The 48,799-nt window shown below is 46.2% G+C and carries 42 protein-coding genes and 1 pseudogene; 10 read left to right on the top strand and 33 right to left on the bottom strand.

The annotated features are described in order from the left end of the window. The coding region (locus Q0174_RS06365; RefSeq protein ID WP_298042523.1) for a hypothetical protein at positions 1 to 3,544 on the top strand (3,544 nt) is incomplete at its 5' end. A 735-nt stretch (positions 3,545 to 4,279) separates the two neighbouring features. Here the strand turns inward: Q0174_RS06365 and Q0174_RS06360 are convergent. The 12 genes from Q0174_RS06360 to mqnE all read right to left on the bottom strand — a co-directional run bounded on the left by Q0174_RS06360 (position 4,280) and on the right by mqnE (position 16,371). Continuing rightward, positions 4,280 to 4,954, bottom strand: a complete 675-nt coding sequence (locus Q0174_RS06360) for a methionine ABC transporter permease (RefSeq protein ID WP_298027245.1) — start codon at positions 4,952 to 4,954, stop codon at positions 4,280 to 4,282. Between the two features lie 258 nt (positions 4,955 to 5,212). Next, entirely contained in the window at positions 5,213 to 7,018 is a 1,806-nt protein-coding gene (locus tag Q0174_RS06355) for a menaquinone biosynthesis decarboxylase (RefSeq protein WP_298042520.1), read from the bottom strand. Between the two features lie 44 nt (positions 7,019 to 7,062). Continuing rightward, on the bottom strand, positions 7,063 to 7,281 hold the full coding sequence (locus tag Q0174_RS06350; RefSeq protein ID WP_298042517.1) for an ester cyclase: 219 nt from the start codon (positions 7,279 to 7,281) through the stop codon (positions 7,063 to 7,065). A gap of 3 nt (positions 7,282 to 7,284) precedes the next feature. After that, positions 7,285 to 7,563 carry a hypothetical protein gene (locus Q0174_RS06345; RefSeq protein WP_298042514.1) on the bottom strand — a complete coding sequence of 93 codons (279 nt, stop codon included), beginning with the start codon at positions 7,561 to 7,563 and terminating at the stop codon, positions 7,285 to 7,287. 16 nt (positions 7,564 to 7,579) lie between these two features. Next, a complete protein-coding gene (locus Q0174_RS06340; RefSeq protein WP_298042511.1) occupies positions 7,580 to 8,566 on the bottom strand; it encodes a hypothetical protein in 987 nt (328 codons plus the stop codon). Continuing rightward, entirely contained in the window at positions 8,566 to 9,396 is an 831-nt protein-coding gene (locus Q0174_RS06335; protein ID WP_298042509.1) for a hypothetical protein, read from the bottom strand. The genes Q0174_RS06340 and Q0174_RS06335 overlap by 1 nt, the downstream gene beginning before the upstream one ends. Positions 9,397 to 9,398: 2 nt before the next feature. Next, a complete protein-coding gene (gene metG / locus Q0174_RS06330) occupies positions 9,399 to 11,396 on the bottom strand; it encodes a methionine--tRNA ligase (RefSeq protein WP_298042506.1) in 1,998 nt (665 codons plus the stop codon). A 45-nt stretch (positions 11,397 to 11,441) separates the two neighbouring features. Further along, positions 11,442 to 12,143, bottom strand: a complete 702-nt coding sequence (locus tag Q0174_RS06325; RefSeq protein ID WP_298042504.1) for a type II secretion system protein — start codon at positions 12,141 to 12,143, stop codon at positions 11,442 to 11,444. Between the two features lie 27 nt (positions 12,144 to 12,170). Beyond that, entirely contained in the window at positions 12,171 to 13,391 is a 1,221-nt protein-coding gene (locus Q0174_RS06320; RefSeq protein ID WP_298042501.1) for a hypothetical protein, read from the bottom strand. 118 nt (positions 13,392 to 13,509) lie between these two features. Beyond that, positions 13,510 to 13,959: a phosphoribosyltransferase family protein gene (locus Q0174_RS06315; protein ID WP_005871628.1), complete on the bottom strand. Its 450-nt coding sequence runs from the start codon at positions 13,957 to 13,959 to the stop codon at positions 13,510 to 13,512. 15 nt (positions 13,960 to 13,974) lie between these two features. Further along, complete coding sequence (locus tag Q0174_RS06310) at positions 13,975 to 15,270, bottom strand: NCS2 family permease (protein WP_298042498.1); 1,296 nt, start codon at positions 15,268 to 15,270, stop codon at positions 13,975 to 13,977. A gap of 18 nt (positions 15,271 to 15,288) precedes the next feature. Next, a complete protein-coding gene (gene mqnE / locus Q0174_RS06305; RefSeq protein WP_298042495.1) occupies positions 15,289 to 16,371 on the bottom strand; it encodes an aminofutalosine synthase MqnE in 1,083 nt (360 codons plus the stop codon). A gap of 141 nt (positions 16,372 to 16,512) precedes the next feature. Between mqnE and glmS the strand changes: the two genes are divergently transcribed. Next, on the top strand, positions 16,513 to 18,330 hold the full coding sequence (glmS, locus tag Q0174_RS06300) for a glutamine--fructose-6-phosphate transaminase (isomerizing) (RefSeq protein WP_298042492.1): 1,818 nt from the start codon (positions 16,513 to 16,515) through the stop codon (positions 18,328 to 18,330). A gap of 60 nt (positions 18,331 to 18,390) precedes the next feature. Next, a complete protein-coding gene (locus tag Q0174_RS06295; protein WP_298042488.1) occupies positions 18,391 to 19,524 on the top strand; it encodes a hypothetical protein in 1,134 nt (377 codons plus the stop codon). A 680-nt stretch (positions 19,525 to 20,204) separates the two neighbouring features. Here Q0174_RS06295 and tgt read toward each other — a convergent pair. The 15 genes and pseudogenes from tgt to Q0174_RS06220 form a co-directional block, all read right to left on the bottom strand. After that, positions 20,205 to 21,371 carry a tRNA guanosine(34) transglycosylase Tgt gene (gene tgt / locus Q0174_RS06290; protein WP_298042486.1) on the bottom strand — a complete coding sequence of 389 codons (1,167 nt, stop codon included), beginning with the start codon at positions 21,369 to 21,371 and terminating at the stop codon, positions 20,205 to 20,207. A gap of 397 nt (positions 21,372 to 21,768) precedes the next feature. Continuing rightward, complete coding sequence (locus Q0174_RS06285; protein WP_298042483.1) at positions 21,769 to 22,113, bottom strand: hypothetical protein; 345 nt, start codon at positions 22,111 to 22,113, stop codon at positions 21,769 to 21,771. After that, positions 22,103 to 24,184, bottom strand: a pseudogene (locus tag Q0174_RS06280) (heavy metal translocating P-type ATPase). The gene Q0174_RS06285 and the pseudogene Q0174_RS06280 overlap by 11 nt, the downstream one beginning before the upstream one ends. 3 nt (positions 24,185 to 24,187) lie before the next feature. Continuing rightward, entirely contained in the window at positions 24,188 to 24,673 is a 486-nt protein-coding gene (locus tag Q0174_RS06275; RefSeq protein WP_298042482.1) for a hypothetical protein, read from the bottom strand. Further along, positions 24,666 to 24,968: a Cys/Met metabolism pyridoxal-phosphate-dependent enzyme gene (locus tag Q0174_RS06270; RefSeq protein WP_177386687.1), complete on the bottom strand. Its 303-nt coding sequence runs from the start codon at positions 24,966 to 24,968 to the stop codon at positions 24,666 to 24,668. The genes Q0174_RS06275 and Q0174_RS06270 overlap by 8 nt, the downstream gene beginning before the upstream one ends. Before the next feature lie 8 nt (positions 24,969 to 24,976). After that, complete coding sequence (locus Q0174_RS06265; RefSeq protein WP_298042479.1) at positions 24,977 to 25,468, bottom strand: hypothetical protein; 492 nt, start codon at positions 25,466 to 25,468, stop codon at positions 24,977 to 24,979. 95 nt (positions 25,469 to 25,563) lie between these two features. After that, complete coding sequence (locus tag Q0174_RS06260) at positions 25,564 to 26,175, bottom strand: hypothetical protein (protein WP_298042475.1); 612 nt, start codon at positions 26,173 to 26,175, stop codon at positions 25,564 to 25,566. Next, the gene (locus Q0174_RS06255; protein ID WP_291936786.1) at positions 26,172 to 26,489 is read right to left on the bottom strand and encodes an HMA2 domain-containing protein; all 318 of its coding nucleotides are present in this window, start codon (positions 26,487 to 26,489) and stop codon (positions 26,172 to 26,174) included. The genes Q0174_RS06260 and Q0174_RS06255 overlap by 4 nt, the downstream gene beginning before the upstream one ends. A 65-nt stretch (positions 26,490 to 26,554) precedes the next feature. Then, positions 26,555 to 27,082: a molybdopterin adenylyltransferase gene (mog, locus tag Q0174_RS06250; protein ID WP_297949299.1), complete on the bottom strand. Its 528-nt coding sequence runs from the start codon at positions 27,080 to 27,082 to the stop codon at positions 26,555 to 26,557. A 29-nt stretch (positions 27,083 to 27,111) separates the two neighbouring features. Further along, positions 27,112 to 28,896: an AAA family ATPase gene (locus Q0174_RS06245; RefSeq protein ID WP_298042471.1), complete on the bottom strand. Its 1,785-nt coding sequence runs from the start codon at positions 28,894 to 28,896 to the stop codon at positions 27,112 to 27,114. After that, entirely contained in the window at positions 28,865 to 30,097 is a 1,233-nt protein-coding gene (mtaB, locus tag Q0174_RS06240; protein WP_298042468.1) for a tRNA (N(6)-L-threonylcarbamoyladenosine(37)-C(2))-methylthiotransferase MtaB, read from the bottom strand. Before mtaB ends, Q0174_RS06245 begins: the two co-directional genes overlap by 32 nt. Continuing rightward, entirely contained in the window at positions 30,094 to 31,800 is a 1,707-nt protein-coding gene (locus tag Q0174_RS06235) for a mechanosensitive ion channel domain-containing protein (RefSeq protein ID WP_298042465.1), read from the bottom strand. Before Q0174_RS06235 ends, mtaB begins: the two co-directional genes overlap by 4 nt. After that, positions 31,797 to 32,828, bottom strand: a complete 1,032-nt coding sequence (gene aroB / locus Q0174_RS06230; protein ID WP_298042462.1) for a 3-dehydroquinate synthase — start codon at positions 32,826 to 32,828, stop codon at positions 31,797 to 31,799. The genes Q0174_RS06235 and aroB overlap by 4 nt, the downstream gene beginning before the upstream one ends. A 43-nt stretch (positions 32,829 to 32,871) precedes the next feature. After that, a complete protein-coding gene (locus tag Q0174_RS06225) occupies positions 32,872 to 34,290 on the bottom strand; it encodes a TrkA C-terminal domain-containing protein (RefSeq protein ID WP_298042459.1) in 1,419 nt (472 codons plus the stop codon). A 291-nt stretch (positions 34,291 to 34,581) separates the two neighbouring features. Beyond that, positions 34,582 to 36,831 (bottom strand): TonB-dependent receptor, encoded by a 2,250-nt coding sequence (locus Q0174_RS06220; protein WP_298042527.1) that lies wholly within the window; start codon positions 36,829 to 36,831, stop codon positions 34,582 to 34,584. Between the two features lie 227 nt (positions 36,832 to 37,058). Between Q0174_RS06220 and Q0174_RS06215 the strand changes: the two genes are divergently transcribed. From Q0174_RS06215 to Q0174_RS06205, 3 genes are all read left to right on the top strand, one after another. After that, complete coding sequence (locus tag Q0174_RS06215; RefSeq protein ID WP_298042457.1) at positions 37,059 to 37,892, top strand: YihY family inner membrane protein; 834 nt, start codon at positions 37,059 to 37,061, stop codon at positions 37,890 to 37,892. A gap of 249 nt (positions 37,893 to 38,141) precedes the next feature. Continuing rightward, positions 38,142 to 38,774, top strand: a complete 633-nt coding sequence (locus Q0174_RS06210) for a hypothetical protein (RefSeq protein ID WP_298042454.1) — start codon at positions 38,142 to 38,144, stop codon at positions 38,772 to 38,774. Positions 38,775 to 38,801: 27 nt separating this feature from the next. Beyond that, positions 38,802 to 39,284, top strand: coding sequence for a hypothetical protein (locus tag Q0174_RS06205; protein WP_298042449.1), 483 nt, complete (start codon positions 38,802 to 38,804; stop codon positions 39,282 to 39,284). A 72-nt stretch (positions 39,285 to 39,356) separates the two neighbouring features. Here the strand turns inward: Q0174_RS06205 and Q0174_RS06200 are convergent, their stop codons facing one another. From Q0174_RS06200 to Q0174_RS06175, 6 genes are all read right to left on the bottom strand, one after another. Continuing rightward, positions 39,357 to 39,593 (bottom strand): hypothetical protein, encoded by a 237-nt coding sequence (locus Q0174_RS06200; RefSeq protein WP_005871672.1) that lies wholly within the window; start codon positions 39,591 to 39,593, stop codon positions 39,357 to 39,359. 235 nt (positions 39,594 to 39,828) lie between these two features. Then, positions 39,829 to 40,584 (bottom strand): septal ring lytic transglycosylase RlpA family protein, encoded by a 756-nt coding sequence (locus Q0174_RS06195; protein WP_298042446.1) that lies wholly within the window; start codon positions 40,582 to 40,584, stop codon positions 39,829 to 39,831. Positions 40,585 to 40,597: 13 nt separating this feature from the next. Further along, positions 40,598 to 41,596 carry a lytic transglycosylase domain-containing protein gene (locus Q0174_RS06190; protein WP_297882548.1) on the bottom strand — a complete coding sequence of 333 codons (999 nt, stop codon included), beginning with the start codon at positions 41,594 to 41,596 and terminating at the stop codon, positions 40,598 to 40,600. Then, positions 41,593 to 42,390, bottom strand: a complete 798-nt coding sequence (locus Q0174_RS06185) for a TatD family hydrolase (protein WP_297882739.1) — start codon at positions 42,388 to 42,390, stop codon at positions 41,593 to 41,595. Before Q0174_RS06185 ends, Q0174_RS06190 begins: the two co-directional genes overlap by 4 nt. Before the next feature lie 125 nt (positions 42,391 to 42,515). Continuing rightward, positions 42,516 to 44,039: an AAA family ATPase gene (locus tag Q0174_RS06180; protein WP_298042444.1), complete on the bottom strand. Its 1,524-nt coding sequence runs from the start codon at positions 44,037 to 44,039 to the stop codon at positions 42,516 to 42,518. Beyond that, positions 44,033 to 44,908, bottom strand: coding sequence for an NAD(+) kinase (locus Q0174_RS06175; protein WP_298042441.1), 876 nt, complete (start codon positions 44,906 to 44,908; stop codon positions 44,033 to 44,035). The genes Q0174_RS06180 and Q0174_RS06175 overlap by 7 nt, the downstream gene beginning before the upstream one ends. A gap of 83 nt (positions 44,909 to 44,991) precedes the next feature. Here Q0174_RS06175 and aspS point away from each other — a divergent pair, with 83 nt between their 5' ends. The 4 genes from aspS (at position 44,992) to ppa (ending at position 48,482) form a co-directional block, all read left to right on the top strand. Continuing rightward, positions 44,992 to 46,746, top strand: coding sequence for an aspartate--tRNA ligase (aspS, locus tag Q0174_RS06170; RefSeq protein ID WP_298042438.1), 1,755 nt, complete (start codon positions 44,992 to 44,994; stop codon positions 46,744 to 46,746). Continuing rightward, positions 46,743 to 47,324 carry an adenylate kinase gene (locus Q0174_RS06165; RefSeq protein WP_298042435.1) on the top strand — a complete coding sequence of 194 codons (582 nt, stop codon included), beginning with the start codon at positions 46,743 to 46,745 and terminating at the stop codon, positions 47,322 to 47,324. Before aspS ends, Q0174_RS06165 begins: the two co-directional genes overlap by 4 nt. Before the next feature lie 273 nt (positions 47,325 to 47,597). Next, positions 47,598 to 47,954 (top strand): NirD/YgiW/YdeI family stress tolerance protein, encoded by a 357-nt coding sequence (locus tag Q0174_RS06160; protein WP_298042432.1) that lies wholly within the window; start codon positions 47,598 to 47,600, stop codon positions 47,952 to 47,954. Positions 47,955 to 47,963: 9 nt separating this feature from the next. Beyond that, entirely contained in the window at positions 47,964 to 48,482 is a 519-nt protein-coding gene (ppa, locus tag Q0174_RS06155) for an inorganic diphosphatase (RefSeq protein WP_298042430.1), read from the top strand. Positions 48,483 to 48,799 lie beyond the last annotated feature (317 nt).

The raw sequence follows: 48,799 nt of genomic DNA, 5'->3' as shown, positions 1-48,799 counted from the left end.
AGTAGGCGGTCAAGCAAATAGTGCTAGCGCAATGAGCGCAAATCGCGTAGAAATCAATAACGACGATGCGATCGTAGGCAGCGTCACGGGCTCTTTGGGCGGCGCCTCAAGCTCGCGAAGCGTAGTTGATCTTATAAAAGGTACAGTAAAAGGCGATGTCGCGGCAGCAAACGGCATTGCAGGCGAATCGGACGGCGATAGAGTTACTCTAGGAGCGTCAGACTCCAACAAAGGCGTGCACGTAGGCGGCAATGTCTATGGCGCACGCGCAGGAAGCGTCAAAAATGCGGTCGTTTATATCAATAAAGAAAGAACGACGATAGCAGGAGACGTCTATGCAGGCTACGCTACAAGCGGTAGCGTCGAGAATAGCAATGTAAATTTTAGAGGCGGCACGATAAGCGGTACAATCTACGGCAGTAATAAGCCTACGGATAAAACTAATACCTTACATATAGAAAATTGGGTCGGCGGTGGCATTAAAAAAGCTAAAGACATTAAAAATTTCGGCTCTATAAATTTCAATGATTTATACTCCACGATCGAAGCGGATGCGCCGCTTACTCTAACCACTAATGGCAATACGAATTTAAACGGTACAAAGATAGAGGGTATAAAATCAGATTTAGACGAAGGAAAGTACTATCTAATCCATAATTCAGGCGGCGGCACGATCACCAGAGCCGCACAAACCGTGCAAGATAATCAAATTTATACGATTACCGACAAAGATCACTATCAAATCACCGGCACTACGATCGAGGTCGAAAACAGCAAGAATTTAATCATGCAAAAGGGCACACTAACTCGTTCTTGGATAGACCCCAACTTCGATCAAAGCGAGCTAATGCAAAATCAAAATTCTAACAAGGTCGCAGGCGCCACTGATCTATTCGGCAATAAAGGAAACACCGTAATAGTAAAGGAGGGCGCAGGCAATCTAGGCGGCAAAAACATAAGCTCGGGCAGAGACGATGCTACCGACGGAAGCAACAGCATCCACGATAACCACACTAAGATTAGAGGCGGAAGCAGCATAGGCGAGATCGACGGCGGATATTCAAATTCCACTACCTCGCAAGAAATTTATAATAACCACGTAACTTTCGAAGCAAGCGGAATAGACGTGGGGTACGTAAATGCGGGCATCACTCATAGCAGTAGCGGCGGCGGAAACATCCACGACAATAGCGTAACTACGAATGCTACGATAATCCGCAATAGCATTTACGGCGGCAATACTAGCAACGGAGAAGCCAAATCCAATATCGTAACTATAAACAACGGCAGCGTAGGAGCAATGGCGGTAGGCGGCAAGGGAAACAGCACGATTTCCAACACCATAACTCTTAACTCGGTAAACGTAGGCGGAAGCGTATACGGTGGAAAGGCTAGCGGCACCGCCTCCTCCAACACTGTAAATTTAAACGGCAACACGCAAGTTGCTGGCAACGTCTACGCAGCGGAAGCTGCTAGCGGCAACGACAACGTAGTAAATTTCAGAAGCGGCAGCGTAGCGGGCACGTTATACGGAGTATCTAGCGCAAACGCTAGCAATTCGGGCAATAGCCTAAATATCCTATCTTCAAACTCCGGCAATGGCCTAAATGCAGGGAATTTTGCAAATTTCAATAAATTGGAATTCAATTTAGCTTCTCTTAGCGAGATTGAAAACGACGCTTCGTCTAGTACCAAAAGAGCTTTAAGCTTAACCGGCTCCGGCAATACCGATCTAAGCGGTACCGATATATTCGTAAACTCCTCAAGCGAATTTAACGCTTTAAATAATGCAAGCTATCCAGATGGCGACAATAAGAAATATACCCTTGCCTATAAAAGCGGAAGCGGTAAATTTACCGGATATGATCCGCGCTTTAAAGACAAGGGCTACGTAACTCAGCTAAATAAAAACTATGTCATAAAGGATGCTAATACCTTTAGCAGAAACATAGGCGGTATGCATATAAGCGAGGATGAGAAGGAACTTTATATCCAAAAGCTTATTAAGACTAACGAGAGCATAAATGGGGATTTCGATGCGGATGAGCTACAAAAGTATCTAGGTGCCGGCGGTCTTAACGGAAACAACATAGACATAGGCAAAGCGGGGGAGGATAAGAATTTTAACGCTAGAAATATCCATGCAGCAGGCGCAAACAATACGTTAAATTTCATCAGCGGTCATAACGTAGGCACAATAAGCGCAACAGGCGGCGGTAATACCCTAAACATAGGAGCAAGCAATAGCTCTCCTGCAGCAGTAAATTCCTTAAGCGCTAAAAATATTAGCGGTTTTGACAGGCTAAATTTTTTCCTTCCTAGCTCCATTAGAGCAGGCGATAGCGTACTTACCCTAAGCGATCCTACCGCTAACACAGATCTAAGCAACGTAAGCAATATTACGGCTTATATCAGCGGAGTAAGCGGCCCGTTAAGTCCAAGCAGCGAGATTCATCTGATAAACAAGCAAGGAAGCGGTAGCCTTATAGCTCCTAACGCAGCCAATATGCATGCAACGCTAAATGTAGGGGTAAGTCTAAGCTATAACCCTAAAATTTATCAAAGCGGCAATTATCTAAATTTAGGATTCGATGCTTCCTCGGCTCCTAGCGCGCGCGTAAGCTCTAATACCAAATCCTTCGCAGAAACCAGAGCTGCAAGCTTAGCTAGCTTAAAGAGCGGAAGCGAGTTAATCACTAACTACCTAGATAAGCTAATACCGGATGGGCATTTAGAGCTATTTCCTTTTGCTATAAGCGAAGCTTATGATCTAAGGTATGAGACGGGCTCGCACGTAAATTCCAAAGGCTATGGAGTAGCAGCAGGCCTTGCCAGCTTAACTCCTAATTTCGCAGGAGATATCTTAAGCGGAGTATTCGTAGAATATGGAAGAGCAAACTATGATAGCTATTTAGATAGCGGTCTGCATGCAGACGGAGATAGCGAGTATATAGGCGGAGGCTTGATGCTAAAGCAAAACTTTACTAGTGGTACCTACCTGGATGCAAGCTTTCACGTAGGTAAGATAAGCAGCGACTACAATAGTAACGACTGGACCTATGCCATAGCTCCTGGAGTATTAGCTCATAATGAGAAGTTTGATATCAGCTCAACCTATATGGCTACTCATATAGGAATAGGTCAGATCTTTGATCTAAGCCAAAGTAACAAGCTAGACGTTTATACTAAATGGCTATATGCTTACACGGATGATGCCGATGCTACTATAAGCTCGGGCGAGAGATATCACTTTGATAGCGTTACCTCTAATAGGCTAAGAGCGGGTCTAAGAGATACTATAAATCTAAAAGATGAGCATAACCTATACTTTGGCGGAGCATACGAGTATGAGTTTAGCGGGGATGCTAAAGCATCTACTATGGGACTTGACGCTCCTAAGCCTAGCCTAAAGGGTTCAACCGGAGTATTTGAAGCAGGCTATAAGTATGAGAGCAAAAACCTTATCCTTAGCCTAGGAGGCAAGGGCTATATAGGCAAAACAAGAGGTGGTGCTATCAATGCAGGGTTTGAGATTATGTTTTAAATAAAAGATGCGTAAGCCCTAGCTTGCACATCTACAAAATCAAATCCTATACTTAAAATTTCAGGGGCGGGAGATTTCTCGCCCCTTTTTAAATTTAGACGCTATGCACTAGATAAATTTCATAGCTTCGCTATTATGCGATAATGATCTTATTAAACTTGCTGTATCCGCCCGCATAAAATTTTACCGCAAGCGCCGCAAGATAATTTATTGAATTCTACAAATTTAAAAATTCCTCAATACTAAAGAATTTAGGCTCAATTCGCAGAGGAATTTCATATTTTGCCTTATTTTTAAAGAACTGGCGTAATCTTAGGTTCTTTTACCAAAGCCAAAAAAGCTTGTCAAAGCGGCAATACCATCATTATTGGCTTTTATTGCTAAGGCCGGTGCCTTTTATTTATATTCTGCGCTTTATATTTTAAAAGTAAGCTACGAAATTTCGAAGTAAAAGTGAAATTATATAAGAAAGATCTTGCAAAACTTAAAATTATAAAATTTTAAAACTGCTTGTCTTAGAATTTATAAGCAAAACTTCACGGCAAGAGTGCAATCAAATGAATTAAAGCAGGGCCTTGCGAGTGAATGCCGAATCTCGCTAGCAAGTGTAGAATCTTATAAGCAAACGCAGAGTCTCAAGCAAAGACAAAATTCCAAAGCAAGAGCAGAATTTCACGACAAAAAGCAAAGCAGATAAAATTTCGTCAAAAAATTCCGCCGCAACCGCCAGCGCTCTTACTTTTTCGTAATTTTATAGAGTAAATTTCCGATGCTTTGTATGATCTGTACGAGTACGATCAGTATCACGACGGTGTATGCCATTATATCGGGGCGGAAGCGCTGAAAGCCGTAGCGGATCGCCACGTCGCCGAGCCCGCCGCCGCCGACCGTGCCCGCCATCGCCGTAAATCCGATGATGACGATGAGCGTGAGCGTAATCGCGCCGATGATGCTAGGCAGCGCCTCGACGAACATCACGCGAAAGATAATCTGCGTCTTGCTCGCGCCGAAACTCTTCGCCGCCTCGATCACGCCGCTATCTACCTCCAGCAGCGCGCTTTCGATGAGCCGCGCGATAAAGGGCGCCGAGCCGATAGTAAGCGGCACGATCGCCGCGGTGGTGCCGATGCTCGCGCCAACAAGAAGCTTCGTAAGCGGAAAGAGCACGATCAGCAAAATTATAAACGGGAAGCTTCGCAGCGTATTTATCGCGACGTCCAGCACGGCGTAGACGATGCGATTTTCGCACAGCCCGCCGCGACGCGTAAGGATAAGCACGATCGCAAGCACGAGCCCCAAAATAAACGCCAAAGCCGTGCTTACGAAGGTCATATACAGCGTCTCCAGCGTCGCGTTTAGCAGCAGCTTCGGTATCGCTCCGCTAAAAAAATTTTGTATCCACTCTATCATTTATGTCCTTTCATTTTGTGCCTGCTTGCGCTATATCGAGCTTTTACGCCGTTTTAAAATTTTTGAAATTTTAAAATTTCGCTGCAGCAAATTTTACTCCTTAAAATTTTAACCCTCGCATGGCGGTAAATTTTATGAAATTTTACCGCTTAGGGCCCGTAAATTTAGATAAAATTCTATCTAAATTTAACGCGCAGTCCTTAAAACCAAAGTTAAAATTTTAAATTTCAAATCGGCACGAAATTCCGCCCCGCGCCCTCAAAAAATTTCAAATTTCTTAAATAGCTCGGGTTCGTCCTGCACGATGCCGCGCTCTATGAGGCTTGCTACTACTTCGCGGCTGCAGAGCGTCTCCTGCGGCCACCGGCGCGTATAGCCCTCCCACTCGTGCTTGCTCGTAGCGTCGATGCAGATGCGATCGTCCTGCGCCACAAACACGTCGCGCAGCGCATCGATGCTATTTACGACGCGCCAAACGCTCATGTAGAGGTTGCTCGCGTCGTTCCCCGCATCGGTAAAAATCAGAATTTTAAAATGCTCGCTAAATTTCAAAATTCGCCGCCAGCTCCGCTCCACGAGCTCTTTTTTGTCTATGTTTATCAGCACGAGCGGGTTTTTCGTATCGCAAAAGTGCTGCTTAAGCGCCAAAATGGCTGGCTCGCTGCTTTGAAATTTAGCTAGCAGCTCCTCGTCGCTTAAAATTTGCGGCGCCTGCGAGCTTAGATCAGTCGTCGCATCGATGCCGAGCTTGCCGCCGAAGCAGGAGTTCGGGCTTGCGTGATCAGGCTGATCGCACACACCCTCGCTAAAAACAAGGCTGCGCGTGCCTATGCGGTTTAGGACGTACTTCGTAAGCGCCTCGTACTCATCTAAGCTCGGCGCGTCCTGCGGTACGAAAACGGCGTGTTTTACGAAGCTCATCTGCCCCACGCCCCAAAACGCGTGCATGATCTGCTTAGCCGCAGCGGGGTAGCGCACGGCGATCTTAGCCAAAATCAGATTGTGAAATACGCCGTTCTCGGGCATTTTATAATCAATCAGATCGGGCGCGCTCGTGCGAAACAGCGGCAAGAAGATCCGCTCGGTCGCGTACCCCATAAATTTATCCTCAAGCGGCGGCTTGCCGACGACGGTGGCGTGAAATACGGGCGCGCGCTTGTGCGTGATCGCGCTAACCTCCATTACAGGGAAGGGCTCTACCGGCGTATAATATCCCGTGTGATCGCCAAAAGGCCCCTCTGGCTCGCTTACGGCGGGATCGACAAAGCCCTCGATCACATAGTCTGCGTCGGCGGGAACGTAAATTTCATTCGTAAGCGATTTTACGAGGCGAGCGGGGCTGCGGCGGATGAAGCCGTAAAGCAGCAGTTCAAAAATCCCCTTCGGCAGCGGCGCCTGACCGCACCAGATATAGAGCGGATCGCCGCCGATCGCCACGGATACGGGCATCTTACGCCCTGCTTTGCGGTATTCGTCGAAAAAGCCCGCGCCGTCTTTGTGTATCTGCCAGTGCATTCCCAAGCGGTCGCGCCCGTAAATTTGCAGGCGATACATGCCGAGATTTTGCGTTTGCGAGTTTAGATCCTTCGTGTAGACCTGCCCCATCGTGATAAACGCGCCGCCATCATTCTCCCAGGTCTTAAGTACAGGAAGCTCGCCCAAATCGACATCGGCGCCCAGATGCGCGACCTGCTGACACTCGCCGCGACCGCTAAGGCGCTTTACAAAAATTTTACGCAGCGAGATTAAGTGCGCCAAGAAATCAAGCTTTTCGCTGAAGTTTTGCGGACGCTTCGGCTTTAGCAGGCTCTGTATCTCGGCGGCGATCTCGTCAGGTTCGCGACCGAGGATTAAATTTAACGCCTCGAAGGAGCCGAAAATATTGGTTAGCACCGGCGGCATCCGTTTGCCCTGCGCGTTTCGCACGTTCGTAAAAAGCAGCGCCTGCGAGCACCCCCTTTTAACCTCGATATAGCTTGCGTGCGCGATCTCAAGCTCAGTGCCGATCTGCTCCTTCACCTCGCGCAAAAGCCCGTTTTCGCGCAGAATTTTAATGTAGTCCATCGCCCTCTTTCAATTCAATAATCCCATAATGAGCTCTTGCCATATTATTTATCGCATGCACCGATGGCGCGCAGTATGGCGATCATCCCCTCGGCTGCGACATCGTTTACGATCTTGCCGCGCTCGTTAAAGTAATAAAAATTCATCACCCGCGCGCTAAATTTTCGCCCCGTAGGCGCGATGCCCATAAAATCATGCTTGTGAGTGCCGCTGCAAAGCCAATACACCGCCGCGCATCTCTCGTCCGCGACCATGTCCTGCATCGCCTACTGCACATCGGGGAAGCTTGCACGCATCATTTTTACGATCGCATTGTAGCCGCTGCCGCCGTAAAGCGGATCTTTCGACGCTGGCGTGACAAACGGCGCTTCGGGATCCACAAGCTCGTTTAAAAGCGCTTCGTCCGCGGTATTTATCGCCGTCTCAAAGCGCTTCATAGCGGCTTTATTCCGCTCTATTTTATCCTCGTGCGTATTTTTAGCGCTTGATGCTATCGGCGCGATAACCGCTACTGCGCCAAATTTAATAAAATTTCGTCTTTTCATACCGATCTCCTTGAGGCTAAAATAGATTTTTTTCTTGCGGTTTTTGATTTAGAAGCTGCAGGATCGCGCTCTTTTCTGCAAAAACCAGCGCGTAATGAAACTCTGGCAGGCTCTTTAGCGCGCTTAGCTTATTGAAGCGAAAGTCGATCTTAACGCCGTCTAAGCGATCCTCCCAGCTAGCGCAGACGATAATTTTTTCGCGGAATTTTGCCCGCAAAAACTCCGCCTCGCGCGCAAAAAGCTCAGGATCGCTCTCGGCGATAAAGGCGCGATAGCTGCCGCCAAGCGAGCTTACGTTAAAAAATCTATCCACAAAAATCGGCTCGAAATGACCGAATGCGCTTAAGCTTTGAAATTTAAAGGGTATGTTTTTGCGCGAGAGATACTCGATCACGCCGCATAGCTCGGGCAAAAACAGCTGCGGAAAGATTAAGTTTGAATAATAAAGCCCGCCGAAAACGAAGCTGCTGTAAAATATCGAGCCGCCGTAAAGCAGCCTAAAATCATCACTCGCAGGAACCCGGACGGGCGAGATGCCAAGGCTTTGCAAAAGATCGCCGTCGGTAGTGAAGTAGGTATTTTTCTCTTTGGCGTTCAGCAAGCTGATGAAAAGCTCGCCCTTGCTGCGCGGCGCAAACATCAAATTTTTCGGCACGCTCGTATAGCGCAGGATCTCGCTTTGCACCTCGTTTATCAGCACGAAGCCGTGCCGCCACGTCTCGCCCAAAAATTTTATCAGTCGCACTAGCGCCGAGCATAAATTTTCGACCTTTATAAAGGCGATCTCGTCGTTAAGCGGCTTGAAGTTGTTATCGAAAATGATCGCGTACGCGCCGTTATCAATCGCAGTGTGCACGTCGCGCTCGTTTGCGCCGAGTGCAATGAAAGCGCCTTTTTTCGCGACTTTTGCGGGCTCGATCGCAAAGCTCTCGACAGCGGAGATCGCAGGATTATTCAGCATCGTTCCGTTTACGATGCGGGTTAAATTTAATAAATTTACCATTACGGCTTCCCTGCGGTAGAGCTTTTAAGGGAAGCGCTCTTTGCGGCGCGGCGCGACTGCTTTGCGGTAGGTGCAGAGCTTGCGGTGGTTGCGGCGACGTCTTTTGCGGCGGCTGCGGTAGGCGTAGCGGTGTTTTTTGCAACGCGGTGAGATTTTGCGTTCTGAGATGCGCTTTTAGCGGGTGCTACTTTTGCGCTAGCTGCGGAAATTTTATTTTGCACGGCGTTTTTTACGGACGCTGATTTTGCGACAGATACGAAAGCTGCAGCGGGCGCGATACTTTTAGCGGTCGATGCAGGTTTTGCGACAGATGCGGGTTTTTTAGCGAGCGGAGATTTTCTTGCGGGCGTACTTTTTGTCGCTGTGTTTTTTTTAGCAGAGGTTCTTTTAGAAAGAGAGGGATCTTTTTTAATGCTCGCGCTAGAAACGCTTGCCGTGCGCTTTCTGTGCGGCGTGACGCCTGCATTAGAATTCTCGCTATCCGCGCTCGCACGCTTTTTCGTGCGCTCGTCTGCAAATTTATCGGTGCGTGAAAATGAGCGTACAACTGCGCGCGCGCCGATCTTTGCACATTTTAAAGCGGCAGCCTTCGACAGCTCGCAAATTCCGAATGTTAAAATTTTACGCGCCGCAAATTTTAAAGCAACCCCCGCACCGAGCTTCAGCACCAATGGTGTCGCGCATACAAGCCCGCCTGCGCCGATCTTCGCGGCAAGGGAGGAGTTGCGGTAAAGCTTTAAAATTTTATCCGAAGCGCCGCTTTTTTGCGCGCAGAGCCCAGCCGCACCGCAGATAGCAAGCTTCGAAGCCTTGCGCGCTAAAGCCTTCATCGCTAACCTACGATCGCGCCGTTTTTTACGGGCGCGAGAGTGCTAAGCAGCGTGAGACTGCCGTCCTCGGCGCTTAAAATCATGCCCTCGCTGCTATGTTTAAAAATTTTAGCGGGTTTTAAATTTGCCAGCACACAGATCTGCTTGCCGATAAGTGCGGCGGGATCGTAAAATTTCGCGATACCACTGATGATTTGACGCGGCTTCTCCTCGCCCAAATCGATCATAAATCGCAGTAGCTTCTCGCTGCCTTCTATGTTTTCGCACTCCAAAATCGTGCCAACCTTGATAACGCATTTTTTAAAATCATCGATTTTGATTTGAGCTTCGGTTGTCGCGACTTGAGCTCCCTGCGCCGTAGCGCCCGAGCCGAAAGCTTTTGCGTTTGAGCTTGGCGAACCTTTTGCCGCGGCGTCTGTGTCCGAACCGCTTGTAGAATTTACAGTGCCATCCAACCTGTCGTAGTCCGCCTTAGGCATTAGCTCGTGATCGATCTTGGTAAAAAGCGGCTCGCACGGCTTGGCCTTAAAATCTAAAATTTCGCCACGAAGCACTAGCTTCTCATAAAGCAAAGTGGATATTTCAAAGCCGAGCGTGTCTGCGATACGTGCCGCCGTCTTCGGCATCGCGGGACTTAGCAGTACGGCGACTTTAGCCAAAATGTTTGCAACCAATGCGACGAGAGCCAGCGCCCTATCTTGCTCGCCGTTTTTCATCAAATTCCACGGCTCGTATTTCGCAATCGAAGCGTTCGCAAGAGCAAGCGCCCTCCAAAGCTCCTCTAAGTATCTATTGGTAGCGACCTCCTCAAGCGCGCTAAGTGCGGCGCTCAGATGGGAGTTCGCCTCCTCGATCTCGGCGGTGAAAAATTTCATCACGTCTTTGGAATTTATGATGTAGTCCGAATATTTTGCGCTCATGCCGACGATGCGGCTGAGTAGATTTCCAAGCTCGTTGGCAAGCTCGGAATTTACGCGGTTTATAATCGCTTTTTGCGAAAAATCGCCGTCTTGACCGAACGGTACTTCGCGTAGCAAAAAATACCTAAACTGCTCCAGCCCATAGGCGTTTGCGACCTCGCGCGGATCCACGACGTTGCCTAGGCTCTTGCTCATCTTTTTGCCGTCGCGCGTCCACCAGCCGTGAGCTGCGATGCTGCGTGGCATATTTAGTCCCAGGCTCATCAAAAACGCAGGCCAATAAACGGCGTGAAAGCGCAAAATGTCCTTACCTACGATGTGTAGAGCGTCGCTCCAATACTCCATTCGTTCGCCGCCCGCGCAAAATCCAAGCGAGCTAAGATAATCCATCAGCGCGTCCAGCCAGACGTAAATCACGTGCTTCGGATCGTTTAGCTCGGGCGGAATTTTAACGCCCCAATCAAAGCCCGTTCGCGTGATCGAAAGATCCTTCAGACCGCCTTTTACGAAGCTTACGACCTCGTTTTTTTTGCCTAGGGGCAGGATACACTTTTCGTCCTCATACCATTTTAAAAGTCTGTCTGCATAGGCGCTAAGTCTAAAAAAATAGCTCTCCTCTTTTAAAATTTTAGTCTTTTTGCCGCAGTCGGGGCAATATTCGCCGTCGATTAGCTGATTGGAAGGAAAAAAACTCTCGCAACTTACGCAGTAGTTGCCCTCATATTCGCCCTTATAAATGTCGCCCTTTTCATACATCCTGCGAAATACGTTTTGCACCGCCGCCTCGTGCGCGGCATCGGTAGTGCGCGAAAACATATCATAGCTGATGTCAAACTCGTCCCACAGGTCTTTAAATTTAGCGCTCACGCCGTCTGCGTATTGCTTCGGGCTTTTGCCGTGCTTGGCTGCGGCCTCCTCGATCTTTTGGCCGTGCTCGTCGGTGCCCGTTTTAAAAAACACCTCGTGTCCTTGCAGGCGGTAAAATCTAGCCATCGTATCGGCGATGATCGTCGTGTATGCGTGACCGATGTGCGGAACGTCGTTTACGTAATAAATCGGCGTCATTATGTATTTTTTCATCATTCTCCTTGCGCTTACTTAAATTTGACTAAAATTTTATTAGTCCTATTGCGCGGCTGTGCCGGTATTAGAATTCAGCGTGTATCTTACGTATCCAGTCTCCGGCTCGATAGTAATACTAGCGGTCTCTCTCGCATCATTGGTAAGCGTGATTACGCATGGATTTTGACCCACAAAAAGCCTATCATAAGGCACTGTAGAGTCGGCTACTTGTCCCATAGGACGTCCATATGAGTCAAAGACTATAGTTTGATTAGTAGGGGCTCCGCAATTAGCAAATGTGATATTTCTAATATTGTAAGTTTTTGTAAGATTTAGCTTCTTATTAATCCTCTCGGCATTTCTATTCATCGCCTGATTTTGAAAGCCGGCACTCAAAATTTTATTTGGATTTTGTGGATCCGTAGCAAAATCGACTCTTGATAGATCAGACAGATCAACACTACCGTTAGGATTGCCACTCATAGTGCTATCGTAATACACTGTATAAGTCCAACCCTCAGCACTACCTTTGGCGGTAGTATAACTAAATTGAATTCTCCAAAGCTTTTTAAACCAATCCGGGTCATTAGGATCGAATTTGTTATCATTCATAGCCAGCTGCTGCGTGTAACGAATATGAGCAGCGACTTGATCCGCCGCCTCCACAAGGCTATTTCGATTGATTTGAGGCACCGCCACCGCCGCTAGAATTCCAACCACCACGATGATGAAAATCAGCTCTATCATAGTAAATGCTTTTTTCATAATTTTTACCTTTCATAAAAATTTTGTTTATATTTTAACATAAAATTTCGCAATTCGCACGCCTCGCTTGTAAATATCTATATTTTGTATCGAATTTTTATGATCCGAGACATATTCCGGCTTATCCGCATAGATAAAAGCGCTATCCCCGCTAGGCAGTCCGTAAAATTTCAGGCGCAGGCAGAGCCTCTCGTCTTCGCAGCTTACGCTTTTTACTCCGCGATTTTTTAGCTCACTTGCCAGCTGCCTAGCTACGTCAAATTTATAGATGAAATGCCGCTGCGGTTTGTTTGCGAACATCGCCTCATACATCACGTCGCTGAAAATCACTGCAAAATAACTCACCGCCAAGCTTACCAGAGTCACGCCCACGGCGATCTTGTGAAAGGTACGAAATTTAGGCAATCTAACGCGGTACGAATTAAACAAAACCCGAATGATCAAAGGCGTAGCGATGACGCAATACGGCAGCATCATCTCAAGTGCCACACGCTGTCTTAGAGAAAAAAGCATCGTCAGACAAAGCGCACTTGTAGCGATGAACCATAGCAGGCTCTTTTCCTCTTTGATCCAAATTCTATAGATCGTGTAGATGAAAAATAAAAATACTAAAGGCGAAAACGCGCCCGCAAAAACGCCCACGGTGTCTAAAAAATACCCCTTTGGCTTGCCCTCCGAGCTTACGTCGTAAAAGATCACGCTGAAGCTAAATAGCGCTATGCAAAGTAGCAAAAGCTCCTTTTTGCGCGTATAAAGCGCCCAAATTCCAAAACCTACGTAGAGCATAAAAAATGCGCGGTCGATTAGGGCGCAAACGGACAGAAGCACGAAAAGCGCGATATTGTATTCACTCTTTGCAAAATATATCGCCAGCAGCGTGAAAAAAACGATGATACCTGCCGGATTTAGTAAAATCGCGCTACTCATCGAGGCAGGAAGCGCCATAAATAGCGCCGTAGCGACCACTCTATCGAAGCGGCGCTTTAGAATAAATTTTGAAATTTTATAGATCATCGCGGCGTTTGCGAAGTGGATCAAAATAAACGGCACGCGCAAGGCGTAGTCGTTGCGTCCGAAAATTTCGCAGCTTAAATTTGCGATTAGCGAAACGAGGGATTTTTTCTCATAAAAAATTTCGGCTTCGTAGTAGCTGATGCTTAAATTTGAGATCGCATAAAGCAGAAATATGCCCTGAAACAGGCACATCATGGAGATTACGAAAATTTCGTTTTGATAAAGCTTCTTCACTCTCGTCCTCGCTGCGGGCGCTTTAAATTTACGGCCTAAATTTTACGACCAGAATTTTATAAAATTTAAGCCGCCGAATCATTTAAAATTTAGCCGCTAAATTTAACCGCGCGCCGCTTCATTCCTCTATCGTATAATTTTCCCAAAAGAAATTTATCCACTCATCCGTTTTTGAAATTTTAAAATCGGGTTGGATGAGCGCCTTGGGTTTGTAAAAAATCACCGCCGTTTTAAGCTCTATTTGCGGAAATTTCTCCAGCAACACGCGCTTGATCTCGACCATGCTATCGCCGCTATCGATGATATCGTCCACCAGCAGCACGCGCTTGTAAAGCTCCAGATCCGGTACGTTGAAAACGTCGATGGTATCGAGCTTTTTGGTGTCTGCGTAGTGAATGGAATTTATCGAAAATATCGTTCGCATATCAAGCGCATTGGCTAGCGCGTGACCGAATGTGAGCCCGCCTCTAGCGATCGCCACGATTGCATCGGGCATAAATTCGTCCCTAACCTGCTTTGCTATAACTCTTGCGTCGCGATCCATCTCGTCAAAACTATAAAATCTCATATCTTTCCTTAAAATTTAATGCATTAAAAATACTAAAACGCTAATCGCGCCAAGCGTCAAAACGCCGAAATTTAAATCTTTTATCCTGCGCTGAGCGAGTCTAACTACGATATAAGCGATAAAGCCGAAGCTTAAGCCGTTGGTGATCGAATAGGTAAAAGGCATCAAAAACACTATAAAAAAGGCAGGGATTAAAATTCCAGCGTCGCTATAATCGATTTTATCAAGCTCGCTAAACATCAAAACCCCGACCATTACGAGGATCGGATAGATCGCATTTGCGGGGATCGCCTTAAATAGCGGTAGCATAAACAGCGTCAGCACAAAAAATATAGCGCAAAATACCGCGGTAAGCCCCGTGCGACCGCCCGCTTCTACTCCACTGGCGCTCTCGGCAAACGCAGTAACCGTGCTCGTTCCTATAACGGCTCCTGCGACGCTTCCTATCGCATCGGAGGTTAAATTTCTAGATAGTTTTTTCATGCCGTCTTTGCTATTCTCTCCAAAAAGCCCCGCGCGGTTTCCCACGCCGGTGAGTGTGCCGATACTATCGAATAGATGCGTGACGAAAAATGTGATTATAAAAGGCACGAACGCAAGTTTTAGCGCTCCGGGGATATCTAGCTTAGCAAATATCGGCATTATGCCGCTTGGCGCACTTACTATGCCATGAGGTGCGGGCGAAATTCCAGCCACCCACGCAACGCACGAAGTAATCAAAATGCTTAAGATAAACGCCGCCTTGATTCTAAGCACGAAAAGCACAAGCACGACCGCTAAGCCTAAAATCCCAAGCAAAACATTTAGATCTTTTAAATTTCCCAAAGTTACTAGCGTCGCCTGACTAGGCGCGATGACACCCATCTGCTTAAGTCCGATGAAGCAGATGAAAGCCCCGATACCCGCACTTATGGCGCGACGCAGATCAAGCGGGATAGATTTGATAACCCAAACGCGAAAATTGGTAAACGAAAGCACTGTAAAAAGCGCTCCACTTATCGCTACGATGCCAAGTGCACTCTGCCACGGCATCTTCGCATCCACGCACAACGCAAAGGTAAAATACGCATTTAGCCCCATGCCAACGCTAAGCGCAACGGGGGTATTTGCAAAGAGCCCGTTAAATAACGTTGCGATTATCGTAATAAGCGCGGTTGCCGTAACCAGCGCATCAAACGGCATGCCTGCGATGCTCATAATGTTAGCGTTTACCGGCACGATGTAAATCATCGCCAAAAACGTAGTAAGCCCTGCGATAAGCTCCTGCCTTACCGACGTTTTTGCCGCGGCGAGATGAAAGAATTTCTCCACTTGCTCCTCCTTTAGAATTTATTCGTAAATTTCGATCTGATTATACAAGCTGTCGCGCTCTACGGGCACAAAGCCCGCCGTGCCGATCATATCGATAAAATCGCGCTTGCTCTGCCCTTTTTTGCTGCCGGCGCCGGCGCTGCTTTGAATGCTTTCGTTCTCGATCGTGCCATCAAGATCATCCGCGCCGAAATCCTGCGCTACGAGGGCTAAGCTTAGCGTCGAAGTTGCCCAATACGCCTTGATATGTGTGACGTTATCAAGCAGAATTCTACTAATCGCGATCGTTTTTAAAATTTCGACCGAACCCAAAAAGCCCTTCACATCCAGATAGTTGTTCTCGCGCTGATACACGAGCGGGATGAAGGCGTTGAAACCGCCGCGGTTAGCGCGAGCTAGGCTCTCATCTTGCAGCGCGCGGATGCGCAAGATGTGATCTATGCGGTGAGCGCGGCTTTCGATATGTCCAAAGAGCATCGTAGCGTTGCTCTGACGCCCGCGCGCATGCCACAGCGAGTGGATACGTAGCCACTGCTCGCTTGAGACCTTGCCTTTGCAAATTTTATTGCGTACGTCCTCGTCAAAAATTTCGGCGCCGCCGCCTGGCATCGAATCCACGCCGCTTTGCATCATCAGCTCTATCGTCTCTTCGTAGCTCATCTTCCACTTTCGCCGCCAGTAATCGATCTCCGCCGCGGTCATCGCCTTGATGTGCAGAAGCGGATATTTTTGCTTTATCGCTTTGAAAATTCCCAAATATTGCTGCGGCGTAACGAACGGATTGTGCGAGCTTACGATATGAATCTCCTTCGTGCCGCGCGCTACGGTCTCGTCCACTATACGCATGATCTCATCATCGCTCATCGTATAGGCGTTTTCATTCTTGCGGTGCGCCGAAAATGCGCAAAATTTACAGGTATCTGCGCATAAATTTGAAGGATTGATATGGCGATTTGCATTGAAATAGACGTTTTTGCCGTTTTTTTCTTTGCGGATAGCAAAGGCGAATTTGCCCAGATCGAAAAGATCCAAATCCCATAACTTCACGCCGTCTTCGTAATCTAATCTCTCGCCGCTTTGTAGTTTTTCTAAAATTTCCATCGATTTCCCAAGCCAAATTTTGTACTAATTATATAATTTTTTGCTTACAAAACGGATAAGCGGACTAAATTTAGAGCCGAATTTCGTTAATTTAAAATAGCGTAGTAAAATGAGCGCCAAATTTTAAATAAGGAAAGTAAGATGTGTGGAATCGTAGGCTACATCGGAAATGAAGAGAAGAAAAAAATCATAATAAACGGACTGAAGGAACTCGAGTATCGCGGATACGATAGCGCTGGGCTTGCTGTGATGGACGAGAGTGCGAATATAAAGTATTTCAAAGCGGTCGGCAAGCTAAATAATCTCGAAGAAAAGATGAAAGATTTCACTTCGCAAGGCTTTGGCGTTGCGATCGGACATACTCGCTGGGCGACGCACGGAAAGCCCACCGAGCTTAACGCGCATCCGCATTTTGGGGATTTTAGCTTCGTCGTGCATAACGGCATCATCGAAAACTACATCGAGCTAAAGGACGAGCTCGAAGCGGACGGCGTGAAATTTTTAAGCCAGACCGATACCGAAGTAATCGTGCATCTTTTTGAAAAAAATTTCAAGGCTAGTAACGACGCATTTAAGGCATATGAAGCTACAATTAAACGACTAAAAGGCGCATACGCTACGCTTTTAATCACGAAGGCAGCACCCGGCGAAATTTTCTTTGCTAAAAACGCAGCTCCGCTCATCGTCGCAAAAAACGATAAAAACGAAATTTTCTTTAGCTCCTCAGACGCTCCACTCATCGGGCTTGCAAATACGGCTGCGTATCTGGACGATCAAATTTACGGCGTCGCAAAGCTCGGGCAGATCGACGTTTTTAAAAACTCTAAACCGCATAATTGCGCCTTTAGTGAGCTTCCGAAAGATAAAGGCTATGCGCAAAAAGAGGGCTTTAGATTTTTTATGGAAAAAGAAATTTACGAGCAGGCGCAAGTCGTAACCGAAACGATGATGGGGCGCGTAATCAAGGGCGGAAAGATAAAATTTGACGAGCTTGACGAGGTGCTGTTTGAGGGGATCGACGAGGTCGTGTTATGCGCCTGCGGTACGAGCTATCACGCCGCACTCGTAAGTTCGTATCTTTTCGAGCGCATCGCTAAAATCCGCACGAAAGTGGAAGTCGCCAGCGAATTCCGCTACAAGGAGCCGTTTTTGAATAAAAACGCCCTTTTTATCGTCATTTCGCAAAGCGGCGAGACCGCCGACACCTTAGAGGCGCTGCATATCGCTAAAAAAGCCGGTCTTAGAACGCTTGCGATATGCAACGTCGATAATAGCTCGATCGTGCGCATGGCGGGCAGCGTGATTCTAACTCGCGCAGGCATCGAAAAGGGCGTAGCCTCCACGAAGGCTTTTGCGACGCAGGTAATGGTGCTATGGATGTTTGTGATCTATCTTGCAAATCTGCGCGGCACCGTATCCGCCAAAAACAATGCGAGCGAAATTTCGGCGATGCTTCATATCCCGCAAATTTTAAAGATTAAGGACGGCTTGCAGGATAAAATTTACCGCATGAGTAAGCACTATCTGCACGGACACGGCTTTTTCTTTATCGGGCGCGATATTTTCTATCCGCTCGCTCTTGAGGGCGCGCTCAAGCTCAAAGAGATCTCCTATCTGCACGCGGAGGGCTATCCGAGCGGCGAGATGAAGCACGGTCCGATCGCTCTTGCGGATTCTAATCTTTTTACGATCGCGCTAATGCCTAAAAATGCACTTTATGAAAAAACCAAAAGTAACGTCGAAGAGCTTGCCGCGCGCGATGCGTATATTTTAGCGATCAGCCCGGAAGAGCCCGAGATCGCGGATGATTTTATCAAAACGAGCGAGCAAAGCCACGCGATGAGCGAGTTTTTTGAGATGATGATAATTTTACAAATTCTAGCTCTTGAAATCTCCGTCAGACTTGGCAATGACGTGGATATGCCGCGAAATTTAGCCAAAAGCGTCACCGTAGAATAATCGTTTTTTAAGTTCATTTTGACTAATATTTCTCATTAAAAAATCGGGGAATGTTAGTATATGAGACTTATTGGATTTATCAGAGGTGAAAACGTCATAGTCGCCACAGGTGGGGTCGAGTATAGCTACGAAATGCTTGGCGAACGCGATCCTAGCCTAACCGACGGCGATGAGGTAAGCTTCGATACGCTAGCATCCAGCGCGATAAATATAAAGCGCGTCGAGGGCTCTAAATCCAAAGATCGCGTAGCGCAAAAAGTAGCCCCACAGCCAAAAGAATCTGCAAAGCAAAACGACGAAATTTTTGGCGATAAGGATTTTAGAGAAGACAATATATCCGAAGCGCCATTTATTCAAAGCTCTACCGAAAATATCGCAAACGATATATCTGCCGTAAAAGAAGCGAAGGTCGCAAAAAAATTTAAGAAATTTAAATTTAACCGCAAAGCCAAGCCTACGAGTGCAAAAAAACCGAAATTCTTTGGATTTGAGTTCGTCCAAACTGACGATCTGCGCACTACGCAAAGTGTCGAGAGTAAAATTTATACTTCATCTATCCGCAAGGAAGGGCTTAAATCCATAATCCTGCCCATAGCGCCGATAGTCATTATTTTGATATTCCGCTCGCAAATCGCAAGCATATTTCTATCTTTTTCGCAGATCGAAGCTTATGTCAATCAAGATACGGTTTATATGGTGATGGATCTGCTGATTTTCCTTAGTTTTGCGCTATTTTATCTGCTGCCGCTTAACCGCGCGATAAACCTGCTCTCCATAGCGACGCACGATCAATACCCAATGCGTCAAATGGCGAATTACAACGTCTTTATCATCCTGTGCGTCATCTCTACGATCCTGCAGGATAAGAGCCTGGGGCTGGATGAGTTCGAGCAGATTTTCATCTGCGGCGTGATCGGACTTGGGCTCATTTCGTTTTATTATAAGCTCAAGGCGTTTGCGTTTATGTTTTTCAAAACTGCAGGCTCGATCCTATTTGCTCCTGCGCTGCTCGTAGAGCTCGCGGCTATTATTTTCATCGGCATCGGCGACCGCTATACTGGCGCGTCGATGAAATTTATGGAGCTTACGGGGCTATTTTTTGCGAGCACGGCGTGGAGATACATCATAATTTTTATCGTTATGTCGCCGCTTTATTTCCTTGGATTTTGTATGCTAAGGCGGATCAAAAAATAATTTTACAAAATTTTGCCGCAGATTTGGCTGCGATGAAATTTTAATACGATAGAATTCCACTAAAAATTTCATCGCAAAATTTAGCACGAAGGCAGAATTTAGCGGGGATTTTAACTTTATCAAAGTAAAATTCTACCGCATTAAAATTTTATCACAATAAAATTCCGCAATTGTAGGTGCAATCACACACTAAAGTAATATATGTCTTTTATACGCGTAACGCACGGCTTACAAAAATATCAGCGCCTGCGAAATTTCGATGCAATGCCCCCCTTATTTGACAAAAGCCATAGCAATTTTACATCGCGTCTGTAAAATCTTACCGCTAAATTCCATCTTTAAATCTCGCGCTCAACGCATATCAAAGCAGAATTTTATCCACGCAATTCGGCGCGAAATTCAAAGCTAAATTTCACATCGCATTCTACGGCGAAATTCCAATACATAGCTCTATCATAATAAAATTTTGCCAAAATAAAATTCTAATCGATACAAAAGCCTAAGCGCGGATTTAAATCAAATTTAAAGCTACAAGCTCCACGCTACACAGCTAATTAAATTTCATCACCAAATTTTGTCGCGTTTAAATTTAGCCGTCCGCGCGCCGTATTAAAATTCCGCCCGTCGCCGCAGCTAAATTTAACTATCGCGCTAATTTCCGCGCCCTCGCCTGCTGAAATTTAATCTCGCGCCCCGCTTCGTGCGGCGTAGAATTCCCGCCTAAACTCCGCAAACCGCCCGTGCACGATCGCCTCTCTCATATCCGCGGCAAGGCGCAGGTAGAAGTGTAGATTGTGAATGCTCGCGAGGCGGTAAAAGCTAAGCTCGCGCGCGCGAAATAGATGATTTAGATAGCCGCGGCTGAAGCGCTTGCACGTGTAGCAGTCGCAGTGCGGATCGATCGGATCGTGATCGCTGATAAAGCCCGCGTTTTTGATGCTGATCTTGCCGAAGCTCGTAAATAGCGTGCCGTTGCGGGCGTTGCGCGTAGGCATCACGCAGTCGAACATATCCACGCCGCGAGCGACGTTTTCGACAAGATCCTCGGGCGTGCCGACCCCCATCAAATATCGCGGGCGCGCCGCATCGACGTATGGCATCATAGCCTCTACCGTGTCGTACATGAGCTCGTTTTTCTCGCCGACGCTAAGCCCTCCGATCGCAAGCCCGTCAAAGCTCATCTCACACAGCGCTTCGGCGCAAAATTTGCGTGCCTGCGGGTCGGTGCCGCCTTGGATGATACCGAAGATGTTTTGATGTGCGTGCAGGCCGCGAGATTTCATGGTCTCGTGATAATCTATCGCCTCGCGAGCCCATTTTATCGTGCGCGCGACGCTTAGATCGATCCGCTTTTTAAGCTGCGATCTATCATCGAAGCTCAATGCGCCCGGCTCGCGCGGCAGCTCCACTAAATCGTCCAAAATCATCATAATATCGGAGTTTAGCTCATACTGCGTATCGAGCACCGAGCGCGGTGTGAAATAATGCATACTGCCGTCGATGTGGCTTTTAAATTTTATGCCGTCCTCGTCGTTTTTGGTGTTTGCGCGCAGACTGAAGGCCTGAAAGCCGCCGCTGTCGGTCAAAAAGCTGCGAGGAAATTTCGTAAATCCGTGCAGCCCGCCAAACTCCGCCACCACCCGCGAGCCCGGGCGCAGATACATGTGATAGGTATTAGCAAGGATGATTTGCGCGCCCAGGAGCTGCACTACGTCCGTCGCATCAAGCGCCTTGACCGCGCCCACGGTACCGACCGGCATAAAAACGGGGGTACGGATCGTGCTGTGCGCCGTGCGGATCGTGCAAGCGCGCGCCGCGCCGTCCGCGGCGTCTATCTTAAAATCCATCTTAATCCTTTAAATTTAGCTTTTTTGGCTTTTTAGCCTCTTTACGCACATTCGGCGCAAAATTTTAAAAAGCGATTGTAGCGAAATTTAAATTTGCGGCAGGTAAAGGCGAGTAAAAAATTTAAAGGATATTATGAAGCGTTTGCGGATTAAAATTTAAGTAGCGGAGCCGCCGCAACTGCGAAATGTAAAATTTTACAAACGGAGCTATGGCTGCAAAATTTGAAAATACAATTTATCGATTAAATTTACAAAGTGAGATTATTGATAGGAAATTTAGCCGCAAACGGCGTAAATTTCACCGCTTACGACGTTTTATTCGGCGGCTGCGTCTAAAGAAATTTAGCGGCTTTAGAGTTTATCTTTGCACTTTCAAAAGCCGCGACGCACTATGCCGCTAGGCGCCCTTGCGCGCGCGAGGCTTTCTTTTTGCGGGAGCGCTTTTTACTGACGTACTTTTGCCGTCCGGAAGATTTTCCAAGGCTAAATTTGCTACGGATCTCTTTCTGCCCCTACTCTTTGCTTTTCTATTTTGCAGAAACTCGCTGTATGGCGAGCCGTAAAGGCTAGCGTGCCAAATCGCGCTTGCCAGCATCACTGCACCCGAAACTTTATGCAGCTGCGACATACGCGAGTTCATATTCAGCGCGGTTAGAGCCGTGATACCCATACTCAATCCCAGCGTCACTTTAGCCGCTTTGCGCTGAAAATTTAGATCCAAAATTTTATCTTCAATACTCAAATTTTACCCCTTTGATGGAATTCAGTAGTAGTCCTATCGTCGTGCCGTTATGCAGCAGCGCCGTAGCTACGGGACTTAGCGCGCCGAAAGTCGCCAAAAATAAAATGATCGAATTTATCCCCACGGTGGCGTTAAAATTTCGATTTACGAGCCGCAGCGTATCGTTGGCCAGCGCCTTTACCTGCGCGACGCCCTCGATGTCGTTTTTCAAAAGCCCGATCTGAGCGGAAGCCTTGGCGATCTCGGCGCCGTTTAGCATGCTGATACCGATGTCCGCCTTCATCAGGCTCGGCGCGTCGTTTATGCCGTCGCCCACGAAGACCACCTTCCGCCCCTCGGCTTTGAGTTGCTCTAAGATTTCGGTCTTTTGCGTCGGCAGCAGCTCGCCGTAATAGCGATCTACGCCGAGCTTTTTGGCTACGGCGCGGGCTTTTGATTTCACGTCGCCACTGAGCATGACGATCTGCTTAACGCCCAGCTCACGGAGCCTATCGATGACGTCGCGGGCGTTTGCGCGCACCTCGTCCCTAAGTCCGATGAGCCCCAAAAGTCTGCCGTCAAATGCGATGTAAAGCAGCGCGAGCCCCTTTTGCATTGCAAGATCGATGGTCTGCTCATGCGCCGCAAACGAGATCATCTCGTCGTCTTCGAGGAAGTGGCGCTAGCCGATGATGAGCTTTTTGCCCTCGATGCTTGTTTTGACGCCGTGAGCGACGACGAATTCCACCTCGTCGTGGTGTTTGTGGATAAAACCGTGCTTTTTGGCAGCATCCACGATCGCCTCGGCTACGGGGTGAAAGTAATGCTCCTCGGCGCTCGCGGTTAAATTTAAAATATCGTTTTTGCTAAAGCGCTCGTCAAACGATATGATCTCGGCGACTTCCAGGTTGCCGTACGTAAGCGTGCCCGTCTTATCAAATACGAAGGTATCGGCGCTCGCAAGCGACTCAAGAGCCTTGGCGCCTTTGATTAAAATCCCGTTCTTGCCCGCCTTTGAGATGCTTGATTTAAAAGCAACCGGCGTAGGCAGCTTAAGCGCGCACGAGTAGTCCGCCTGCAGCACCGAAGCTACGCTCATAAAATTTCGATTTATCAGATAGGACACGCCCGCGAGCCCGAAGGTTACCGGCACGAGCTTGTCGGCTAGGTGGGTCGTATGCATGCCGATGCTGGAGCGCTCGTTAAGAGATGCCGTGATGTAGTGCTTGATGCGCTGCGTGGAGGTGTTTTCGCCGACGTTTTCCGCCCAGATACGGATCCTGCCCTCCTCCACTATCGTGCCGCTTAGCACGCTATCGCCGCGAGATTTTTTAACCGCAACCGATTCGCCCGTCATATTGGCTTGATTTATCATCGCTTCGCCGCTTACAACGTGTCCGTCCACGGCTATAACGTCGCCCGCGCCCACGACCACGATGTCGCCCACCTTTAGCTTGGAAGTTGCGATTTTGACTTCGGTCTTTTTGCCGTCTTGATCTATCTCGACCCACGCCTCGGCGATGTCCGGACGGGCGAGCTCGCGGATCAGATCGTCGCTCTTGTAAACGGTGCTTTCCTCCATATATTCGCCAAGAGCAAGCATTGTGTTGGTGCTGTTTGCTGCAAATACATCGCCGCGCGCGAGCGAAATCCCAACAGCGGCAGCCTCCAAGCCCTTTGAAGTAAGCCCGTGAAGAAAGCTTTCTTTGATGCCCTCTTTTAAGATAGGCATGCACGCTACGATGCTAAATGCGCGCGCTAAAGGCGAAGTGCGAAAGATTAAATTTCCCCCCAACGCAAAAAGCGCTAAGATAAATTCATTTTTGCTTGGCAAATTTTTATGGTTAGCGGGGATAATTGATTTTAATTCGCTTAAATTTAAAGCCACAACTTGCCTTAGAATTCCTGCCTTATCTACACCTGCGTCAAGCTTAAGGATCAAAGAGCCGATTTTAGCGTTAAATCTAGCTTCAGTTACGCCCTCAAGCCTCGCAGCTGCTTTTCGTAGTGCGCTCGTATCGATATCTCTAAAACCGACGATCTTTAGCCGTAGTCTAGTTTTAGTCTCATGTAAAATTTTAAAATTTTGCATCTACTACTCTTGCATCTCTGCCTTGGCGTCTTCGAATCGCTCCTTCATCTCTTCAACGCCCATCTGAAACATCTCGGTACCCTTTGCGATGAGCTTAAAAAGCTTTTTTTGCGCGTTTTCGTCGGTGAGAAAATAGGTCGCCGCAGCCCCTAGAACGATGCCTGTGATAAATGAGTTGCTACCAAATAAGCCGTTCGCGTTTTGCCTGCCACCCAAGGAATTAAAAATTCCACCGAAAGCGGAGCCCTGAGTAGAATTTACATCGCTTGAGCTTTGAGCGGCGGAATCTTTATTATCCGAGTTATTGCTGGAAGCAGAACTATTAAAAGGTGCGGAATTTACCCGCTCATTTATCCATTTTGCCCAACCGCCGAGCTTATCATCGCCAGCAAAGCCGCCCGCAGAGCCGTTAGAATATTTATTGCCACCAAAATCGTAATCGTCTAGAATTTCTTTCAAATCTTTTTTTGTGATATACGGATTACTCATTGCCTACCTTAAGAATAAAATTTCTACCCGCAATGAGCGCGCCTACACATACTGCGACGCCCGCCGCGGCACGTAGATACTCGCCTTGTACAAGCTTATTTGCACTGTAAATCGCGCCACCGCCGATGATACCGCCGCTTAGCGCAATATCCAGCGCATCTCGAATCGCTTTAGATTTGCTTTTGCCTTCCTTGGCTTTAACGAGCTCTACGGCGCAACCGCCGATCGCCCCCGCTATAGCGCCGCTTAAAACGTGATCCAGCGGCGAACGCTGTGTCGTAAGTGATCTATTCATTTAAGCCTCTATTTTTCTGATTTGTCGTCTGCGGACGTAAATTTTACCGAAGAATTATCGTCCATTTTTACGATCTGCGGGATATTAAGCGGAGTAGTAGATGCTGCGGATGTCTCACCTACCGGTGTTGCGCCAGTCTTAGCGCTCGCGGTGGATTTTTTAGTTCTTTTAAATCCAGGTTTCGGTCCCGGTTTTTTTCTAGTTTTTTTTGCAGTGCTAGTTTCAGTGCTAGCACTACTTGTCGCAGCTTTTTTGCTACCAGACTTTCTTTTACCTTTTACCGCCTCAGCGACATCGTCTAAGCCTTCTTTGGCTTCCGCAAAAATTTCTTTTGATTTTTTGCTTAATTTTTCCGCTCCGCCTTTGACGCTATTTTTTAGCTCCTCGACACTTTTGCTACTTACGATTTTATTCGCACCTTCTTTGATTTTATCTCGATTGTTATAAGCGTAAACCGCCGCGCAACCAAGCGCAAAACCTGCTAGAAATGGGATCGGCATTTCATTCTCCTTGTGTTAAGATTATAAAGTCATTTTATCAACTTTACATAGATTTTGATATTATAGCGACTTTTTTAGATTTTTGCAATCCTAATTTAATTTTTCTGCAAAATTCCTTTAATTAAATTGGAAAATGCGCTATTTAAGATATTTTGCAAATCGTATTTTTGAATTATCCGCTCTAATCCCTGCGGATTCTTTAAAATTTCATTTAATAAATCAGCAAAATTCAAAGAATTTAAATCAGCCTCGTATTTAGAATTTAATTCTTTTAAAATCGGCAAAATTTCATTATACGAAACCGCCTGCGCCTTATACAGCAGCTCTTTAAATTGCGCGTTCTTGCACGAATTAATTAGATCGTCATAAAACATCATAGAGCTTTTTTCTATCAAAAGTGCCGAAGCCAAAAACTCATTTAGACCTTTTGCAGCCAGTGCCTCACTGCTATTTTCAGGAGGCGTGGCGCCAAGCCCGCAAGAATTTGCAAAGTCTAGCACCCGCTCAAGTAATCCAGCTCGTAAAGATAGAATTTCTCCTAACTTTTTATCTTGAAATTTAACTGCGCCCAGCGAATAAAACTGTAAAATTTGCGCCTCTTTTTCGAGCAAAAGAGCGATATCTGCAATTTGTGCCTCATTTAAATTCCGAGATTTATTAGAAAATTTGCGCGATTTTTTAGTACTACGCAATGCTTCTTCGCTCAAGAAATCGCCTCTATATTGGAATTTACAAGCGCTACTAGCTCAGGCGAACTGATGCCACTTAAAAACTGCTCCCAAAGGTGCATCGGGAAAACGCTTTCATCATAATGAATCGTCAGCGAGCCGATTAGAGAGTTAAATTTATACTCTTTTATCCCGCGAATTGCAGCTATTTTAGCCTTTAGGCTCTCTTCGCTCACGCTATCTCGCAACTCTCTAATTTTAGGACTTACGCGGATACGAATACGGCCTTTGCTGTGGCTGATTTTGCTAAAATATTTATGAAATTCCAAAATATCGTTGTGATTTATTTTCATATTTTTCCTTAAATTTGTGCCCAAATAATATCATAAATCATTTAATTCCTGCTAAATTTTGCGAATTATTTGCGTTTAGGACGGAATATCTTTATCTTATTTTCATCCGCTGTTATGTAATTCCCTCCCATTAGATCAATACAATACGGCACGGCAGGAAACACTGGTAGAAGGCACTCTTTAATCGCTTTTGGATTACCCGGTAAATTTATAATCAGAGATTTTTTGCGGATCGCTGCTATCTGACGCGATAAAATTGCCGTAGGCACGATCTTTTGGCTCTCTGCGCGCATTAATTCGCCAAAGCCTGGCATTAATTTCTCACTTACCGCTTCGGTCGCTTCAGGCGTTACATCGCGCGGAGCAGGGCCCGTACCGCCCGTAGTTAGCACCAAATCACAACCCGCTTCGTCGCAAAGATAAATCAGCTTATCTTTGATCAGCTCTAGCTCATCTGGAACTATTTCATAAAAATACTCTTTCTCGCAAGTTAGCCAATCATCCATCACGGCAATTATTTCTTTGCCTCCCAAATCTTCGTAAATGCCACCGCTAGCGCGATCACTTATTGTTAAAACACCTATTTTTACCATTTTCCTCTCCTTTATTGGAATTTTAAAATTTAATCGAAATTTAGCGTGCCGTCTTGCGGCTTTTCTTCAGAGCTTTCGCTATCTTTTTCCAGCTTTTGCAAATCTTGCTCTTGCGCGGAGACGCCTTCTTGCTCCACACCATCAGATTCGCAGATCTTTTGAACATCCTCGAAAGTTATGAACTCATAGACGAAAATTTGCTTTGAAATTTGATTTAGCTTATCCTGCATCGTGCGGATTATCTCGCTTACCTCGTCGTAGCAATCTTGCAAAATTTTATTCACGCTCTGCGCGCTAGGGGTGAAACTATCGCCCATCGCGAGCTCAAAAACCATCTTTTGCGCCAGCGCGATAGCCTGCTTTACGTCGCTAGCAGAATTTGAAAAAGCGTCGTTTTTATGGATTTGTAGCGCCGCCATGCCGCTTAAAAGCACTTTGATTTGATTTAAAATTTGCGTTTTGGATTCGATCTCGAAATCCTCGTTTAAAAATTTATCGTTTAAAAGCTCTATTTTTTCGAAATCAAACGAATACCAATACGCGCTAAGCGCCTTTGCGCCCTGATAGAACGCCTGGATCTCCTTTTCGTATTCGGTTAGAATTCTACTTTTTTGCACGCCGTAAAAGACCCTCATCCGCACATTTTCAAAATCGCTAAGCTCGATCGTATCGCTGCCGCGCTTAAGAGCGTTGATCGCAGCTTCATTTACCAGCGTCGCTACTCCCGCGCCGCTAAAGCCCACACAGAGGCGACTTACTTTGTTGATATTCGCGCTGCATCTTTTACCCTCGAGATAAATTTTTAAAATTTCGATGCGGTCTTTGTAGTTCGGAAGCCCGATGAAAACGCGCCTATCAAAGCGCCCCGAGCGCAGCAGCGCATCGTCGATCAAATTTATTTTATTGGTCGCGCCGATTACCATCACGCCGCTGTTTTCCTCAAATCCGTCCATCTCGGTCAGCAGCTGATTTAGCGTCGCTTCCCGCTCGTCGTTGCGCCCGATACCGCGCTTGCCGCCGACCGCGTCAATCTCGTCGATAAAAATAATCGCAGGCGCGCAGGATTTGGCCTTCGCAAACAGCTCGCGAACCCGCCTAGCGCCGACGCCCACAAAGACCTCGGCGAAGCTTGCGCCGCTTTGGTAAAAAAACGGCACGTCCGCCTCGCCGGCTACGGCTTTTGCGATAAGCGTTTTACCGACGCCCGGCTCGCCGATCATTAAAATTCCTTTCGGCAGCTTGATGCCGAAATTTCGGTATTTTGCGGGATTTTTTAAAAAATCCACGATCTCTATGAGTTCGTCCTTGACCTCGCTGATGCCCGCGACGTCGCTAAATCTTACGTCGCTAACGCTCGGCGAAAGATCGCCGAGCTCTGCATTTGCGCCGCCTTGACGCGCAGTGCCTACGCCGTCCATCCTGCGGCGCCGCGCCAAAACGGTTTCAAAATAATACACGAAGAGAAAAAATGCGAACGTAAAAATCACGAGCGTCGCGCTAATACCGCTCGTGCCATCATCCTTTTCTTTGCTGATTAGAGCGTGATTTGATAGCTCCTTAAGATCTACGAGATCGACTAAAATTTTATAGCGTTTGCCGTCGTAGGTAAAATTTAAATTTCCGTCCTCGATATGCGCGCGTTTGATCTGATCTTTTCGCACGAGCTCGCTAAATTCGCGCTCGGTGATGTATCGCGAATCGTCTTTAAAATAAACGATCGAGAGCAAAACGATAAGCAGCACTAAAAAAATCAGAATTATATTTAGCTTGCTTTTTTTGATTTTATGCAAAATTTCCATCAAATTTAACCTCATAATCTCTTATCTCCATCCATTTTTTCGACAAATCCTCATCGCTTTTGATCCAAATTTTATCATAAAATTGATCATATCCTTCATAAAACTCTCCATTTTTCCGCTCGATCAGCACATTTAGCGGCACCTTGTGCGAAAGACGAAATTTATAATTATTCAGCGCCGTTATGTTTTGTAGCATCTTCAGCCGCGCCTTCGCCGTTTTGCCGTCTATGCGGCCTTTTAGCGACGCCGAAGCGGTCCCTTGCCGCGGCGAAAAGATAAAGGCGTGCAGATGCGTGAGCGGAAATTTTTTGAAATTTTCTAACGCTTCGAGCCAAAGCTCTTCGCTCTCGCCCGGATGCGCGACGATAAAGTCCGTCCCCAGCGCAAACCCGCGCTCCGCAAGCTCGCAAAAAAGCTCCAAATCCCTTAGCGCGGAATTTCGGCGGCGCATTATGCTAAGCATCTTTTGCGAAGTGTGCTGAAGCGCGATGTGCAGATGCCGCTCCAGCCAGGGCTCGGATAAAATTTCGCGAAAGCTCGCATCTATCTGCGAGGGCTCGATACTGCCTAGGCGAATGCGGCGAATTCCGCGTATCGCGCCTAGTTTTTGAAGCAGCGTGCCGAGGCTCGTACCTGCGGCTTTGCCGTAGCTTCCGATATTGGTGCCGGTTAGCACGATCTCGCTAAAGCCGTTTGCGGCAAGGCTCTCCGCCTCTTTTAAGATTGCATCTTCAGAGCTGCTGCGCGAGCGGCCGCGCACCGAGGGGATTATGCAATAGCTGCAGTTAAAATCGCACCCTTCCTGAATTTTAATAAAGGCCTTGGTGTGATCCTCGTAGTCGCTTACCAGGTTTTTTTCGACGCCGTCAAGACCTCCGATATCGTAAAATTTCGACTCCGAGCCCAAAAACTCGTCGATCTTTTCCTTTTGCGACATCCCGAACACGCCGAAGACCGCGCCGTTTTTATAAAGCTCCTCGCCGCGCGAAACCGCGCCGCAGCCGGTTAGCAATATCTTTTTACCGAGGCGGTTCATCTTATTTACGTAGTTTCGCACGTCCGCGTCGGCGCCGTTCGTAACGGTGCAGGAGTTTATCACGACGACGTCCGCGCCCTGCTCGTCGTGCGTGATCTCGCCCGATTTGAGGTTACTTTTGATAAGCTGCGTGTCGTAGATATTTGTGCGGCATCCAAACGTTTTAAAATAAATTTTCAAATTTCGCTCCCGGATCCGCTTCCTGTGGCAAAGCCCGCACCCTGCGCCGCTGCGTTTAAATTTTGCGAGCCTTGCTGCTCGGAGCCGAGATCTTGCGCCGCAAAATTTCCGCCCGCCGCCGCATAATTTTTGCCGTTAAAAAGAGTGTATGCAGGATAGGCGATCTTGATATCGGGCTCGCCTCTTAGCGCATCTAAAATTTCAGCCGAAATATTGCTGCGAAGCCCGAGCGTCGCGTAAGAGTTCGTCATATACCAAACCGAAATTTCAATGCCGTATGGCTCGAAGAAGCTAAAAATTCTAGGCTCGACGTTTGGATTTTTGATGCTATATTGCGAACGAAGCTTGCCCATCTGCTTTTTGGCGATGTCGGTGTAGCCCTTGGAATACTTCCGCACGATGTTTTTTATGAGATACATCGCCTTTTTATGGTTGCTATCAAATGTTAAAAGTATGCTAATGCCGTCCCAGACGGTCTTAAGCCCGCTATGAGTGTAGTTTGAGATAAGATCGGTAAAAATATAATTATTCGGTATGAAAATCACCCTGCCTGCGCGTTTATTTTCTCTCCACGTAGTCATAGTAACGTCCTCGAAAATCGTCATCCTAAGCACCGAAATATCGATGATATCGCCTACGTAGGTCTCGCCGTTTTTATGCACTCTGATACGATCGCCCACGCGAAAGCTGCCACCAAGCACGATCGTAAGCCAGCCTAAGGAGCTCATAAACATATCTTTCATCGCAATCGCAAGACCTGCCGAGGCAAAGCCTAAAACCGTCACGAAGTGCGTCATATTCTCGATGTAAGAAAAGAGCAGTATCAGCGCAATCAGCGTGAAATTTAAAACGTTGATAGCTTTATTTACGATATAAAAATTCTCGTCGTTTTTGATATATTTTTTCGCCACTACCTTGCAGAAAAACGACAGCGCGACGACTACGAGTATCCATACGGCGATGTTTCCCGCACGCTTGGCCTGCGCTTTTATATCGGCGGTCTGCACGGCGATTTGCGAGTTGATCTTTTTTTCGTAAACGTCGTACGTGGTCTGCGCGATCTCGTATGCGGAGCTGAACTCTCCGAGCTCGTAATCTAAGCTTTTAAGCTCCGCCGCAGCGCTTGCGTCCGTATCAATCTGCATCAAACGCTCATATAGCGCCCTTTTTGCTTCAAGTTTATCGATTAAAGCTTTAATATTTTCGATGGCGTTTTTCCGCTCCATCTTTTGAGCTTGCAAATTTCTAATCGTAGAAAAACCAGAAATTATCGAAAAAGGATTTGTAATGCGCGCGGGCTCTGGAGTTTCAGGCATCGCGATGATATCTAAAAACGGGGATTTTTCATACTCTTTTAGCAGTATGAGCTGCTCTTTTACGGCGCGAAGTTTTTTTTGAATCTCCGCGATCTTATCGGTGCCGGCGCTCTTTTTTAGCTCCGCTTCGAGCTGGCTGGATTGCTTTTGTAAATTTTGATAGCGTATGAAATTTGAAAAGCGCGAGATCCAGATATTATTTTTGATCTCATCGTCTATCGCTTTTATTTGAGCTTTTAGCGATGAAGCGAGCTCCGCGCTTTGCGTCTGATTTTTATCGTTTTGAAGCGCGCCGGAGCCGATCTGCGCGCTCGGATTTGCAGCCGTAAAATTTCCCTCGCAAAAACCAAGGCTAAAAATCAAAAAAACCGCTAGGATTATTTTCATGCAAACTCTCTTAACGTGGCTATTACCGCGTCTTTATCTATATCATCGACGATACGAAATTTACCGATGCCGTCGGGCAGGATAAATTTTATCTTGCCGTTTTCACTCTTTTTATCGAGAAAAAACAGCTCGTAAAATTCCGCCGCATCCTCTACGTGGAATTTTATCGGAAGCGCAAATTTTTGAAGCACTTTGCGGATCTGCTCCTCCTCAAGCTCATTTAATTTATCAAGACGGCGTGCTAGCGCATTTGCCATCACCATGCCGATCGCCACAGCCTCGCCGTGCAAAAATTTTTTATAATTAGTAATTTTTTCGATAGCGTGAGCAAAGGTGTGGCCGTAATTAAGCGCCGCTCTGATGCCGCTTTCGCGCTCATCACGCTCTACGACGCTTGCTTTAATCTCCACACAGCGAGCGATTACGTGCGAAATTTCATCGGCGCTTTTTAGATCGTGCGTCTCGAAAAATTTAAATAGTTCGACATCAAAGCATACAGCCATCTTTACAGCCTCCGCAACGCCCGCAGCAAACTCCCGCGCAGGAAGAGTAGATAAAAAATTGCTCTCGCAATAAACCGCGCGCGGCTGATAAAAGGAACCGATTAAATTTTTGCCGAAGCGATTATTCACGCCCGTCTTGCCGCCGACGCTTGCATCCACTTGCGCTAGCAAGGTCGTAGGGATATTGATAAAATCGATACCGCGCTCATAAATGCTCGCGCAAAAGCCCGTTATATCGCTGATGACGCCGCCGCCAAGAGCGATGAGCGTGCTTTTGCGGTCGAGCTTGGAACTGAAAAGCTTCTCTAAAATTTGCTCCACGCTCGCGGTATTTTTATACTCCTCGCCGTCCGGGATCGTGATGATAAATTTTTGCTCGCAATCTAGCCGCTGCAGTAAGAAATCAAGCCACAGCCCCCCTACTTTGGGATTTGTCACGATAGCGACCTTACCGCTAAGTTTTAAACTATGCAATTCGTCGATAAAAACGCTGTATTTTTTGTCTAAATTAAGATCGATTTTCATACGCTAGCCTTTGATTTTTAGGTAATTGTAACATAAATTTCGATTACTTTTCATACCCGTAATCGCTCGGAACGAAAATTTGATGATTTTTGCCGAGTTTAAAATACATCTGATCCAAATCCTGATTAAAAATCGACGTGAGCTTGCGCGCCAAAATTCTATCATTAAATGGCACAAATTGTAGCAGATCTCGCTCGCTGCCTAGCGCTAAAATCGGATTTTGTCGCTCGCAAGGAATCACGAATAAACTCTGCTTAAAAAGCTTCGATAAGCTCACGTAGCTTTGCGCAAACTCGCCCTTTTCGCTCTCGCCGAAAAGATACAAATACACGTCTAGCCCTAGCTGCGAGCTGATGTCAAAGACGATACTTGATTCCTCACGAAGCCGCTCGCCGGCACTTAGCACGACACTTTTACGCACATCTTTTAGCTCGCCCTCTCCAAGGCTTAGCACCGGAATTTCAAGCGCTTTAAGTGCTGCTTTTTTCGCCTCGAAAACTCCGCTTGAGCAAACTACCAAGCCTGCTTTATTTTCGCTCACATCGCGCTTTAAATTTAATTCGCCCGAGTAATCGATGAGAATTTCAAATTTATCCCGCTCACACAGCGCTTTAAGCTCGCTAAAAGCGTCGTTTAGCAAAGGATTTAAAATTCGCAGATAAATTTTATGATTTCTAATATGCAAATCCAAAAACTCAAGCGCCCTAACCGTCCTAGCTATCTCGTCGTCGCTCATTTTTTTCATATCGATTAGCGCGAAAATATTTAGCCCAAACGGCGATGGAAATTGCCCGCTTTGCTTTTTTACTTCAGCAAACACCGCTCGCAGCGCACTAGGCTCGCCCACAACCAAGATCGTATCATTCGGATATATCCGCGAGCCGGGCGTCGTTACGATGTAATTGTTGTGGCGGTAGATCATCGGAATTTGATATTTGGCATTAGAAAGCGTGCTGATTTTTTTATACGCAAACGAGCTTCCTACGGGCACTTTTACCTCCATTATCTCTCCGCGTCCAAGCCCGATGTTATCAGCAAAAACGGGGCTATCAGGCAAAAAGCCGATGAAGCGCGAGGAATTCAGCGCAAGAGTGTTTACGATTTTTACGTGAGCCTCGTTTTTATTCTCGCGCAAAAGCCCCCAAAAATCGGCCACGTAAAGCTCTAAATCTGGAGCGAGCGTCTTTAAATTTTCAAGCGTCACTTTAGTGTCAAATTCATCATCCATTATCACTATGCAGCGGTCAAATTCCTCTTCTGCTAGCACCACGCGCAGCCGCTCAATGCTAGTAGGATCAAAAATTTCGATCGAAAAATTTGACTCGTTTTCAAGCTCTGAGGGCACGGCATCCGTATTTTTAGCTATGACGCGATATGATCTGATGACATCTTTGATTTTACAAACTTTGGATAAAAAATGGCGCGCAAACTTTCCGCTTGCGATGATTAAAACTTGTTTCATTGCTCTCCGTTTCGTGGTTTTGCAAAGATTATAACCAAAAACGGCTAAATTTTAAACCGCGCGCGGATAAATTTTGCGGGCAAACCGAGGCGCGGAGACTTAAAAATTTAAAGATTTAAATTTTAAAATCAAGGTTTAAAATTCCAAATCCAAGGCTTAAATTTAAAACGAATTAAAACAAGCCTCGTTAAATTTAGTCTTGCTGCTTAGAGCGATAAAATTTCATAAATTTAAAAGCGGTCGCGGCATCTGCTCGCGCCGCTTAAGCAAAAATTTTAAATCCGCTAGATTTTAAAATTTCACCTCTGCAGAGAGCATAAAGCTCCTGCTTTCGCCTAGCGTTACGCCGTTTGCCGAGCCTAGCACGCTGGTTACGTTAAGTCCGCCCGCACCGTCGGCACTCGCAGGATACATTCCCGCCCAGTATTTTTTGTTAAATACGTTATTTACGTTGAAGCGCAGCGTGGTCTTATCGCCCAAAAGATGCTCGCTCGTATATCTCATGCCAAGATCGGTAACGAAAAAGCTAGGCGTGTGCTGGGTATTTAGATCGTCCAGATACATCTTGCCGGTGTAGTGGAAATTCGTACTGATCGCAAGCTTATCGGTGCCCGGGATCACGTAATCAAGCATTAAATTTGCATTGATTTTAGGGATGCCGTTTGCGACCTTGCGATTAGCGCCCTCGATGCTTACGTTATGCATCTTTGGATCAATATAGGTAAAGCCGCCCAGTACGCTTAAATTTTGCGTAATTCGTCCGCCGCTCATAAACTCAAATCCGCGGTTGCGCTGCTCGCCGTTTATGCCATAGAGTCCCGTAGAGCTATTTAGATACGCGATAGGTCTGCGGATATCAAAATACGCTACGCTAAAATCGATCATATCGGCTACGCGGATCTTAGCACCGATCTCGTGCTGCTTGGAACGATACGGAGACGTAGAGGCAACCTCACCGTTATGTGGACCGCCATCATAAACATGGGTAGAGCCCTGCTGCAAGCTATCTGCGTAGGTATAATAGATGCTGGCATCCTCTATCGGATGGAAGATCAAGCTGCCCGCCCAGCTATAGCCCGAATCGCTGTAGGCTTTAACAAGTCTTTGTTGGCGGGTATTGTAGGATTCCTGCCTCATCCACGCCTTAGATGCGCTCAACATCACGTCAAATTTATCGTTTATCGTGATATCATCTAGCACCGAGACGTTATACATATCCAAAACAGCGTAGTGATATAGCCCGCTTCCGCGCTTAGCACCGGTGTAATTTAGAATTTTAGGATCGTAGATATTGCCGATGGTAGGCGAGGTGTAGTTGGTGCTCGCGCTTTTATATCTATCCTGCGTCCAGTGGTATCCGTTGGTCTGTACGCTAAAATCGTGCCCTACGCTGCCCGTGTCAAACTGCGTGTTGGCCTTGAGATAGCCGCTTGGCAGGTCATATCTATATGCTGCCGTAGCACCGCCGCTGTGTTGAGTATAATAATCACCCGGCTTCGTATATTGCGGATGCGTGCTAGGCAAGATGTAGTTTACGACGCCGTGAGTATCACGATCGGCACGCTGAAACTGAAAGCCGCCCTCGAAATATAGCCTATCCGTCGGTGAGTATTTAAATTTCGCGCTTGCGGTAGTGGTTTTTAGATGCATTCCTCCAAAGCTCTGCCCAAGACCGCGTTTTGAGGAATCCACCGCCTTTGGAAGCTCCATGCCGTCTACGATCTTGCCGTCTCGCACGCCCAGAGCAAACTGCCCTGCAAAGCCCTTGGTATTGTGCTCGTAATAGCTCGCTGCGGTTTCAAACGTTAGATCGCCCGTCGGATAAAATTCCATCGTGACGCTGGCTAAGCGGCGCTGAAGATTGGAGCCTTTAGGCTGTCTGTCGCCGTTTGATCCGTAAAATACCGTGCGGTAGCCGAATTTTTCAAATTTATCGGATAGATCAAGACCAAGACCTAGGTTGCTTCGCGACATATAATCGCTCCAAATTATGTATTGATCTTTTACCGGGCGCTTGCGCGTGTAGCTGAAAATGCCCACCGGGTTTTGCGCGCCGTAGAGCGAGCCTGCGACGCCGTTTTGCACCTGAAAGCTCTCAAACATCGCCATCGGAATCGCCGTCGTCGAAACCGTATAGAAGCCGTCCCAGAAGCTGTTGCCTACGACGCTACCTTCAAAGCCGCGCGTCTGCGGACGTCCGACCGTAGCACCGCCGCGCATCTGAATCTGCGCGGACGGGAAGTATTTTACCGCCTCCTCGTAGCCGGTGACGCCTTGATGGTTCATAATCTCCTTGCTGATCGTGTTGATCTGATACGGAAGATCCAAAGCGCGCTTGCCGGCAAGGATACCATGTTGCACGTTTTTGCTCAAAAAGCCCTCGTCGATGCCGCTCTCGCTGATATTATCGCCGACGCTGTTTACCTCGATTACGCCCATATTCTGCGACTTTTCAGGCGCAGAATTACCGCCACTTTGCGCTGCAGCCAAACTACCGCATAGTAGGCACATACATGCCGCTAATGAAATTTTAAATTTCATCGTTTTCCTTCGTTCCATTATTTTCCCTTCGTTATGGATATATTTAATATTATTTTTTAGCATATTAGAAAAATTTTCCTAAATTTAGACTAAATTCGAGATATAAATTTATATATTTGTAGTCGCATTTTTGCAGTTTAAAATTTCATAGACAATATACTGCGATACAAAAGAAAAATTGCGCAAATTTATATGAAATTCTAAAATTTTAATGTAAAATCGCCCGTATGAAAAAACTAATACCGGCGCTTAAGCAAGCGCAAAACCGACTCAAAAATTTTTTCCGCCTCTACGATACCGAGCTCATGCACCATGCATCAAGCCTTAGCTTTCACACGATTTTGGCGCTACTGCCGGTGCTGATGGTTTCGCTTAGCGTTTTTATGCAGCTGCCAAGCTTTAAAGGCTACTACGACAAGATTATGGGCTTTATCTTTTCAAACTTCCTGCCCGCAAATCAAGCGAGCATGGCACACTATATCGAAGAATTTATGGCTAACGGCCTAAGCCTTGGCGTAACGGGCTTTTGCGCAGTGTTAGTTACGTCGGTGCTGTTTTTCGGGGACTTTGAAGCGATTATCGCGCGAATTTCGCATTCGCCCGAGCGAAGCTTTTTTAAGAGCCTAAGCACCTACTGGACGCTGATGACGCTCGCTCCTGTGGGGCTTGGAGCATCGTTTTATATCAGCAGCGAGCTTCAGGAGCTGCTAAATAAAACCGAGTTTACGAGCTGGATAAATTTGCTTAAAATTCTACCCTACTTAATCGTTTGGGGGATCTTTGCGATTACTTATGCTACGGCGATCAACCGCGAGATCCGCGCAAAAGCGGTGCTTGCCTCATCGCTCGTAGCATCGATTTTATGGTGGCTTTCGAGACTGGTTTTCGCGCAATACGTCTTTTATAACAAAACCTATCTTAGCATCTACGGCTCGTTTTCGGTCGCGCTATTTTTCTTTCTGTGGATCTACATAAGCTGGATTTTCTACCTATACGGCGTGAAATTCTGCGTATTTTTGGACGCTAAATTTAAAAGAGGTGGCGAGCGACAAAGCGCTTGAATTTCTGTGCAAGGCTGCGTTTTTCTATGCTTTTTGGATTAAAGCGCGTTTTCTGCATGGGCTAGAAATTTAAATCAAAATTTTAAAATTCTATCGAAAACGAGCGGGAAGTTTGTCTTTGAATAATCGACATATGCATAGAAATAGGATTTTAAAAATTTAATGAGGTGCGGCAAGGCTGAAATTTTAATCCCTCGCACAGCATCGTTAAGGTAAAATTATGCGCGATTTTAAAACAGGGGAAATATTATGAGAGACCGTGACAAAGAGCCGATAATAATAGAAAACGACTACTTTTTTAGGCTTACTATATCAAATAAAATCATGTGCGTGCTTATATTCTTGTCTTTTGTTTTGCTAAATTTAACGCCGGAGCTGGATTCGCATAAAGAGATGATGAGAAGGGCGTCATTAACGCTAGGGATTTTCGGAATTTTATTTTGCATATTTTGGGAGATAAAAATAGCCTATCAAGAATTTTGCAATAAGTTTTTTACAAAATTTTATGATGATAAAATTTCATTCGAGTATATAGACAAACATATGAAATTTAAAACCGAAATTTTGCAAAAAGATGATCTTGTATCGGTAACTTGGGCGTTGATACCATACAATGAGCAAGACGTAAATATATGGATCAAAGATATAAAAAATAGGAGAAAGAGAATGGTTAGGTATTTGGTAAGTCCAATATTCTTTTTAATCACCATGCTACATCATTTCATTTTCTTGGCGCTCAACGGATTTAAATTTAAAAAGTATATATTATATAGGTTTAAAACGGGCATTATTGCGGTGCCGAATAATAAATTGTTGAGCGACAAAGACGTTAAATTTGAGCTCTCGTCTTTGTTCGGTCTGTATACGAGCGAGCTACTTTAAATTATAGAATTTTTAAAGGAGGGCTAGATGGCGTTTGTTGCGGAGCATATTTCTAAAGTTGATTTGGAAAGATACAATGTTGCAAATATTATAAATAATTGTTGCCTAAAATATGGCTCAATAGTCTATGATGATTACTACCTAGATAAGCTGGATTGGGTTATAGATAGACAAAGAGATGCCTGGTTTATGTTTGTTTGCAGAGTGCCTTTGCCAGACCCAAGAGATGGTCTTACGGGAGAAGTTATTTGGCTACTGCATTATAGAGGTAAAAATATCGAGCTTGATATAAGGCGAATTTATAATGAGACAACGAGTAAATATTTCACGGAAAATCCATTTAAAATCAAATATAAATTCCAAAGTGTAAATTCTGACATTGGAGATATTTCAATGGATGAAATTTATGAAATTTTAAATGAAGCATTATTGGAATATGGAGATGATGGCATCGATGGTAGAAAATTTCTGCCAAAGGAACACGAAGTCGTAACTTTTCTGCACGATTAAAATTTAAAGAACCTATGAGCTGCACCAAAATACCTCTGATATTTCACTATCAAATTTAAATTTTCTACTGCACTATAAAACGCCCCACTCTTTTTTATATTCGTTTATTATCTCATCGGATGTTTTTTCTCCCTTATCGACCTTGATAAGATCGATTATATCTTGCTCGTTTGCAAACATACCCTCTATCGCGTGGTTACAGATGATAGATCTGTTTTGCTCGTATTGTTCTGCGCTCAGCTCGTCTTTATATTTTTCAAGTATAGCCAAACTCTTTTCTAAACTATAAACTTCCGGATATTTTTGCATGCTCTATCCCCTAGCAATATAAAATTTTATCAGCTGCGGCGTCCTATTAAAAAACAAAGCTCAAGCAGGCAGGCGCATTTTTTGCTACGAATAGCTTGCAAGTAGTTTGCACTTCGCCGCAGCTAAAGCAGATAACTATTAGATGACGGGAAATTTTACCGCAAGTAGCTCACAAATAAATTTAACAAAGCCCTTATCGAGCAAAAAACGAAGGAAAAGCCGTCAAAGAAAACTGTTACTCCCTTACGATGAAAGCTCCAGTAAACTTGCCATTATGCGCGAAATCTCTCGCTTCGTCCTCGCTTTTAAATCCGCTTAAAAAGACGCGATAAATCGGCGCGCCATCTATGCTAAATTCTTTGACGATCGCAGGATATCCCGCCGTGCCGTGGTAATCGCGCTGATAAATTTGTGCGCCGCTTCTGTTTCTAAACGCACCGATTTGCACCATAAAATTTCCGCCGACAATGGTTGCTTTCGGCGAGCCTTTAGCGATAGTATGCCCATAAAAGCCCACTACTTCGAGTTTTACCGGCGCCGTACCTTTGGCAAATACGCCTACTAAATTAGCAGCTGTTTTGCTAAGATCGATGATGCGACCATCCACGAATGGACCGCGGTCGTTGATGCGCACGGTTGCGGTAGCGCCGGTGTCGCGATTCGTGACCTTTACCATAGTATTCATCGGATAAGTTTTGTGTGCGGCGGTCATGCCATTCATATCGTAAATTTCGCCGTTTGAGGTGTATTTGCCGTGAAAATTTGGCCCATACCAGCTGGCGATACCTATCTGGGTATCGCCGACGCTTACTTGCTCGGGGTAGTAGGTTTTGCCGTTAATTTTATAAGGGCGCATGGTGGCGGGAGAGTTTTTGCCGATCTTGCCTGCACCGCCCGCAGACGATCTAGACGACGGTACGGTGCGAAACGAACAACCGGCAAGAATCAGCGCAAAAAGCGCACTAAAAAGAGCGATTTTCTGGTACGACACCTGCGATCCGATCTTATTTGTTGAATTTTATATTATTTAGCGCTATTTCGTTTTTGTCTTTGAGGCTAAGCTCGTTCGCCAAACCTGCTAACACACGTCCTGGCTTGCGCTGTTTCAGACGTGGTTCATACGCTTGAAACGCGCCTTGATTTACGACAAATTCTGCATATTTGCTTTGTGGGATATAAAAGAAGTACTTGCCGTTAAGCGGCGAAATTCCGTTTTTAATATGCGCGTTGTAATCCTGCATTTGTGACGGCGAAATTCCGATCTGTTTTGCAACCGCGCTTAGCTTTGTGCCCGGAGCTACGGCGATACGCTTTAGCCCCCACGGCTCGCTTTCAAAAAGCAGAATTTTACGCATATTTTCATTTTGAGCGATGTAAGCATATTTGATAATGCGCTTGATAAAATTCTTAGTCTCATTAGGAAGTGCGGGGCTTTTTAGCAAGCGATCCAGATCATCGCTGCCAGTAGCTGCAATCGCATTTTTAAGCTTTTGATCGCCACAATTATACGCCATTAGCGCTAAATACCACTTGCCAAAATTTTGCTTCAGATGCAAAATATACGAAAACGCAGCATCCGTAGAGGCTGCAGGATCGCGACGCTCATCTACGGCGCTGTCTACTCTAAGACCGAAATTTTTCGCAGTTGCCGGCATCAGCTGCCACATACCACCTGCGCTAGCGCCTGATGTGACCGTATTTTTAAGATGAGATTCTACCATTGCCAAATACAATAAGAACTCCGGAGCTTCGATGTTATCTACCTCGGATTTGACTAAGTAGGCATTGTGCGACTGTGAAGTCACGATATGCTTAAACTGCTTGCGATCGCTTGCATTGATCGCACGGAATATGCCCGCGACTACGTTTTTGCTTGATTCGTTATTTTCGATGCCGAATTGATTTAAAATATAGTCGTGATTTGCGCGCATCAGACCGGGCTGGCTCGCAAACGCTTCGCCCACTAAAAGTAGGGCTAGCAGTATAAATTTTATGGCTTTCATATCTCTCCTTTGATTTTATCGCCAAAAAGCCTACAGGCGTTTTGAGTCGTTATTGCTTCGACCTCTTCTACGCTTAGGCTTAAAATTTCCGCGACTTTTTCTACCACGAGTCTCGTAAATGCAGGCTCGTTGCGCTCACCGCGATGCGGATGCGGGGTCAGATACGGTGCATCCGTCTCGATTAAGAGGCGCTCTTGCGGAATTTGCGGTAAGATCTCAGCTAAGTTTTTTGCATTTTTGAATGTCAAAACTCCGCCGATACCGAAGTAAAATCCGTATTCGCTAAGACCTAGCAAAAGCTTGCTGGCATTGAAGCAGTGTAAAACACCGCCGCATAAATCGCCGGCACGATCTTTTAGAATTCCAAAGCTATCTTCGTTTGCTTCTCGGATATGGACTATAAGTGGTTTTTGAAGTTGTGTTGCTAGATCGATTTGTGAGATGAAGGCGTCTTTTTGGCGGGAGATTTCTAAGGCTTTGGTTTCCTTGCTCTCTTGCTGCTTAAGTCTGAAATAATCAAGACCGCATTCGCCAACGCCCACGCATTTGGGATCGTCAGCATACCGCTTCAGCACCTCCATATCGAAAGAATCTATCTCGTATGGATGCACCCCTACGGCAAAATACACATTATCCCGTGCATGCGAAATTTTACATGCCTTATCTAGGTCTGCTACATCGGCACCGGGAATGATGATGCTGCGCACGCCTGCAATCGTGGCGCGCTCAATCACCGCGTCTAAATCGGTATCGAAACTAGCATCGTCTAAATGGCAATGTGTATCTATAATCATAAAACTCACTTGATAAAATTTTTCGAAGCGGATTTTACGTCGTTTTGCAAAATCACACTTAAATTTAAATTAAACGCGGTATTGTAGCAAAAAATTTCAGATTTAAACTTAAGCTTAAAATTCCTTCAGCTTTGCCTTAGTTTTTTAGCGAATTCCAGGGCTTCTGCAGTAATAGTCTCGCCGCTTATCATACGAGCTAGCTCTGTTATTTTTTCATTTTCGCTTAATAATCTCACGCTAGATTTGCCGTTCGTTTTACTTACTAAAAAGTGTGACGCAGCCTTGGAACTAAGCTGCGGCTGGTGCGAGATCGCAAAAATTTGATAAAATTTTGAAATTTTTACCAGCACGTTAGCGATACTCATCGCCTCTTTTCCGCTTAAATTTGAATCAATCTCGTCTAAGATCAAAATTCCCTCGCCGTTATTTGTAAGCTCCAAGCTTGCCGCGATGAAAGCAAGGCGTAGGCGGTTCGTTTCGCCTGAGCTTAAATTTTTAAATTCCGTCTTGCACAAGCTGACGCAAATTTCATCTGTGCCGCACTCACTAAGCGCCGTAGGCTTAAAACCAAGCTCCACTCCGTCCATATAAAGCTGCTTTAGATAGGAATTTATCAGATCCTCGAGCCGTTTTTTAGTGCCCTTGCGAGCCTCGCTGATTTTTTCGGCAAGGGTAGCGGTGCTTTCACTAAGACGTTTAAATTCCACTTGCAACTTGGTTTTTTCAAAGCTTAACTGCTCGTAATGCTCAAGCTCTTTCTTGCGCGCTTCAAGCGTAGCTAAAGCCTCTTCTATGCTTCCGTAGCGCCTATTTAGCGCGCTAAGAGCTTCGATGCGATCTAAAATTTTCTCTATGTCAATATTTTCGAGCTCGTCTAAATTCAAGCTTTCTTGCTTTAGCCGCAGCTCGTTCATTGCATCCTCAAAAAACGCGCTATCCAGCCCGCTAAGACTTAGCGCTTCGATGACGCTGCGCTCCAGCTCAAAAACGCCCTGCGCCCTAGCCCAAAGTTCCTCGATCTTATCTTTTTTACTAAGCTTTTTTTTGATCTGCAAAAGCTCCTCATATTCGCCGATCCTAGGCGATACGCGCTCGATTTTTTCAATCTCAAAGCGAGCAAATTCCTTTAACTCCTCGATCTTGCGCTCTTGATCCAAAATTTCATCCAGCTGCTTTTTTGTGCGGCTAAATTCCACAAAAGCGCTTTGAAGCTCCGATAGGCTTTGAGCGTGCGCCGCATCTTTTTTCGCGGCGATAAAATCAAGTAATTTTAGCAAGCTGCCGCTACTCATTTCGCCGGCGTTTTTCGCGCCTAAAAATTTCACGTATTCGCCGGCGATCGTGCTTAGATTTTTTTTTGAGACCGATTGGGAATTTATAAAGTATCGCAAGCTACGCTCTTTTAGAACGCGAAAGGTATTTGGCGTATCGTTTATCAAGCCGAAATTTTCCATATCAAATTTATGTTCTACGTCCGCTTCTATGAGCTCAGCCTCGCATTCGTTAAGACCGAACACCGCTAAAATCGCGCCTATTAATACCGATTTACCCGCGCCGCTGATACCTGTAAATACGCTAAGTCCCGGGCCAAAACTAAGCTCGCTCTCGCAAAAACCTAGATTATTTTTAATATAAATTCTTTCTAGCATCCGCCGTGCCCCCATCTGAGTTTGGCTTTTAAAACGTCGAAATAATCGTAGCTTCTGCGTTTTATTAAATTTGCCTTTGCGTGTGAAATTTTAACGCTCACGCTGTGAAATTCCGCCATATCAAAAACGTCTTGTCCATCGATGACGACGCTAACTTCGGAGCTTCCGGCGTTTTTGAAGCTTGCAAGATATTCTTTTGGAAGGATCAAAGGCCGCTGCGTCAGGCTGTGCGAGCAGATCGGCGTGACGCAAAACACGTCGCATAGCGGATAGACGATCGAGCCGTTCGCGCTCATATTGTACGCGGTCGAGCCTACGGCGGAGCTTACGATCACGCCGTCGCCGTAGTAGGTGTTGAAATATTTTCTATTTAAAAACGCATCGATCTTCGCCATCGAAGAGATATGGCTGCGGGTGATTACGACGTCGTTAAATGCGGTCTTGCGGACGATCTTGCCGCTGCCGTTTTCCAGTATCACTTCGAGTAAAAACGGGCGCTCGATCTCGTATTCGCCGCGCAAAAATTCCTTCAAAAATTTTGCAAATTCGCTCGGCTGCACGTCCGTTAAAAACCCGAGAGTGCCTGCGTTGATACCCAAAATAAAGGCGTTTTTGTCGCTTAGTAGCCTCGCAAGCCCGATGAGCGTGCCGTCGCCGCCGAGGCTAATTAAAAAATTGGTCTTTTTTAAAATTTCGGCAAGCGTATGCGGCTTAAGGCCGAAAAATTCTGCTCCGTCCTCTTCAAGCAAAAGCTCAATACCTTGCGCTTTTAAAATTTCGCAAATTTGCTCCACGACGGGGCGAATCTCTTCTGATTTTTTGGCTATTAGCCCCGCGAATTTAAGGTTTTTATGAATTTTGTTTTCCATAGTTTTATTTTATAAAAAATTAGCTTTGTAAAAGCAAAATTTAACTATACTTGCGTTTTACAAATAATTTTAAAGGAGTAAATTTGCGAAGTCATTATTGCGCCGATTTGAGTAAAAACGATATCGGCAAAAGTGTAACCGTGTGCGGCTGGGTAAATTCTTACCGCGACCACGGCGGCGTGATTTTTATAGATTTGCGCGACCGAAGCGGACTTTTACAGCTAGTCTGTGATCCCAAAGATAGCCACTCGGCATACGAGGTAGCAAATACCGTGCGAAACGAATTCGTTCTAAAAGCCGTCGGCAAGATCCGAGCTCGCGGCGAAGGGCTAGAAAATCCAAATTTAAAAACCGGCGATATCGAAGTCGTAGTAGAGGATCTACAGATCGAAAATCCAAGCAAGCCGCTTCCTTTCGTAATCGGCGATAAAAGCGTCAACGAGGAAACTAAGCTAAAATACCGCTTTTTGGATCTGCGCGCCGAGGGAAGCTTCGATAAATTTAAGATGCGCTCCAAGGCTGCGATCGCCGCGCGAAATGCGCTCGATAGGCTAGGTTTTGTAGAGGTCGAAACGCCGATCTTAACGCGCGCGACGCCCGAGGGCGCTAGGGATTATCTGGTGCCTAGCCGCGTCTATCCGGGCAGCTTCTACGCGCTTCCGCAAAGTCCGCAACTTTTCAAGCAGCTTTTGATGTGCTCCGGCTTTGATAAATACTTCCAGATCGCGCGTTGCTTCCGCGATGAGGACCTGCGCGCCGACCGCCAGCCGGAATTTACGCAGATCGATATCGAGATGAGCTTTAATACCCAGTACGACGTAATGAGCGTAGCCGAGGAGGTTTTAAAAGACATTTTCAAATCCTGCGGTCGCGAGATCGTCACCCCTTTTAGACATATGGAGTATAAAGACGCGATGGAGCTTTACGGCAGCGATAAACCCGATCTGCGCTACGATATGCCTTTCATCGACGTAGCCGATATTTTTGAAAAATCGAGCAACGAAATTTTTTCAAATTTAGCCAAGGATCGTAAAGCCAACCGCGTAAAAGCGCTAAAAGTCGAGGGTGGCGATCTGAAATTTAGCAAGCGCCAGATGCAAGGTTTTGAGGAATACGTTAAAAAATTCGGCGCGCAAGGCCTCGCATTCATTCAGGTAAAAGAGGACGGGTTAAAGGGGCCGCTGGTAAAATTCTTTGAAAAAAGCGAGCTGGACGAGCTCATCAGGCGCTGCGAGCTTAAAGTTGGCGACGTCGTATTTTTCGGCGCGGGCAAAAAGAAAATCGTGCTTGATTATATGGGCAGATTTAGAATTTTCCTTGCAAACGAACTTGGTCTGATCGATCCGAATAGACTTGAGTTTTTGTGGGTCGTAAATTTTCCTATGTTTGAGCAAAACGACGACGGCAGCTACTCCGCGATGCACCATCCTTTTACGATGCCGAATAATCCCGATGAGCCCGATCTGGAGGATATCACGTCGATCGCCTATGACGTCGTGCTAAACGGCATCGAGCTTGGCGGCGGCAGTATCAGGATCCACAAAGCGGACATTCAAGAAAAGGTCTTTAGACTGCTTAAGATCGAGCCTGCGGAGCAGAGGGAGAAATTCGGCTTCCTGCTTGATGCGTTAAGCTTCGGCGCGCCTCCGCACGGAGGTATCGCGATCGGCTTCGATAGACTGATGATGCTCGTTACCGGCTCAAGCAGTATCCGCGAGGTCATCGCGTTTCCTAAAACGCAGCGCGCGCAGTGTCCGCTCACCAAAGCCCCTAGCGTCGTTACAGACGAGCAGCTTCGCGAGCTAGGTCTTAGGCTTCATAAGAAGGAGCAAAAATGAAAAGCCTTTTTTTAATCATCGGCGCTCCTGGCAGCGGCAAAACGACCGATGCGAGCATGATCGCTCAGATGAATCAAAGCATCGAGCACTATTCCACCGGCGATCTACTACGCGCCGAGGTAGCAAGCGGCAGCGCTCTGGGCAGGCAGATAGATGGCTTCATATCTAAAGGCAATCTCGTGCCGCTTGATATCGTCGTAAATGCTATCGTTAGCGCGATTAAAAGCTCACCTAAAGACTTCATCATCATCGACGGCTATCCAAGAAGCGTCGAGCAGATGAATAAGCTAGACGAGGTACTGCGAGGCGACGATGATGTAAATCTTAGCGCAGTCATCGAGGTGTGCGTCAGCGAGGAGGTCGCCAAGGAGCGTGTCTTAGGACGCGCTCGCGGAGCGGACGATAACGAGGAGGTCTTTAAAAACCGCATGGAGGTATTTTCGGAGCCGATCGAGGATATTCGTAAATTTTACGGCGACGCGGGCGTATTTTACAGCGTAAACGGCGAGCGTACGGTCGAGGAGATCGTAGCCGACATAAACGCTATAATCGCCGCGCAGATCGAAAAATTAGGCTAGCGCGCTTGGATGGCGGCTTAAATTTTAAGCGCCTCCGGCTCCTTTTTTCGTACCGCAAGCGGCACAGATCGCGCTTAAATTTAACCGCGCCTCCGAAGCGAGTGCGCCTTTAAATTTATAGCTTGCCGTTGCACTAGATAGCCAAATTTCAAGCGTAAATTTAAGCAGCTCGCTGTGTAAATTTAAATACGAGCGTCAAATGCAAGCGGATTTAAATTTAATGAAATTCCGGATCTGTTTGCGGACGCAGAGATTAAAATTTTAAGGATAGATATGATTAGAAAATTTTTACTTAGTATGGTTTTGTGCGCAGCTGCATTCGCTGCGGGCGGGTTCGTGCCAAGCGGCTCCGCGGCGCAAACTCAACCGTCAAGCGTCAAAGAGGCGCTTAAATTAAGAGATGATTCTTTTGTCGTAATCGACGGCAAGATAAAATCCCAGCTCAGATACGAGCATTATAGATTTGTGGATCAAAACGGCGATAATATCGAGGTTGAGATCGATGATGACGTTTGGCGCGGCGTGAGCGTGGATGAAAATACGCTCGTGCGAATTAGCGGCGAGATCGACAAAGATTTTACCAAAACGACGATAGACGTAAAAAATATCAAAATTTTAAATTCTAAATAAAGGAAAACTATGGATCTTTCAAAGATAAAAGTGGGCTCAAATCCCGATAAAATCAACGCAGTAATCGAGATCCCTTACGGCTCGAATATCAAATACGAGATAGACAAAGCAAGCGGCGCGCTATGCGTAGATCGCGTGCTATACGGCGCGATGTTTTACCCCGCAAATTACGGCTTCGTGCCCAATACCTTGGCAGACGACGGCGATCCTGCGGATGTTTTGGTACTAAACGAATACCCGCTTGCCGCCGGTAGCGTGATCCCGTGCCGTCTAATCGGCGTTTTAATGATGGAGGACGAAAGCGGCATGGACGAGAAGCTGCTTGCCGTGCCGGTTAGCAAGATCGATCCGCGATATGACGGTATCAAAGGGGTCTCCGATCTGCCTAAAGCGACGCTGGATAAGATCAAAAATTTCTTCGAAACCTACAAGCTTTTAGAGCCGAATAAATGGGTCAAAGTAAAGGATTTCGCAAGCGCCGCGGAAGCCGAGAAAATCCTTGATAAAGCGATCAAGGCGTATAAATAATCCCCTTTTTGCGCATTCGGCGCTAAAATTTAATCAAAATTTGACCGATCCGCTCGGTCAAATTTATCTTTAAATTTTAATTCTATAAATTTTCAAATTTTAAAATATCTTTAATTCCGCGCAAATTTTACCTGAAGCCTGTGCTTGGTTTTTTCGCTTGTTTTTCGGCAGTTGAGCTAAGCAGTCTTGGGTTATTAAATAAAGATTTTAAAACTACATTGCGCAAAATAGCATGACGAGGATCGAAGATTTACGCGCTAACGGTGGAGAAATTCTGCGAACTAAAATGCTTCATAGAGACCGCAGTTAAAATTTCA

The sequence above is a fragment of the uncultured Campylobacter sp. genome (assembly GCF_937996225.1).
Classification (GTDB): Bacteria; Campylobacterota; Campylobacteria; order Campylobacterales; family Campylobacteraceae; genus Campylobacter_B.
Note: the sequence above shows the minus strand (reverse complement) of the source record. Positions and strands in the feature narration are given on the sequence as shown.

Bases quoted from the DNA above. Each gene is read 5' to 3' on its own strand.
- Q0174_RS06200 (WP_005871672.1), bottom strand. From the start codon at position 39,593: ATGCAAAAATATCCGGAAGTTTATAGTTTAGAAAAGAGTTTGGCTATA.
- Q0174_RS06295 (WP_298042488.1), top strand. From the start codon at position 18,391: ATGAGACTTATTGGATTTATCAGAGGTGAAAACGTCATAGTCGCCACA.
- Q0174_RS06275 (WP_298042482.1), bottom strand. From the start codon at position 24,673: ATGAGTAATCCGTATATCACAAAAAAAGATTTGAAAGAAATTCTAGAC.
- Q0174_RS06205 (WP_298042449.1), top strand. From the start codon at position 38,802: ATGGCGTTTGTTGCGGAGCATATTTCTAAAGTTGATTTGGAAAGATAC.
- ppa (WP_298042430.1), top strand. From the start codon at position 47,964: ATGGATCTTTCAAAGATAAAAGTGGGCTCAAATCCCGATAAAATCAAC.
- Q0174_RS06160 (WP_298042432.1), top strand. From the start codon at position 47,598: ATGATTAGAAAATTTTTACTTAGTATGGTTTTGTGCGCAGCTGCATTC.
- Q0174_RS06245 (WP_298042471.1), bottom strand. From the start codon at position 28,896: ATGAGGTTAAATTTGATGGAAATTTTGCATAAAATCAAAAAAAGCAAG.
- Q0174_RS06325 (WP_298042504.1), bottom strand. From the start codon at position 12,143: ATGAAAAAAGCATTTACTATGATAGAGCTGATTTTCATCATCGTGGTG.
- mqnE (WP_298042495.1), bottom strand. From the start codon at position 16,371: ATGGAAATTTTAGAAAAACTACAAAGCGGCGAGAGATTAGATTACGAA.
- Q0174_RS06215 (WP_298042457.1), top strand. From the start codon at position 37,059: ATGAAAAAACTAATACCGGCGCTTAAGCAAGCGCAAAACCGACTCAAA.
- Q0174_RS06180 (WP_298042444.1), bottom strand. From the start codon at position 44,039: ATGCTAGAAAGAATTTATATTAAAAATAATCTAGGTTTTTGCGAGAGC.
- Q0174_RS06210 (WP_298042454.1), top strand. From the start codon at position 38,142: ATGAGAGACCGTGACAAAGAGCCGATAATAATAGAAAACGACTACTTT.
- Q0174_RS06225 (WP_298042459.1), bottom strand. From the start codon at position 34,290: ATGAAACAAGTTTTAATCATCGCAAGCGGAAAGTTTGCGCGCCATTTT.
- Q0174_RS06190 (WP_297882548.1), bottom strand. From the start codon at position 41,596: ATGAAAGCCATAAAATTTATACTGCTAGCCCTACTTTTAGTGGGCGAA.
- Q0174_RS06270 (WP_177386687.1), bottom strand. From the start codon at position 24,968: ATGAATAGATCACTTACGACACAGCGTTCGCCGCTGGATCACGTTTTA.
- Q0174_RS06220 (WP_298042527.1), bottom strand. From the start codon at position 36,831: ATGAAATTTAAAATTTCATTAGCGGCATGTATGTGCCTACTATGCGGT.
- tgt (WP_298042486.1), bottom strand. From the start codon at position 21,371: ATGGATTTTAAGATAGACGCCGCGGACGGCGCGGCGCGCGCTTGCACG.
- Q0174_RS06360 (WP_298027245.1), bottom strand. From the start codon at position 4,954: ATGATAGAGTGGATACAAAATTTTTTTAGCGGAGCGATACCGAAGCTG.
- aroB (WP_298042462.1), bottom strand. From the start codon at position 32,828: ATGAAAATCGATCTTAATTTAGACAAAAAATACAGCGTTTTTATCGAC.
- Q0174_RS06265 (WP_298042479.1), bottom strand. From the start codon at position 25,468: ATGCCGATCCCATTTCTAGCAGGTTTTGCGCTTGGTTGCGCGGCGGTT.
- Q0174_RS06165 (WP_298042435.1), top strand. From the start codon at position 46,743: ATGAAAAGCCTTTTTTTAATCATCGGCGCTCCTGGCAGCGGCAAAACG.
- glmS (WP_298042492.1), top strand. From the start codon at position 16,513: ATGTGTGGAATCGTAGGCTACATCGGAAATGAAGAGAAGAAAAAAATC.
- metG (WP_298042506.1), bottom strand. From the start codon at position 11,396: ATGAAAAAATACATAATGACGCCGATTTATTACGTAAACGACGTTCCG.
- Q0174_RS06345 (WP_298042514.1), bottom strand. From the start codon at position 7,563: ATGAAAAGACGAAATTTTATTAAATTTGGCGCAGTAGCGGTTATCGCG.
- Q0174_RS06340 (WP_298042511.1), bottom strand. From the start codon at position 8,566: ATGGTAAATTTATTAAATTTAACCCGCATCGTAAACGGAACGATGCTG.
- Q0174_RS06185 (WP_297882739.1), bottom strand. From the start codon at position 42,390: ATGATTATAGATACACATTGCCATTTAGACGATGCTAGTTTCGATACC.
- Q0174_RS06350 (WP_298042517.1), bottom strand. From the start codon at position 7,281: ATGCAGGACATGGTCGCGGACGAGAGATGCGCGGCGGTGTATTGGCTT.
- Q0174_RS06175 (WP_298042441.1), bottom strand. From the start codon at position 44,908: ATGGAAAACAAAATTCATAAAAACCTTAAATTCGCGGGGCTAATAGCC.
- Q0174_RS06335 (WP_298042509.1), bottom strand. From the start codon at position 9,396: ATGAAGGCTTTAGCGCGCAAGGCTTCGAAGCTTGCTATCTGCGGTGCG.
- Q0174_RS06255 (WP_291936786.1), bottom strand. From the start codon at position 26,489: ATGAAAATAAATCACAACGATATTTTGGAATTTCATAAATATTTTAGC.
- Q0174_RS06315 (WP_005871628.1), bottom strand. From the start codon at position 13,959: ATGAGATTTTATAGTTTTGACGAGATGGATCGCGACGCAAGAGTTATA.
- Q0174_RS06235 (WP_298042465.1), bottom strand. From the start codon at position 31,800: ATGAAAATAATCCTAGCGGTTTTTTTGATTTTTAGCCTTGGTTTTTGC.
- mog (WP_297949299.1), bottom strand. From the start codon at position 27,082: ATGGTAAAAATAGGTGTTTTAACAATAAGTGATCGCGCTAGCGGTGGC.
- Q0174_RS06355 (WP_298042520.1), bottom strand. From the start codon at position 7,018: ATGGACTACATTAAAATTCTGCGCGAAAACGGGCTTTTGCGCGAGGTG.